This is a genomic window from Streptomyces griseoruber (genome assembly GCF_001514205.1).
GTDB classification, from domain to species: domain Bacteria; phylum Actinomycetota; class Actinomycetes; order Streptomycetales; family Streptomycetaceae; genus Streptomyces; species Streptomyces griseoruber.
On record NZ_KQ948771.1, the window covers coordinates 170124 to 225197 of the forward strand.

Annotated in this window: 54 protein-coding genes and 3 pseudogenes (2 of these 57 running past the window's edge); 31 read left to right on the forward strand and 26 right to left on the reverse strand. The window is 67.1% G+C overall.

The features are described 5' to 3' along the window. On the forward strand, positions 1 to 117 hold the 3' end of the coding sequence (locus AQJ64_RS23100) for a hypothetical protein (protein WP_055632754.1). 462 nt of this gene lie to the left of the window's left edge; 117 of the gene's 579 nt are visible here — the last part of the coding sequence; the start codon falls outside the window, past its left edge; its stop codon occupies positions 115 to 117. A 530-nt stretch (positions 118 to 647) separates the two neighbouring features. On the opposite strand, the gene AQJ64_RS23105 is transcribed toward AQJ64_RS23100, so the two are convergent. The 5 genes from AQJ64_RS23105 to AQJ64_RS23125 all read right to left on the reverse strand — a co-directional run bounded on the left by AQJ64_RS23105 (position 648) and on the right by AQJ64_RS23125 (position 4333). After that, a complete protein-coding gene (locus tag AQJ64_RS23105; protein ID WP_063788678.1) occupies positions 648 to 1091 on the reverse strand; it encodes an FmdB family zinc ribbon protein in 444 nt (147 codons plus the stop codon). Between the two features lie 53 nt (positions 1092 to 1144). Next, complete coding sequence (locus tag AQJ64_RS23110; RefSeq protein WP_055632755.1) at positions 1145 to 1957, reverse strand: N-acyl homoserine lactonase family protein; 813 nt, start codon at positions 1955 to 1957, stop codon at positions 1145 to 1147. An 80-nt stretch (positions 1958 to 2037) separates the two neighbouring features. Next, entirely contained in the window at positions 2038 to 2364 is a 327-nt protein-coding gene (locus tag AQJ64_RS23115; protein WP_055632756.1) for a putative quinol monooxygenase, read from the reverse strand. Positions 2365 to 2453: 89 nt separating this feature from the next. Beyond that, positions 2454 to 3209: an SDR family oxidoreductase gene (locus AQJ64_RS23120; protein WP_055632757.1), complete on the reverse strand. Its 756-nt coding sequence runs from the start codon at positions 3207 to 3209 to the stop codon at positions 2454 to 2456. After that, positions 3206 to 4333 (reverse strand): alcohol dehydrogenase catalytic domain-containing protein, encoded by a 1128-nt coding sequence (locus tag AQJ64_RS23125; RefSeq protein ID WP_055632758.1) that lies wholly within the window; start codon positions 4331 to 4333, stop codon positions 3206 to 3208. Before AQJ64_RS23125 ends, AQJ64_RS23120 begins: the two co-directional genes overlap by 4 nt. Positions 4334 to 5486: 1153 nt before the next feature. Here AQJ64_RS23125 and AQJ64_RS23130 point away from each other — a divergent pair. From AQJ64_RS23130 to AQJ64_RS23145, 4 genes are read left to right on the forward strand one after another with little or no spacing between them, the layout of a single operon-like run. Continuing rightward, positions 5487 to 6623 carry an LLM class flavin-dependent oxidoreductase gene (locus tag AQJ64_RS23130; protein ID WP_055632785.1) on the forward strand — a complete coding sequence of 379 codons (1137 nt, stop codon included), beginning with the start codon at positions 5487 to 5489 and terminating at the stop codon, positions 6621 to 6623. Between the two features lie 38 nt (positions 6624 to 6661). After that, positions 6662 to 6952 carry a putative quinol monooxygenase gene (locus tag AQJ64_RS23135; RefSeq protein WP_055632759.1) on the forward strand — a complete coding sequence of 97 codons (291 nt, stop codon included), beginning with the start codon at positions 6662 to 6664 and terminating at the stop codon, positions 6950 to 6952. 21 nt (positions 6953 to 6973) lie between these two features. Further along, positions 6974 to 7663 carry a flavin reductase family protein gene (locus AQJ64_RS23140; RefSeq protein ID WP_240512539.1) on the forward strand — a complete coding sequence of 230 codons (690 nt, stop codon included), beginning with the start codon at positions 6974 to 6976 and terminating at the stop codon, positions 7661 to 7663. Between the two features lie 7 nt (positions 7664 to 7670). Further along, positions 7671 to 8486, forward strand: coding sequence for a maleylpyruvate isomerase N-terminal domain-containing protein (locus AQJ64_RS23145; protein ID WP_055632761.1), 816 nt, complete (start codon positions 7671 to 7673; stop codon positions 8484 to 8486). A gap of 37 nt (positions 8487 to 8523) precedes the next feature. Here AQJ64_RS23145 and AQJ64_RS23150 read toward each other — a convergent pair. After that, positions 8524 to 9253 (reverse strand): annotated as a pseudogene (locus AQJ64_RS23150) (transposase). A 524-nt stretch (positions 9254 to 9777) separates the two neighbouring features. Here AQJ64_RS23150 and AQJ64_RS23155 point away from each other — a divergent pair. After that, positions 9778 to 10695, forward strand: coding sequence for an AraC family transcriptional regulator (locus AQJ64_RS23155; protein ID WP_055632762.1), 918 nt, complete (start codon positions 9778 to 9780; stop codon positions 10693 to 10695). 221 nt (positions 10696 to 10916) lie between these two features. Here AQJ64_RS23155 and AQJ64_RS51065 read toward each other — a convergent pair. Continuing rightward, a pseudogene (locus AQJ64_RS51065) lies at positions 10917 to 11390 on the reverse strand (transposase family protein); the annotation flags it as partial. A 111-nt stretch (positions 11391 to 11501) separates the two neighbouring features. Here AQJ64_RS51065 and AQJ64_RS23165 point away from each other — a divergent pair. The 4 genes from AQJ64_RS23165 (at position 11502) to AQJ64_RS49195 (ending at position 13478) form a co-directional block, all read left to right on the forward strand. After that, a complete protein-coding gene (locus AQJ64_RS23165; protein WP_276206630.1) occupies positions 11502 to 11867 on the forward strand; it encodes a CocE/NonD family hydrolase in 366 nt (121 codons plus the stop codon). A 95-nt stretch (positions 11868 to 11962) separates the two neighbouring features. Continuing rightward, the gene (locus tag AQJ64_RS23170) at positions 11963 to 12832 is read left to right on the forward strand and encodes an IS5 family transposase (RefSeq protein ID WP_079061896.1); all 870 of its coding nucleotides are present in this window, start codon (positions 11963 to 11965) and stop codon (positions 12830 to 12832) included. A 28-nt stretch (positions 12833 to 12860) separates the two neighbouring features. Next, on the forward strand, positions 12861 to 13232 hold the full coding sequence (locus tag AQJ64_RS23175) for a hypothetical protein (protein WP_193380178.1): 372 nt from the start codon (positions 12861 to 12863) through the stop codon (positions 13230 to 13232). An 84-nt stretch (positions 13233 to 13316) separates the two neighbouring features. Next, entirely contained in the window at positions 13317 to 13478 is a 162-nt protein-coding gene (locus tag AQJ64_RS49195; protein ID WP_157880873.1) for a hypothetical protein, read from the forward strand. A 182-nt stretch (positions 13479 to 13660) separates the two neighbouring features. Here AQJ64_RS49195 and AQJ64_RS23180 read toward each other — a convergent pair whose 3' ends face one another. The 6 genes from AQJ64_RS23180 to AQJ64_RS23200 all read right to left on the reverse strand — a co-directional run bounded on the left by AQJ64_RS23180 (position 13661) and on the right by AQJ64_RS23200 (position 18876). Then, the gene (locus AQJ64_RS23180; RefSeq protein WP_055632766.1) at positions 13661 to 14416 is read right to left on the reverse strand and encodes an SDR family oxidoreductase; all 756 of its coding nucleotides are present in this window, start codon (positions 14414 to 14416) and stop codon (positions 13661 to 13663) included. A 177-nt stretch (positions 14417 to 14593) separates the two neighbouring features. Next, positions 14594 to 15502, reverse strand: coding sequence for an alpha/beta fold hydrolase (locus tag AQJ64_RS23185; RefSeq protein WP_055632767.1), 909 nt, complete (start codon positions 15500 to 15502; stop codon positions 14594 to 14596). Then, a complete protein-coding gene (locus tag AQJ64_RS46310; protein WP_079061898.1) occupies positions 15486 to 15893 on the reverse strand; it encodes a hypothetical protein in 408 nt (135 codons plus the stop codon). The genes AQJ64_RS23185 and AQJ64_RS46310 overlap by 17 nt, the downstream gene beginning before the upstream one ends. Beyond that, positions 15887 to 16714 (reverse strand): N-acyl homoserine lactonase family protein, encoded by an 828-nt coding sequence (locus tag AQJ64_RS23190; protein WP_055632768.1) that lies wholly within the window; start codon positions 16712 to 16714, stop codon positions 15887 to 15889. Before AQJ64_RS23190 ends, AQJ64_RS46310 begins: the two co-directional genes overlap by 7 nt. A gap of 760 nt (positions 16715 to 17474) precedes the next feature. Continuing rightward, positions 17475 to 18179 carry a GntR family transcriptional regulator gene (locus AQJ64_RS23195; protein WP_055632769.1) on the reverse strand — a complete coding sequence of 235 codons (705 nt, stop codon included), beginning with the start codon at positions 18177 to 18179 and terminating at the stop codon, positions 17475 to 17477. A 277-nt stretch (positions 18180 to 18456) separates the two neighbouring features. Continuing rightward, positions 18457 to 18876: a carboxymuconolactone decarboxylase family protein gene (locus AQJ64_RS23200; protein ID WP_055632770.1), complete on the reverse strand. Its 420-nt coding sequence runs from the start codon at positions 18874 to 18876 to the stop codon at positions 18457 to 18459. A gap of 1221 nt (positions 18877 to 20097) precedes the next feature. Here AQJ64_RS23200 and AQJ64_RS23205 point away from each other — a divergent pair. Genes AQJ64_RS23205 through AQJ64_RS23220 form a run of 4 tightly spaced genes read left to right on the forward strand, consistent with a single transcriptional unit; the run spans position 20098 to position 25239 of the window. After that, positions 20098 to 21534 (forward strand): substrate-binding domain-containing protein, encoded by a 1437-nt coding sequence (locus AQJ64_RS23205; protein WP_240512536.1) that lies wholly within the window; start codon positions 20098 to 20100, stop codon positions 21532 to 21534. Positions 21535 to 21569: 35 nt separating this feature from the next. Further along, the gene (locus AQJ64_RS23210; protein ID WP_055632771.1) at positions 21570 to 23180 is read left to right on the forward strand and encodes a sugar ABC transporter ATP-binding protein; all 1611 of its coding nucleotides are present in this window, start codon (positions 21570 to 21572) and stop codon (positions 23178 to 23180) included. Further along, positions 23177 to 24193: an ABC transporter permease gene (locus tag AQJ64_RS23215; RefSeq protein WP_055632772.1), complete on the forward strand. Its 1017-nt coding sequence runs from the start codon at positions 23177 to 23179 to the stop codon at positions 24191 to 24193. The genes AQJ64_RS23210 and AQJ64_RS23215 overlap by 4 nt, the downstream gene beginning before the upstream one ends. Continuing rightward, on the forward strand, positions 24190 to 25239 hold the full coding sequence (locus AQJ64_RS23220) for an ABC transporter permease (protein ID WP_240512537.1): 1050 nt from the start codon (positions 24190 to 24192) through the stop codon (positions 25237 to 25239). The genes AQJ64_RS23215 and AQJ64_RS23220 overlap by 4 nt, the downstream gene beginning before the upstream one ends. Before the next feature lie 90 nt (positions 25240 to 25329). On the opposite strand, the gene AQJ64_RS23225 is transcribed toward AQJ64_RS23220, so the two are convergent. Then, positions 25330 to 26226: a LysR family transcriptional regulator gene (locus AQJ64_RS23225; protein WP_055632773.1), complete on the reverse strand. Its 897-nt coding sequence runs from the start codon at positions 26224 to 26226 to the stop codon at positions 25330 to 25332. Positions 26227 to 26552: 326 nt separating this feature from the next. Here AQJ64_RS23225 and AQJ64_RS23230 point away from each other — a divergent pair, with 326 nt between their 5' ends. From AQJ64_RS23230 to AQJ64_RS23255, 6 genes are all read left to right on the forward strand, one after another. Further along, positions 26553 to 27959 carry an NAD-dependent succinate-semialdehyde dehydrogenase gene (locus AQJ64_RS23230; RefSeq protein ID WP_425315615.1) on the forward strand — a complete coding sequence of 469 codons (1407 nt, stop codon included), beginning with the start codon at positions 26553 to 26555 and terminating at the stop codon, positions 27957 to 27959. Beyond that, positions 27956 to 28339 carry a carboxymuconolactone decarboxylase family protein gene (locus AQJ64_RS23235; protein ID WP_055632774.1) on the forward strand — a complete coding sequence of 128 codons (384 nt, stop codon included), beginning with the start codon at positions 27956 to 27958 and terminating at the stop codon, positions 28337 to 28339. Before AQJ64_RS23230 ends, AQJ64_RS23235 begins: the two co-directional genes overlap by 4 nt. After that, positions 28336 to 29244, forward strand: coding sequence for an NAD(P)-dependent oxidoreductase (locus tag AQJ64_RS23240; protein ID WP_055632775.1), 909 nt, complete (start codon positions 28336 to 28338; stop codon positions 29242 to 29244). Before AQJ64_RS23235 ends, AQJ64_RS23240 begins: the two co-directional genes overlap by 4 nt. Next, positions 29237 to 29611 (forward strand): hypothetical protein, encoded by a 375-nt coding sequence (locus tag AQJ64_RS23245; protein WP_055632776.1) that lies wholly within the window; start codon positions 29237 to 29239, stop codon positions 29609 to 29611. The genes AQJ64_RS23240 and AQJ64_RS23245 overlap by 8 nt, the downstream gene beginning before the upstream one ends. 3 nt (positions 29612 to 29614) lie before the next feature. Continuing rightward, a complete protein-coding gene (locus AQJ64_RS23250) occupies positions 29615 to 30529 on the forward strand; it encodes an alpha/beta fold hydrolase (protein ID WP_055632777.1) in 915 nt (304 codons plus the stop codon). Positions 30530 to 30691: 162 nt separating this feature from the next. Beyond that, a complete protein-coding gene (locus tag AQJ64_RS23255) occupies positions 30692 to 32062 on the forward strand; it encodes an MFS transporter (protein WP_055632778.1) in 1371 nt (456 codons plus the stop codon). Between the two features lie 122 nt (positions 32063 to 32184). Here the strand turns inward: AQJ64_RS23255 and AQJ64_RS23260 are convergent, their stop codons facing one another. The 4 genes from AQJ64_RS23260 to AQJ64_RS23275 all read right to left on the reverse strand — a co-directional run bounded on the left by AQJ64_RS23260 (position 32185) and on the right by AQJ64_RS23275 (position 37871). Beyond that, positions 32185 to 34599: a SpoIIE family protein phosphatase gene (locus AQJ64_RS23260; RefSeq protein ID WP_055632779.1), complete on the reverse strand. Its 2415-nt coding sequence runs from the start codon at positions 34597 to 34599 to the stop codon at positions 32185 to 32187. Between the two features lie 641 nt (positions 34600 to 35240). Next, positions 35241 to 36044 carry an SDR family NAD(P)-dependent oxidoreductase gene (locus AQJ64_RS23265; protein ID WP_055632780.1) on the reverse strand — a complete coding sequence of 268 codons (804 nt, stop codon included), beginning with the start codon at positions 36042 to 36044 and terminating at the stop codon, positions 35241 to 35243. Continuing rightward, positions 36041 to 36919 (reverse strand): SDR family oxidoreductase, encoded by an 879-nt coding sequence (locus AQJ64_RS23270; protein ID WP_244902685.1) that lies wholly within the window; start codon positions 36917 to 36919, stop codon positions 36041 to 36043. The genes AQJ64_RS23265 and AQJ64_RS23270 overlap by 4 nt, the downstream gene beginning before the upstream one ends. A 97-nt stretch (positions 36920 to 37016) precedes the next feature. Beyond that, positions 37017 to 37871 carry an oxidoreductase gene (locus tag AQJ64_RS23275; RefSeq protein WP_055633596.1) on the reverse strand — a complete coding sequence of 285 codons (855 nt, stop codon included), beginning with the start codon at positions 37869 to 37871 and terminating at the stop codon, positions 37017 to 37019. Between the two features lie 283 nt (positions 37872 to 38154). Here AQJ64_RS23275 and AQJ64_RS23280 point away from each other — a divergent pair, with 283 nt between their 5' ends. Then, on the forward strand, positions 38155 to 39066 hold the full coding sequence (locus AQJ64_RS23280) for a helix-turn-helix transcriptional regulator (RefSeq protein WP_055633597.1): 912 nt from the start codon (positions 38155 to 38157) through the stop codon (positions 39064 to 39066). 431 nt (positions 39067 to 39497) lie between these two features. Here AQJ64_RS23280 and AQJ64_RS23285 read toward each other — a convergent pair whose 3' ends face one another. The 3 genes from AQJ64_RS23285 to AQJ64_RS23295 are packed head-to-tail and all read right to left on the reverse strand — an operon-like array spanning position 39498 to position 41925. Next, positions 39498 to 40346, reverse strand: coding sequence for a lipocalin-like domain-containing protein (locus AQJ64_RS23285; protein WP_055633598.1), 849 nt, complete (start codon positions 40344 to 40346; stop codon positions 39498 to 39500). After that, a complete protein-coding gene (locus tag AQJ64_RS23290) occupies positions 40343 to 40705 on the reverse strand; it encodes a nuclear transport factor 2 family protein (protein WP_240512588.1) in 363 nt (120 codons plus the stop codon). The genes AQJ64_RS23285 and AQJ64_RS23290 overlap by 4 nt, the downstream gene beginning before the upstream one ends. A gap of 47 nt (positions 40706 to 40752) precedes the next feature. Next, complete coding sequence (locus tag AQJ64_RS23295) at positions 40753 to 41925, reverse strand: FAD-dependent monooxygenase (protein ID WP_055633608.1); 1173 nt, start codon at positions 41923 to 41925, stop codon at positions 40753 to 40755. Positions 41926 to 42008: 83 nt separating this feature from the next. On the opposite strand from AQJ64_RS23295, the gene AQJ64_RS23300 reads away from it, so the two are divergent. Continuing rightward, complete coding sequence (locus tag AQJ64_RS23300) at positions 42009 to 42713, forward strand: TetR/AcrR family transcriptional regulator (protein WP_055633600.1); 705 nt, start codon at positions 42009 to 42011, stop codon at positions 42711 to 42713. A gap of 264 nt (positions 42714 to 42977) precedes the next feature. Here the strand turns inward: AQJ64_RS23300 and AQJ64_RS48240 are convergent. Further along, positions 42978 to 43058 (reverse strand): annotated as a pseudogene (locus AQJ64_RS48240) (hypothetical protein); the annotation flags it as partial. A 153-nt stretch (positions 43059 to 43211) separates the two neighbouring features. On the opposite strand from AQJ64_RS48240, the gene AQJ64_RS23305 reads away from it, so the two are divergent. Together AQJ64_RS23305 and AQJ64_RS23310 are read left to right on the forward strand one after the other, a co-directional pair. Then, complete coding sequence (locus AQJ64_RS23305; protein WP_206189681.1) at positions 43212 to 43958, forward strand: SDR family NAD(P)-dependent oxidoreductase; 747 nt, start codon at positions 43212 to 43214, stop codon at positions 43956 to 43958. 101 nt (positions 43959 to 44059) lie between these two features. Then, positions 44060 to 44491 carry a cupin domain-containing protein gene (locus AQJ64_RS23310; protein ID WP_055633601.1) on the forward strand — a complete coding sequence of 144 codons (432 nt, stop codon included), beginning with the start codon at positions 44060 to 44062 and terminating at the stop codon, positions 44489 to 44491. A gap of 16 nt (positions 44492 to 44507) precedes the next feature. Here the strand turns inward: AQJ64_RS23310 and AQJ64_RS23315 are convergent, their stop codons facing one another. Both AQJ64_RS23315 and AQJ64_RS49200 read right to left on the reverse strand, forming a co-directional pair. Next, complete coding sequence (locus AQJ64_RS23315) at positions 44508 to 44828, reverse strand: hypothetical protein (RefSeq protein ID WP_157880903.1); 321 nt, start codon at positions 44826 to 44828, stop codon at positions 44508 to 44510. Next, entirely contained in the window at positions 44825 to 45082 is a 258-nt protein-coding gene (locus AQJ64_RS49200) for a helix-turn-helix domain-containing protein (RefSeq protein ID WP_157880904.1), read from the reverse strand. Before AQJ64_RS49200 ends, AQJ64_RS23315 begins: the two co-directional genes overlap by 4 nt. Positions 45083 to 45525: 443 nt before the next feature. On the opposite strand from AQJ64_RS49200, the gene AQJ64_RS23325 reads away from it, so the two are divergent. Together AQJ64_RS23325 and AQJ64_RS23330 are read left to right on the forward strand one after the other, a co-directional pair. Next, positions 45526 to 47235: an MFS transporter gene (locus AQJ64_RS23325; RefSeq protein WP_063788704.1), complete on the forward strand. Its 1710-nt coding sequence runs from the start codon at positions 45526 to 45528 to the stop codon at positions 47233 to 47235. A 157-nt stretch (positions 47236 to 47392) separates the two neighbouring features. Next, the gene (locus tag AQJ64_RS23330; protein ID WP_055633604.1) at positions 47393 to 47812 is read left to right on the forward strand and encodes a nuclear transport factor 2 family protein; all 420 of its coding nucleotides are present in this window, start codon (positions 47393 to 47395) and stop codon (positions 47810 to 47812) included. Positions 47813 to 47840: 28 nt separating this feature from the next. On the opposite strand, the gene AQJ64_RS23335 is transcribed toward AQJ64_RS23330, so the two are convergent. Continuing rightward, positions 47841 to 48620 (reverse strand): IclR family transcriptional regulator, encoded by a 780-nt coding sequence (locus AQJ64_RS23335; RefSeq protein WP_055633605.1) that lies wholly within the window; start codon positions 48618 to 48620, stop codon positions 47841 to 47843. A gap of 147 nt (positions 48621 to 48767) precedes the next feature. On the opposite strand from AQJ64_RS23335, the gene AQJ64_RS23340 reads away from it, so the two are divergent. The 5 genes from AQJ64_RS23340 to AQJ64_RS23360 all read left to right on the forward strand — a co-directional run bounded on the left by AQJ64_RS23340 (position 48768) and on the right by AQJ64_RS23360 (position 54362). Further along, entirely contained in the window at positions 48768 to 49955 is a 1188-nt protein-coding gene (locus tag AQJ64_RS23340) for an FAD-dependent monooxygenase (protein WP_059202947.1), read from the forward strand. Continuing rightward, complete coding sequence (locus tag AQJ64_RS23345) at positions 49952 to 51055, forward strand: NAD(P)-dependent alcohol dehydrogenase (protein WP_055633607.1); 1104 nt, start codon at positions 49952 to 49954, stop codon at positions 51053 to 51055. Before AQJ64_RS23340 ends, AQJ64_RS23345 begins: the two co-directional genes overlap by 4 nt. Before the next feature lie 195 nt (positions 51056 to 51250). Beyond that, positions 51251 to 52948 (forward strand): thiamine pyrophosphate-binding protein, encoded by a 1698-nt coding sequence (locus AQJ64_RS23350; RefSeq protein WP_059202948.1) that lies wholly within the window; start codon positions 51251 to 51253, stop codon positions 52946 to 52948. A 32-nt stretch (positions 52949 to 52980) separates the two neighbouring features. After that, on the forward strand, positions 52981 to 53799 hold the full coding sequence (locus AQJ64_RS23355) for an SDR family NAD(P)-dependent oxidoreductase (RefSeq protein ID WP_055632527.1): 819 nt from the start codon (positions 52981 to 52983) through the stop codon (positions 53797 to 53799). Positions 53800 to 53813: 14 nt separating this feature from the next. Beyond that, positions 53814 to 54362 carry a VOC family protein gene (locus AQJ64_RS23360; RefSeq protein WP_055632526.1) on the forward strand — a complete coding sequence of 183 codons (549 nt, stop codon included), beginning with the start codon at positions 53814 to 53816 and terminating at the stop codon, positions 54360 to 54362. Positions 54363 to 54425: 63 nt separating this feature from the next. Here the strand turns inward: AQJ64_RS23360 and AQJ64_RS23365 are convergent, their stop codons facing one another. Continuing rightward, positions 54426 to 55074, reverse strand: partial view of a dioxygenase family protein gene (locus AQJ64_RS23365; RefSeq protein WP_206189637.1) — the 3' portion only. The gene runs 290 nt beyond the window's last position; 649 of the gene's 939 nt are visible here — the last part of the coding sequence; its start codon lies off the right edge, out of view; the stop codon is at positions 54426 to 54428.

Consider the following 55074-nt stretch of genomic DNA (forward strand, 5'->3'; position numbering starts at 1 on the left):
GATGCAGCCATGACGCTGTCTCAACTCCCGCACGACGTTACGTCGCCAGGCGGGCGCGGTCCTCTGCATGCGTCATCCCTCTCGGCACCGGGAGACGATCCTGCAATTGGCGCGTGACGGAGACTTTCGTGTGCGCCGCGTCTTGGCGGAAGCGGCAGCTCTGGCGGCCCAGAAAGCAGCCAAACTATCCGCAGAAGTCCTATAAATCCTCGCCCGCGATGTCCGGCACAGCGCTCGCGCAGCCTCCATCGGTGCCCGGTACTGGAAGCGAGGAGTGCCTAGCTGATTCCTTCCTACACCCAACAACACGGAGCACGAGGCCGCCGAGCGCCTTCCGCGGGGAGTGTTCCGCACGCTGTACCAGTCCAGTCTCTTCTCCCTCCAGTGCCCGGTCTGATATGCGGGCGGCGGGCCAACCGTATAGGTGTATCTGCAGGTCATCGAAGAGGTCGCGCCGCGCTGGGCAAGCGCTGCCGTGGGCATGAGCGTCCGCGTGTCCTGTCTCCCGCTGGCCGCCTAGATCACAGCTCGACGACGTCGTGACCGCAACGATGACGGAGGCCTGCACAGCGCTGGCCGCCACACCACGGCCCGTGACGGCGCGGATGTCCGGGCGTTGCTGGACCAGGCGCTGAGGGGCGCGGAGATCACTCTCCCGGGTTCTGCCCCGCCGGAAGCTGGCGTGGGTGCGGATGGGGGTGCGGGTGCGCGTGGCGGCGCGGATTGATCGTGCCCGACGCCAGCTCGTCCGCCGTCAACGGGGCGGCGTGGTAAGGGCCTTCGTGAGCAACGACGGGTGAGCGTTTCTTGGCCAGTTCCGGGTGGCGCTCCTCCAGTGCCGCGCGTGCGTCGAGGGTGCGGCGCCAGTGCGCGATGTACTCGGTGTTGCCCTGGTGGGTCCCGTCCCAGGACTTGGGCGCGGCGTCGGCGGTTGCGGGCAGCCGCGCCTGGCCGAGCAGGGCAGCGCCTGCGGACGGCAGGCGCCGGGTCGGCCGACCGCAGTCGGCGCATGGGGGCGGGGGCGCGTCGGGGCCGCTGACCATCGCCTCGAAGCGGGTGCCGCACGCGCAGGCGTAGTCGTAGATTCGCATGGTGACCGTCCTTGGGCCGGGGGCAGGCGATGCCCGCCCCCGGCGGTGTGTCATCAGGAGTAGAAGGCGGGGGTGACCTTGAGCTGGGTGATCTGCTCCTCGTCGTGCCCGAACACCACGGTGGCGTTGGTCCGCTCGGCGATGCTGCGGATCTTCTCCACCGAGGCGAACCACTTTCGGCTGTCGTACACGACTCCGGCACCGACCGACGGGGGGCCGTAGCTCTCGGAGCGGTAGACGGCGTCCGACGTGAAGATCATGGTGCCGCTATCGGGGAGGTCGACCTGCAGGGACATGGTGCCCCAGGTGTGGCCGGGGGTCTGCAGCAGGGTGACCCCGGGCAGGATCTCGGTGTCGCCCTCGACTGTCTCGAAGTTCAATCGCGCATAGTCGTTCTTCACGTGGGCGCCGAGGTTGTACCCCTCGAAGCCGAAGGCGCCTTCGTACTCGTCCTTGCTGCAAATGACCCTCGTGCGTGGAGCGTCGTTCCACAGGTCGGCCTGGCCGGCGTGGTCGAAGTGCAGGTGGGACAGGACGAGATGATCGATGTCGTGGGGCTCGTAGCCGAGTTGCTCCAGCCGCGAGTCCAGCCACTGGTCCTCGGTGACCTCATCGACGGGGAAGTACTCCTGCAGGCCTGTCGGGGCCCAGCGGGTCTCCCAGTCGCGGGGCACACCGGCGTCCCAGAGCAGCTTGCCCTCGGGGTGGTCGATGAACACGCAGTGCGTGGGCACGCCGACCCAATGCGCGGGTCTGTTCTTCTCTGCGCGCGACGCCATCACCCTGGAAGGGTCCAGGAGCAGCCAGGTGAGGTCGGCGTGCATGGTGCCGGTCGGCAGGATCTGCAGCTTGATGTTGTCCGGCATGGTTCATGTCCTCAAAGTCCGTGGCGGGGACGGGGGTGGAGTGTTCCTGGAGGTTCGCGCTGTGCGGGTGGCCGCGCCGGTCACGGGCGTTCTCCCGTGCCCGCAAAGACCCGTACGGTGCGGGCTGCGAGCCGCGGAATGATCTCGGTCTTGCCAATGGTCTCGAAGTGATCGGTCTTCAGGTGGGCGTCGAAGCCGGCGGCGTCCACGTACCGCTCCAGGACGACGACGTGGGCCGGATCTTCCGCGTCGCGGAAGTACTCGTAGCTGATGTTGGCCGGTTCGGTCCGGCTTGCCGCGGCGAGGCGTGCGATGTGTCCGAGCACCACTTCCTCGGTGCCTTCCCGCAGCCCGTAGTCGGCGATGACCTGGAATCGTGCGACCTGCTGGGCGTCGATGCCCACCATGGCGTTCTCCCCTGGCAGTCTTCTGTGTTTGTTGTCCGTGCGATCAGGGCGCCTGCCGAGCCCGGACGACTCGACGGGCACGGTCGAGGTCAGCGGCCCCAGATGGAGGTACCTCCGTCGACGGTGAGCACGCTGCCCACCACGAAACCGGACTCTTCGGACGCCAACCAGACGATGGCGTCCGCGATCTCCTCGGGCTCCGCCATCCGGCCGACAGGAGCACGGCCGTCGAGCGAGGCCCGCAGGCTCTCCGGGTCCGGCGACTCGGCGAGCATCTTGGCGAAGTAAGGCGAGTTGACGGTGCCGGGCGCCACGGCGTTCACCCGAATGCCCTGGCCGATGTGGTCCACCGCCATGGCCCGGGTCAGGGACGCGATGGCCCCCTTCGACGCCACGTAGGCGGCGCGGTCGGCGATGCCCTGGGCCGCCGTGTACGAGGCGACGTTGACGATGCGGCCGCCGGTCTTGGCGAGCTCGGGGATGGCGTACTTCGAGCAGAGGAAGACACCCTTGGCGTTGACCGCCATCACACGGTCCCAGTCGGCTTCCTCGATGGTCTCGACGGTGCCCCGGAACCCGAAGCCGGCGTTGTTAACCAGGACGTCGATCCTGCCGAAGGACTGCACCACGGTGCTGATCAGCGCCGCGACCCGGGCACTGTCGCTGATGTCCACAGACACCGCCTTGCCTGGCGTCTTCAGCTCGGCGACGGTGTGGGCGGCCGCGCCCTCGTCGACGTCGGCTGCGACGACCGTCCAGCCGCGCTCGGCGAAGCGCAGCGCGGTCGCGCGGCCGATGCCGCTGCCCGCGCCGGTGATGATGACGACCTGTCCTTGTCCACTCATGCCGGCTCCTGCTCCTTCGCGAGGTCGATGATCTGACGCAGGACCGATCCCGCGTGGAGGTCGTCCATCGCCTTGTTGATGTCGGCGAGGGCGATGTGGCCCGTGATCAGCTTGTCCAGTGGCAGCCGGCCTTCGAGGTACAGGGCGGCATAGCGCCTGATGTCCTCCGCGGGGTCGCCGGAACCGAGGTACGAGCCGATCAGTGAGCGCGCCTCGGTGACGAGGGAGAGCGGCGAGATGGTCAGCTGCGTCGCGGGGTGCGGCAGGCCGACCGTGACGGTCCGGCCGCCCGGACGCGTCAGGGCGATCGCCGTCTCCAGCGCACGTAGGTTGCCGGTGCACTCGACGACGAGGTCGTAGCGTGCGTCGGCGGCGACCGCGTCCTGCGGGGTGAGCGAGCGCGTCGCACCGAAGCCCCCGGCCCGGGTGAGCTTTCCGGGCAGGACATCGACCGCGAGGACCGCTGACGGCTCGGCGCTGGCGGCGATCATCATGGCGGCGAATCCGACACCGCCCAGACCGACTACCGCGACCGACTCCCCGGGCTTCAGTCCGCCGGCGTTGAGCACGGCGCCGCCGCCGGTCAGCACCGCGCATCCGAGCACGGCGGCGACGTCGGCCGGCACCTCGGGCGGAACGACCACGAGCGAGGCGATGTCGACGATGGCGCGGGTCGCGAACGACGACACGCCGCCGTGATGGTCGATGTGCCCGCCGCGCCAGCGCAGCCGTCGCCCGCCGCCCAGCATTTCACCGCGCGCGTTGGCGGCGCTCCCGCGCGAGCACAGGGCCCATCCGGGGCTGGTGCACGCCTCGCAGGTGCCGCAGATCGGGAGGAAGGTCATGACGACGCGGTCACCGACCGCGACACCGTCGGTGTCGGGCCCGCAGCGCACGACGGTGCCGCTGCCCTCGTGGCCGAGCAGCATCGGCACGACGACCTCACGGTTGCCGTTGACGCGGGAAAGGTCCGAGTGGCAGACGCCTGCCGCCTCCATGCGGACCTCGACCTCGCCCGGTCCGGGCTCGTCGAGTTCGAGCACGTCCACCGTGATCGGGGTCGACTTCGACCACGGCTCGGCGTCACCCACCCGTTCGAGGACTGCGCCTCTGATCCGTGTCATTGCGGACCATCTCCCTTCACCTTCGTGCTGTGTACATGTCGGTTCGCGGACGGATGCGCCGAGGGCTTCGCCGGGTGCGTCCGCTGCCTCTCCGTGATGCGTCATTCCGCGGCGTCAAGGCCGGACGACGGCTCTTGGGTCACGGGGGTCAGGGGCAGGCGCCGCTTCAAACAGAGTGAGTGGGCAGCCGGAGGTTCTGGACGAGCTTCGACCCTCGGCAGCCATATGACCGTAATACCGTCACAGGCAATGTCAAGAGACCGGGATGGATCCCGTCAAGGATTGACATCGAGCGAGGCCAGCGTGGGACTGCGCGGCCGCCCCAGGGAGGCGCGACAGGGATGCTCTGAGCCCTCTGGAGCGTATCCGTATTAGGGCAGAGGTGTTGGCCGCCTCCCTCTAAACCGCCCGGGGCAGGGCTCAGCCCGGACGCGCTAAGGGGCGGCGCAGCCTTCGGCGGACAGGACGCCGAAGGCTGCACAACCGAAATGTGGAACTCCGCTAGGGTCCCCATATGCAGCAGGGGGCAGGGGGAGGGGCGGCTGGGTGCCGGTCAGCTGTGTGAGGAAGTAGCGGCTTCGGCTTCCTGGCTCGTCTGACGCCGGGCGAGTTCACGCAGGGCGGTGGCCGAGGCGTTGCGGACGTGTGAACCCGCTGTCCACCCACGAGCGCCTAGCTTCATCGAGGCAGAGTGTATGACTGTAATACGCTCAGTGGTGGGGTTGTGAGGTTGACCCCTGCCGCCTTCGCCAGGTAGCGGGCGCAGCGTCGGGTTCCTCCTCCGCTACGCAGTGCCCAACAGGACAGGTCGTGCAGCTCCCGTCTCCGGGGTCGACCTCGCCGGCCGAGCCTGTGCCGCCGCACCGCAGGACCACTCCGACGCTGTGCTCAGACCAGCACAGAAGAGATCATGTCGGTTCGGTCCCTGGGTACACCGGGCACCGCATTCTGTGTCCGCACTGCGTTCTCCAACGAAGGCTTTACGACTGAACCAGATGTGCCTGTACCGCTAGATCGGGTCTCTGGCGGACGGACATCGGCGTTATTTTTCGGATAGTGATAGCGGCCCGCAGATGGCTACCTTGTGACAGCCAGGTAGCCCAGCCGTTTCGGCTGGTACTCATCACTACGTGACCGGAGTAATTCCGTGACCATGCCCGTGCATCAGCAGGACACCTTCGGCGTCGGAGAAGTTGATGTCGCCACGACACCCATGATGAACGACCAGAAGTTCAAGCTCGGGGTCTTCGCCTTCAATTGCAGCGGCGGCATCGTCAACAGCCACGCCCCCACATCCTTCCGCGTCACCTGGGAGCAGCAGAAGAGAATCGCTCAGCTCGCCGACAGGAGTGGCTTCGAAGCAATCGTTCCCATCGCGCGGTGGCGAGGCTTCGGTGGTGAGACGAACTTCAACGGCGTGTGCTACGAAACCTTCACGTGGGCGGCGGGACTTGCGGAGGCCACGGAGAACATCCACGTCTTCACCACCTGTCACCTGCCAACCGTGCATCCTATCGCGGCCGCCAAGATGGCCACCACCATCGACCACATCTCCAACGGCCGTTACGGCATCAACTTGGTCATGGGCTGGTTCACCCCGGAAATGGAGATGTTCGGCAAGAAGCAGCTGGAACACGACGACAGGTACGCGTTCGGTAGCGAGTGGGTCGAGTTCGCCGAAGAGTTGTGGACCAAGGACGGCTCATTCGACTTCGACGGTAAGTACTTCCAGTCCAAGGGCGTCGAGGCATACCCGAAGCCACTGTCGAAGCCCCGCCCCGTACTGCTCAACGCCGGCACGTCACGCGCCGCACTGGAGTTCAACGCCAAGCATGTCGACGTCAACTTCACCGCTCTCGACACCCGCGAGAGCATGAGGGAGTACTCCGACATGATCAAAGCCCGCGCGAAGAACAGGTACCAGCGCGACATCCAGGTGATGACCATGGCGCTGGTGGTGTGCCGCGACACCGAAGCGGAAGCCAAGGCGGCGCACCAGGAGATCCTTGACCAGGGGGACTGGCCGGGCGCGCGCAACATCATGAGCGTTCTCGGGATCGAGAGCCAGTCGTCGAACGCGCAGATCGAGAGGATGCAGGAGCGGTTCATCGCGGGCTGGGGCGGAATCAACCTGGTCGGCACGCCCGAACAGGTTGTCGAGCAGTTCCAGCGGCTTTCCGATGCCGGAATGGACGGCGCCTTGATCGGATTCCTGGACTACGCCGAGGAACTCGAGTACTTCAACGAGAAGGTCATGCCCCTGATGCGTGCTGCCGGCCTCAGGCACTGATCGACCGGCCGTGCATCGTCTCCGGAAAGGGAGGAAACGTGACCTTCACGGTTGTTGCTCGATACACCGTCACCGATGGGCACACTGACCGGCTCCTGGAGCTGCTGCGGCAGGTACGGGAAGAGACTCTGAAGGAGCCTGGTTGCATCTCGTATGAACCGCATCGATCGGCCGACGATGAAAGTGTCTTCTTCATCGTCGAGAGGTACCAGGAAGCAGCTGACTTCGATCACCACTTCTCCACACCTCACGTGAAGGACATCGTGCTCGGGCAGATTGTTCCTCTGTTGTCGGATCGAGTGGTCACCAAAGGACTGCCCATCTTCTGACCTTCGGGCAGATACGTGGCCATGGTCCTCTTCGGTATACCGCTGAAAACTCGCGGTCTTTGCAATCGAATTGTGCCGCCGATGCCGTCGGCTCTGGCGGCGCAATTCATCCCCACGGATTTCCCCAGTTGCTTGGAAAGTGATGGGAGCATCATGTCCATATCATCGGACACCATGACAGAGACTCCTCGCGTCGAAGAACCTCTCAGTCCGCGGAATCTGCGCAGAACTCTGGGGCTGTTCTGTTCAGGTCTGACCGTCATATCCGCCGCCGACGAAACCGGTCCGATCGGCTTCACCTGCCAGTCGTTCGCCTCGCTCTCTCTCGATCCGGCGCTGGTGAGCTTCAATCCCGCACGTACCTCGACGACCTGGCCGCGCATCCGTGCCGTGGGTAACTTCTGCGTCAACGTCCTGGCGACGAACCAGGAAGAGATCTCGAACGCCTTCGCCAAGTCCGGCGCCGACAAGTTCGCGGGTGTGCACTGGTCGCCCGCGCCATCCGGCGCCCCCATCCTGGACGGCGCCATCGCGTGGGCCGACTGCACCGTGTGGGCCGAGTACGACGGTGGCGACCACACGATCGTCGCCGCGGAGATACGGGCGCTGGGCTCCGATGCGACGCAGCACCCGCTCGTATTCTTCGGCGGCAAGTACGGACTTCCTGGGCCTGCGGGCAACGTCTCCACTGTCACCGGCAAGGAAAGGTGAGTAGAACTTGACCAGGGAAGCAGCTCAGGAGTTCCCCGCCCTGCGGCGCGACGTAGAGCGCGTCATCGCGACGCTGACTCGCGAAGAGTGGATGATAGACTCGGCCTGTGCCGGGTGGCGGATCCGTGACGTGGTGGCCCACATGGCTGCGAACGCTCATGAGGCCATCGATCCCATCCCCGAACCCGAGGGCGCGCCGCCGCTCCCATCGAACCGTGAACGACAGCACGATGTGCGTGTCGACCGGCGACGGAACCGTTCGATCGAGGAGATTCTTGACGAGTTCCACACCTATGTCCCGCTGTTCGAGCAGAAGCTGCTCGCCCAGCAGGAAGAGCCTCAAGCGTCGGTTCCCGTGACGATCCCGACTTTGGGAACCTATCCAACGCACGCCCTGGCCAACGCCCAGGTGTTCGACTACTTCTGTCATCTGCGGCACGACATCCTGCAGCCCTACGGGCCTGTCGACCCCGCCCTGGCGGCTCGGGCCCTCGAGCCGGTGAGTCACGCCGCACTGTACGCGGCGGTGCAGTGGATGATGTGGGGGCTGCCGCAGATGCAGGGCTCGTTGCTCGACGAGACGGTGACGGCGCCTGTGACTTTCGAGTTCACTGGCGCCGGGGCGAGTGTGTGGACGGTAAGCCGGCGCACGGACGGGGGCCTGAGCACTGGCGAGGGTGACTTCGGAGCAGTGCGCGTGATTTCGGACGCGAGTGCGTTCGTGGCGTGGGGGACAACTCGGCGTCCTTGGGTGGACCACTGCAAGATCGACGGCCCGCAAGAGCTGGCTGTTCCACTGCTCGATGCACTGGACATAGTCTGACCCGTTGTTCCGACATGCGATGGAACAGCGAGGGCTTTCAGCCTCGGCGCTCCAGGGGTGAGGACGGCTGCGACGATTGCCGTACTCGATTCGGGCTGCATCGGTCCTTGCGGAAGCTCCGCCATGACTTCAGTCGTGCTACGGCGCGTTCGACCGGTGCCCGTGCAGCGGAGAGCGCGCAAGCGTGAGGTCGCGGCTGGGCAGACGTCTAAGCGGTGACGTCACACATGGCCGGCTCCCATGTAGGCGCGGTCGGCCAGGACGGGGATGCCCTGGTGTTCGCAGATCCGGATGACGCGGCAGGTGTGGGCCGCGGTCAGAACGTGCGCGCGGCCGGGCAGTGTGCGTGAGATCCACAGCAGCCGACCATCAGGATCGGTCACCAGCTGCACGTTCACTCTGCGCCGGCGGTGCTTGTGGGAGTAATCTGCCCGGCTGTCGTCGCTCCTGTCGCACTCCGCCAGCGTTGCCCTCGAGCAGGACGTAGTCGGGTCCGCTTCGCGCAGTGCGCGTAGCAGGCCGGGCACGCGGTCGGCGAGCAGGTCGATGACGGCTGCCACGTAGGCGTGGGCGGTATCGACGGGGATTCCGACGCCGGCCGCGAGCTGGGCCAGGGTGTCGTGCCGACGCAGGTATACCAAGCCGACGAGCGCACGTTGGTGAGGCGGGAGTCTGCAGCGGCGGTGACCCTCGCGGGTGACGACGAGCATCGTGACCCACTCGACCAGCGCATGAGGCAGAACGAGTGCGGCAGGATGGGGAACCAACGCGGCTCCTGTGCCTGTGGGTTGAGACTTCGAACACCTCCCCCAACGGCACAGGAGCCTCGTGCGTCGCACACACCACCGGCGTCCCCCGATCAGTGGCCACGCTGAAAGACCTCAGTGAGTCCGTGCCGAACGACAGGGTGCCGCGACGTGCGGCAGGTAAATGTGAGAGCCGCTATCGGTAGATGAATTCGCGGAACGGATAGTCGCGACGTTCTGTGGATAGTGACACCCGCCCATACTTGCTCTAGTGTCTTGCGCAAGCCTAGGCCATACGGTTTCCCATGATGGCGGGTGGAGGTGGCGAAGTGATCACAGGTTTGAGCGGCGATACTCGAGGCCGCTCCGGAGCAGAATCCAGGCGTGGGCAGCGAGGTGCGAAAGATCTTCTTCGCAGCTCTGAGCCCGCCAATCCGGCACCGGGGCACCTCCTTTCGCACACCCCTGATCGATCTTCTCGGCAGCCGGATGCGCAACTGCGGCCCGACACCCTGAGGACCAGGGACTTCGACGAGGCTCATGACGTGATTGCGTCCGTTTACGTGCCTCATGAACTGAAGTCTCACGACGGGAAACGGCTGGACTTCAAGTTTCATCTTCTGCGGTCTCAGCAACTACTCATCGGGCACCTCGGTTACGGGGCGGACGCCGAGTTGCTGGTCCCGCAGATGCTGCAGAACTACCACCTCAACCTGACCATGCAAGGCAGGAGCATGGTGACACAGGCTGGTCGGCGTGTGGTGACGACGGGGATGTGCCAGGGGGTGATGGTCCGGCCGTTCGATGACTTCACCGTCCGCTGGAGCCCTGATGCTCTGCAGTACGCCGTCCTGCTGTCGAGCAAGGCGGTCGAGGAACATCTGGGAGTGTTGCTGAACCATCCTGTGGAGGGGCCGATCGATTTTTCGCTCGGCTTTGACATGACTACAGGAGCCGGACAGGGCCTGGTCTCAGCGGTCCGCTTTCTGCGTTCCGAACTCGCCCGGCCTGGAGGCGTCGCTGAGTTTCCGCTTGCTCTGAGGCAGTTGGAGTCATTCGTGCTGACGCAACTGCTGTTGGCTGTGCCGCACAGCTATAGTGACGAGCTCTGCACGCCGACGAAGCCGGCGCAACGCAACAGGATCAAGGACGTCATCGACCTTGTCGATTCGCAACCTGAGTCAGACCTGTCCATCGCGCGTCTAGCCGAGGTCGCAGGTGTCAGCGCGAAGTCGCTGCAAGTGGGATTTCGTGAGGCCACGGGAATTACACCGATGGCATACGTTCGAAAAGTCCGTCTCGAGCGAGTCCGAAATGAATTGATCTCCCTGGCGGGTCGGCGTTCCATTACCGACATCGCCACATATTGGGGATTCCTGCACCTAGGCCGATTCTCCTCATATTACCGGCAGCAATATGGTGAGACTCCCACGGAGACCGTCCGAAAGGCATTGCGTGGCTGACCGAGCCGCTGACTTTCCAGGTGATCTGGCGGGAATTCCGGCCGAGCGCCGCCACAGGTGGGCTGGCCGGCGCGGTATCGGCGAGCGCGATGGTCGGACCGCCGCGGTGGACGTCGACGCGGTCTACCGCGGTGCGCGGTCCGAGCACCTGACCCATGGGAAGCGTGTTGCAGGAGGCCGTGATTTTGTAGGTCAAAGCCCGGCCACGGCTGTTCTGACAACGAGGCGCGGGTGAGATTGCGCGTGCGAGCGACGGCCTGGACCGCGTGGTGGAGGCCGTCGCCGGGCTGTCGGTAGTCTCGGAGGATCTTGCAGTTCTTCAGTCGGCCGATCGCATGCTTGACCCGCGCACGGACCCGCCGATGTTCCGCGTTGTCGGCTTCCTCACCAGCCAGCAGGGCCCGGCAGGGTCGTTAGCGGTGTGGGACGACCAGGCCGGTGTTGATGTAGGCGCCGTCGCCGAGGACGGTGATGTCCTGGCACTGGTCCGGCAGACCAGAGTGGGGCGTTAGATCGGCTCATGCGCGAGGAGGGGCCGAGAGCCGCTGAATCACCCGGGACACAGAGGCCGACGAGACCCCGAACGGCGGCGCGAGCGGCTCCCGCACGACCTTCAGCAGCCGCTCGAACTGCTTCATCCGCAGCCCCGTGAACGTCTCCACCCACAACGGATCAGCCCTCAACACCCCACGCATGCAAGTGAAATGCTCTGATCACAGCCTTCTGCAACACGCTTTGGCGCGAGGGCACTGGACCGCCAGCATCTGGGCTCGCCTCTTCGGGGTGCGGGCGAACGCCGTCTCGGGTTGGCGCGAGCACGACTACGCGCTGGTCGTCCTGGACGCCCGGGTACCGCCCGCTCGAAGAGCGATATGGCCTCCCAGGACACAGCGGCTGGTCCGGACGTGTACGACACCGTCGAGTCGATCGCCGCCCCAAAGTGGTCGACGGGCAAGGTCGCGATGGTGGCCAACCCCCAGCTCGCCATGGTGCAGTGGCCGGCCACCGCCCAACGTCCGCCGTATCTGACGGCCATCGACCCGTGGGAGGGGGTGACCGACGTCTATCGTGACGTCGTCGTGCGCGGCGGCATCCCCGACACGGTGTTCCACACGGGCACATCATTGCTTTCCCCCACGGAACCGGCCGGTTCGACGACCTCGCCGAGATGATGCGTCACCACCCCAAGGAGAACGCCTGCTGGCCCGACTAGGTCGTGTTTTGAAAGTCGGCTCTGCTCCTTGTCCCGCATCGCGATGATCTCGGTGTGGGGCGAGGGGATCTTTCTGACGGGCAGTGGGCTGTGCTGGAGGCGCTGTTGCCGGTCGCGGTGCTGGGGCGGCCGTCGTTGGGCCGGCGGAAGCTAATAGATGGGATCCGGTGGCGGGTGCGGACCGGTGCTCCATGGCGGGATCTGCCGCCGGAGTACGGGCCGTGGCAGACCGTCTACGGACTCTTTCGCCGCTGGCAACGCGACGGCACCTGGCCCGAACTGCTGACCCGGCTGCAGGCCCGGGCGGACGCCGACGGGCTAATCACGTGGGAGGTCAACGTCGACTCCACGATCTGCCGGGCCCATCAGCACGCTGCAGGCGCCCGCCGCGACGGCCAGGCTCAGAAGGAACCGCCGGGCGGAATCCGCACCGAGCCCGGGGACCACGGCCTGGGCCGGTCCCGGGGAGGCTTCACCACTAAGATCCATCTTGCCTGCGAACAAGGCCAACGGCCGCTGTCTCTACTGGTCACCGCAGGACAGCGTGGTGACAGTCCTCAGTTCACCGCCGTCCTGGAAGGCATCCGGGTGCCGGGCACCGGACCGGGCCGTCCTCGTGTCAGGCCGCTGCGAGTGCGGGGCGACAAGGCGTACTCCTCCCGCGCCAACCGGGCCTACCTTCGAAAGCGCGGAATCCGCTGCACGATCCCGGAGCCTGCGGATCAGGCCGCCCACCGCAAGCGGCGAGGGAAGGCCGGCGGACGGCCTCCTGCCTTCGATCGTGAGGACTACAAGGCCCGGCACGCGGTCGAGTGCGGGATCAACCGGCTCAAGCGCAACCGCGCGGTCGCCACCCGGTTCGACAAGCTCGCCGTCCGCTTCGAAGCCACCGTCCTGATCGCCGCGATCGGCGAATGGCTGTGACCGGCCTGACCTGTCGGTTCCTCATGCCATGCTGACCGCGACCCGGGTCGACAGCGAGGGAGAGGCAACGATGGGGGCTCAGTACTACGGCGCTGACAGCGAGAACGGCGACCGCATCGACGACCCCTCCGAGGACGCGCTGTTCATGATGATCAGCGACCTCAACAACTCCGACAACACCTTCGTGGTCGTCCAGCCCGACGAGGACGACCCCGTCTGGTTCACCTCAGTGGCCGTCCTGGACGAAGGCGGTTACGAGATCGTCCGCCGTGACACCACTCGCAACGTGCACGAGGTCACCACAGCGACCAGCATCAACGACATCGCCCGCGACCTCACCATCTGGATGGCCGCCCGCGACTTCCCCAGACGGCCAACCACGCAGGTCAGCGAGTTCTAAAACACGGCCTAGGGGACCGACCTGTCCGCTGTGGCGATTTCGGCATATGTGGTGGCGAAGTGCCTGGGGTGCACACCACGCAGAGTGGGGCGACATCGCGACCCGGAGAGCATCGAGTACCGCAGGCGCTTCTACGACCGCTATCTCAAAGCCGATGACAACGGCCGGGAGTCCACCCCACGCGTCCGGTACTCCATTCTGGACCCGTGCGGAGAAGACGACACCAACCTGCCTGCCAACACCTGACCGTCACCTGTCCCACCACCACGCCTCCGGAGGGCGGTCGAGACGGGCGGCAGCTGCACAACCGACGGCCGGTCCGTAACCCCTCACCTTTGATCGGCGGCGAACTCGCTCTGCGTCGTGTCGACAACAGTGACGTGGGACCGGGATTCGAACGCGAGACGTGCTCCACGGGCAAGGAGGGGTCAGCGCCCCCAGATGGATGTGCCGCCGTCGACGGTGAGCACAGTGCCGACGGCGAAGCGCGACTCGGAGCCGGCGAGCCAGGCGATGGCCTCAGCGATCTCCTCCGGCTCGGCCATGCGGCCGATCGGCGCGCGACCGTCGAGTGAGGCTCGCAGCTGCTCCGGCTTGTCGGACTCGGCGAGCATCCTGGCGAAGTACGGCGAGTTCACGGTCCCCGGTGCGACCGCGTTGACGCGGACGCCCTGGCCGATGTGGTCGACGGCCATGGCCCTGGTCAGTGCCGCGATCGCGCCCTTGGAGGCGACGTAGGCGGCACGGTCGGGGATGCCGACCTGGGCGGTGTACGAGGTGACGTTCACGATGGCGCCGGATGTCTTGACCAGTTCAGGAAGTGCGAACTTCGAGCAGAGGAAGACGCTCTTGGTATTGACGGCCATCAATCGATCCCAATCGGCTTCGGAGATCGTCTCCACCGTGCCGCGGAACCCGAACCCGGCGTTGTTGACCAGGATGTCGAGCCGCCCGAACGCCTCGACTGTCGCGGCGACCATCTTCTGCACGTCAGCGGAACTACTGACGTCGGTGCAGGTTGCCACAGCCCGCTTTCCGGCCAGGCCCGCCGTTTCCTCGGCTGCCGCCAGGTTCTTGTCCGCAGCAGTCAGCGAGGCACCGAGTGCGGCCAGCCGCAGTGCCGTGGCCCGGCCGATGCCGCTGCCGGCGCCAGTGACGATCGCGGTCTTTCCGTGGAAATCCATGGATGCTCCTCAGGCAAAGGTGTTTGATGTGGCCGAGGGTGCGGCCCGCGTGGAGTCCGTCCACGGCCCCCGCTACTTGGTGCCGTACCGCCGAATGTCCTCGGCAGGGGAGCCCGCGGAGAGCTGATCGCGCATCGGTGACCAGAGCCGGTGGGGTTGCCACACCGCATGTGTCGATCATGTTCCTGCTGCGGTTGCCCGGTTCTCGGGGGGAGCCGTAGCGGTGTCGGCTTCGCTGATCTCATCGAGGGCCGGCAGGAGGTATTCGCGAAACAGCGGGTAGTTCTCCGCCATCGGGAAATGCCCGATACCTGCCATCCGCCCGCCACGGGCACCGCTGATCCTGCTGATGGCCTCTTGGGTTTCGTCGGCCGTGCAGGCATGGTCGTACTCACCGGTGAACAGGTAGACGGGGCACCGCTTCGTGTCGAACTCCTCTGTCTTCTCCGTCAGGTCCAGGTCCTCGGAGTAGAAGTAGGTGTCGCCCCGGTAGATGCCCGGGCCGCCTTGGCTGTAGATCCACCACACCTCCCGGCGCCACTCCTCCGGGCTCGACGGAGCCATCAGGCTGTAGGTCCAACTCGGCACGGACTGCTGGGCGTTGACGTCCGGGCGCAGCGACCAGTCCTGGAACCGACCGTGCACCTTGAGCGCACCGGACAGGCCGATCACGGCACGCCAGCGGTCGGGGGTGCGCCGGGCGAGTTCCAGCACGATCGAGCCGGCCATCGAGCACCCAAGGACGATGGGGGAGCGTAGTTCGAGCGCGTCGGCGAAAGCATGGATGATCTGGAGGTAGGAGTCCGTCGTCAGCAGGTACTCCTCGCGCCACCAGCCGTCGGGAGGCAGGGAGCGGCCGTGCCATGGAAGGTCGAAGGCGATCACGCGATATTGCGAGGTCAGCTCTCGGTCATTGATCATTTGCCGGAACTGCCGTGAGTCGGCGCCGGCCGTGTGCAGGCACAGCAGCACCGGGCCTGAGCCCGCTTCTTCGAAATAAATGCGGTAGCGCACACCGCCTGCAGTGAGATGGACGTAACGTCCGACCGCCTCTTCCAGGACGACCGGTTCACTGGATTTCGACATTCTTCCCCAATTCCACCAGGCGTGTGATGACCCGCAGATTACGAATGAGTGTGAGCCGGCCCTTGCGTAGTTCGATCCCCTGAGATTGCTTGAGCAGAGCCAGAAGATCGTGCCGGAGTGGACGGGGCGGGCCGTGGAACAGCTCGGTCCATGTGTGGAGATCCGCACGCAGGGTCAGGGTTTCTCCGTCGGATTCTTCGCTGTCGCCGAGAGCCAGAGTTCCCGCTCGGTAGGTCAGCTTGATTTCTCGACCGTCACTCACGACAAGCTCGATCACGAAGTTGCTGAACCTGCCAGTGTGGCACAACTCGGGGTCTTTCCAAGCGTGTTCGATCCATCGCCCGATCCATGATTCATCGGGAAAATTCGCGGTGCCCGATGTGGTCACCATTCCTCCTTGGATCCGATAACGGCGGCGTGTTCCCCCAGATTGCCCCGCTGGGGGCGGAATCGCTGGAGTGTCGAGGCGTCGTGGCCCGTCACCAAGTGGCGCACTCCAGAGGCCTGGAGGTCACGGACGGTCTGGAGTCCGCTGTACGTGTCGAGAAGGCTGGTCAGCGAGACGAAGGGCATGTCCCGCTCCACCTCCTCGTAGAAGTGCACCGCGTCGGACGCGAGCAGCGTCGGACCCTCTGAGGTTTCCACCAGTACGGCCAGCTGTCCTGGGGTATGCCCGCTGATTTCCAAGAGGGTGATCCCGGGCGCGGGCGAGTATCCGTTCTCCACGAAGATCATGCGGCCCGTTCTCGCGGCAGCAACGAGGTGATCGACCTCCGCTGTTTCGGTGAATTGCCGAAGAAGGGTCTTGTCGGAGACGTCGGAGGTCCAGAAGTCGTATTCGCGCCGGGACATGAAGACGGTACTGTTCGGCAGGGAGCCGAGATTGCCGATGTGATCGTAGTGCGCGTGGGTGACGATGACGTCGTTCTCGGCCTCCGGGTCTATGCCCAGGGACCGCATCGCTGTGACGGGGTCCACACACATCGTGCGTTCCCTCTTTCGGCCCGTCTCGCTGTTGAATCCGGTGTCGACGATGAATGTCCGGTTGGGGCCGCGGACCACCCAGAAGAAATAGTCGACGGTCATGGGTCCGTCGGAGAGGCCGTAGAATTGGTAATTGAGGAAGACGTCGCTGCGCAAGGTTTCTCTGGTGCCATAGCGAACAATAGTCACCTCGTAGAGGTCTTCAGGAACAGCCTGTTTGTATCTCATCTCGTCTCCGTGAGGTCACGTCAGGAAGTCTCCGTCAGTCATTCGCCAAGAACGATCGCCATAAGGTCTTCGACGGTATCGAGCCCAGCGGCGATCGCGCATGCGATGTGGTCCCGGAGTGCTGAGCCGCCTCAGTGGCCGACTGCCGGGGGCGCCTCAAGAGGCGTAGAACGATGGTGACGCCGCACGATGCCGGGCGCACACCCAGGAAGGAGTACGAGCCCGGTCAATGTCGTTGTCGTCCGGAGCCTTCGGACGCTCAGTGAACTGAGCAGAGCCACCGGAGGAGCGAGTGGGGGAGCACAGCCGGTCCGCGGTCGTCACGACGAACGTGACGACCGCGAGGTCGGACCACCCCAGAAGCTACCGACGCCGACCGCGACGGTGGCCCTGGCTCCATGCCCGGCAAGCGGTCGGCAAGGACCCGTCGGCACTGCTGTGTCCACTATGGCCACGGGAATGTCGATGCCCTTCGGATGGAGCCAGCCAGCTGCTGCGGTCGGCCTCATCGAGGGCGGGGTGTGGTGACTGCGTCCTTCTCTTCACCAGCCTGGGTGAGATTACGATATTACGGTCAGACGCTGTGGGCAAGCAAGCATGTGCTTCTGTTGTTCCGGGTGGTGTACATCCCGGTGGTCTTTGGAGGTGGTGCGCGCACGGCGCCGGGCTCCTGTCCGTCCGGCGTGATGGGCCGACGTGACGTGTGATGCGCAGAATGTGTCGTTGATGGTCAGGGACGTGGTGAAGCTAGCCTTTGTGATCAGGCCTCGGCGGCCTGCCTGGCTTCGCGTGCGGAGCGCATGGCGGCGGCGGCCGCTTCCACGTGCTCCAGGCAACGGATCCGGGCCAGTTCCGGGTCCCGGCGCACGACGGTGGCTTCCACGATGCCCTCAAGTTCCCGCAGTGTGTGGGAGAGACGGCCTGCGGCCTGCAGCGACAGCGTGCGCAGCATGCGGATCTGGGTGTGGAGGGTGCGCAGGCTCGTACCGATGACACCATTGCCCGACCCTTCGATCAGGGCGTCGTAGAAGCTGTCCTTCACCTCCAGCAACTCGGCGAGCGAGCCGTCGGCGAGCGCCGAACGCACCTGATCCAAAGCGCGTAGGAGCTGCTCCCGCTGGGCGGGGGTGGCTCGCTCGGCGAACAGCTGGCCGGCCAGGCCTTCAAGGGCCCCGCGCACCTCGTACAGCGAGTCGGCCTCCTTGTCGGAGAGCACCCGCACCACAGGTCCCCGGTTCGCCACGAGCTCGACCAGACCTTCGGCCTCGAGATGCCGAAGGGCCTCACGGATCACCGTCCGACTCACGCCGTAGCGCGCGCACAAAACTTTCTCCACCAGCCGCTCGCCCGGTTGGAACTGCTCCCCTGAGATCGCGTCGCGAAGTCGTTCGATCACCTGCTGACGCAAAGGGGCAGCCATCCTGGGAACGGCATCGACGGTCGCATCTGCAGCCTCAGTCGTCATGCTCCTGATAATACGGTAAGACCCGACGTACTCGGATTGAGGTCCGGCATCGCGGGCATCGCGAGTGCGCGGGGCTCGAGGACGGGGGCAGGCTGCGGGCCACGCGGATGCACGCTCTGCCGCCGTCAGGCGTAACCGTGGACGATGTTCTCCTATTCGTCGAGGATGGAGGCGAGGGCGTGGCGGCATCCTGGGGGTCGCGGGGTGGCGCCAATTGGTGACGGAGCCGTGTCTTGGCCCCGGGGCGACGAGGGGGACCAAGACACGCAACGCGAGGTCAGTTGGAGCCGGAACCGCCCTCGTGCACCTTGACGGTGGGCTCCAGGCCATCGGCCCCCACTACCTCGCGCCATGCGTCGAAGCCTGCCTGGAAGGCGACGATGCCGGCCTCCGGCAGGGAGATCTCGATGGCTTCGAGGATCTCTCCCGGACTCAGTCCGAGGTCCAGGGCGACGCGGATGTGGGTTTGGATGTGGCCCTTCGAGGCCCGCATCACGGTGAGGCTGACGATGAAGATGAGTTCCTTGGTCGCGCGGTCCAGCTTCCGCTGCTTGAGATACGCGCTGGACACCAGGTTGTTGGCCGCTGTCAGGACGTCGAAGTCCTGCTTGGCCATCACCTTGTGGTAGTCCAGCACATAACCGCGCGCGCGAGCCATTTCGTCGATGTACGCCTGAGCCTCGGCCTCGGTGGCCATGCGGCTCTCCCTTCGTTGTGTGGATGGATGTTGCCGATGTGGTGCGGGCGGCGCCTACGCGCAGTGCAGCTCGGCGCCGACACTGCGTTCAACGCACGGGTGGGTGACGTGACGCAGGGGGCAGCCTGGGCCGCTTCGCCCCTGCCTGCGGGTTTGGGCGCTCCTATGGATTCGGACACGGAGTGGCCCGCGCGTGAGATGTCGCCGGCCGTGAGCGCGCGGCCATGATGCTCGCGCCGAGGAACGGGACCCGGCCCGCAACGCGCGTCTGCCCACCCGTCATGTGCTGGATCTCCTCGCGACGCGGGCGGCAGGCACGCGGGCGACTCCTGGAACCCCTGAGTTCGTGCCCCTCGCTGTGTCCGCGGGGAGGCGACCCGTCATTCGGAGGGAAGGTTCCGCCCTGCCAGAGGACAGTAATACGGTATTACGGGTCAGGCAAGTGCGTGACTCACTGCTGTGCGGGCGGCGGATGTCGGGCGCCGGCCGGGCGAGGTGATCTGCCGTGCTTGGCTCCGGCTCTCCTTGTGAAGCCGGACGTGCGCTCATCTGCAGAGCTCTGCGAAGCGCCGCAGCTCGTGCCGGCCCCATGGGTGCGAGGGGGTGCCGGGTGCCGGGGGCCCGTTCGTGCACGCGCTGACGTGCCCCACGCGTGGGTCTGTGGGCTGTTCCCGGTGGTCAAGGGATTCTACGTGGCACTCCGCCGGTCCTGACGTGTGCCCTTGCGTGCGGACAGCTGTGAGTCATGGTCGTCGACCGTGCCCGGATCGGCTGCGCCTGCGGCCTCTGCGTATCCCGGAGAAGCCCAGCTGAAGACGAGCGAGGGCCAGGTCGCGACGGATGTTCTCGCCGTCGGGACCGAAATCGATCAGGGGTGGTGGGGTGAGGAGTGTTGAGGATCTTTGCCCGCCCTCTTGTCCACGTCTGTCGACGGTATTACTGTCTGCTCGCCGCAGTGCATCGGGCGGCGGTGCGACGATCAGGCGCGGCAGATCGCCCGCGAAGGTCATCGGCGTCGTGCTTCCGGCGAACCGCCGGTATGCCAAGCCCCGGCGGGCCCATCCGTCCGAGCCGTATTTCCCTCTATCCCCTTCCGGGGCAAGCAGATTGAACCGGAGGAAAAATCTCTCACCATCACTCTCACAGTGATCGGCGGTGGCTTCGTCGGTGCATCGCCGTTCTGGCTTTATGTGAGGGAACGGGGCGCTCAGTGACAGCCGAATGGATCCGACGGCGAGGATCACGATCATTTCGCCGCTCAAGACGGACACCGACGATCGGGTGCTGCCCGGCCGCTTACGTTTCCATCCCCCTCTGCCGCTGACGTTCGGCCAGAGCGCTAGTACGCATGCCGCGAGGGCTCAGAAGCTCATCGCCGCCTCTCGAACACTGTCCACAGGGCAGATGCAAGCCCCTCCGATGAAGGAACTCACCTTGTTGAAACGAACCCAACTTGCCCTGCTTGCGGTGCTCGCCGCACTGGTCCTGGCAGCCGCCGGGTGTGCCGGATCGAACCAGAACGGAGCGGGGTCCGGCACACCGAAGTCATCACAGCAGGGGCTGAAATCGCTGCCGAGCGATATAAGAGCGGCCTACACGGACTTTGACGGGCCGACCGGCTCATCGCCCTTCGCGAATTTCAAGCCGAAGCAGAGCCCACCATGGACCATCGGATACGCCAGCTCGTACGCCGGCAACACGTGGCGATCCGGATCGCTCAACCAGCTGCAGAACGTGCTCGTCCCCGCCTACAAGAAGGCAGGGCTGGTGGACAAGATGATCGTGACCCAGTCCAACCTCAATGATTCGACCCAGATCCAGCAGATACGTCAGCTGGTCAACCAGGGCGCCGACATCATTCTGCTGTGCTGCTCGTCCGCGGCCATCAACCCTGCCGTCACCTACGCCCAGGCGCGTGGCGTGCCCGTCGTGACGTTCTCGGGATACACATCGGCCGAGGGATCGGTGAACGTGTACGGCAACTATGTCCAGGGCGGTGCCGCCATGGCCGACTTCGTGGCCAAGCAGATGGGCGGCAAGGGCAACATGCTCCTCGTCACCGGCATACCCGGAGCCGCATCCAGTGACAGCGTCGACAGGGGCGTCAAGAAGGCCCTGAAGAAGTATCCGAACATCAAGCTGGTCGGAACCGTGGCCGGACAGTGGACCGATCAGATCGCGAAGACCGAGGTCCTGAAGTTCCTCTCCACCCACCCGCAGAAGATCGACGGCATCGTCACGCACTCCGCTCAGGAGATCGGTGTGATGCAGGCCGTCCTCGAATCAGGGCGCAAGCTGCCGCCGATGACCATCGGAGGTGAGAAGGGCGCTGCCTGCTACTGGACGAAGCATCCGGAGTGGAAGACCCGGCTGTTCAACGTGTGGCCGCCCGGAAGCGAGGCGACCGGTGCCATGAGCATCATGGTCCGCATCCTCCAGGGGCAGGGTCCCAAGGTCCAGTCGATCACCCGCAATCTCACCGAGTACGGCATCGACGAGGTCCGCGCGATCACGCCGAAGGGTTGTGACGTCAACGACGCGACGTGGATCGAGCCCAAGGACTGGTTCACCGAGAAGTATCTCGACAACTTCTTCCTGCGGCCCAAGGCCCCGCTCGGCAAGGACATCGCGGTTCCGGGCAGCGGGAGCACGGGATGACACGTGCTGTGCGCCTACACCGGAAGGAGGACACCATGACCGCCGAGGCCACCTCTGGCCCGCAGGACGCGAGCAAGACCGCACGGAACGACAACGTGGACGATGTGATCTGCGTGCGCGATGTGCGCAAGGCATTCGGCGACACCAAGGCGCTGCAAGGGTGTTCGTTCACGGCCCGGCGCGGCGAGGTCCACGCGATCGTGGGGGAGAACGGCAGCGGCAAGAGCACGCTCGCCAAGATCATCTCTGGTGTCTTCCCCGCCGACTCGGGGACCGTCGAACTGCAGGGCGGCACGCCGAGCAGCCCCGCGCACGCGCGAACGCTCGGTGTGGCCACCGTCTTCCAGGAGGTCCTCCTGGCGGAAGGCATGACCGTGTTCGACAACCTCTTCATCGGCGCGGAAGGGCCCCGGACCCGGAAGGGGCCCAGGGCCGAGCAACTGCGCCGGGTCGCAGCGGTGTTCACCGAGTTGCTCGGTGAAGCACTCGACCCGTACGGCCTGGTCGACGACCTTCCGCTGAGCATGCGCCAGTGGGTCACCATCGCACGGGCTCTGCTCAGCGAGCCGCGTGTCCTCATCCTCGACGAATCCACGGCGGCCCTGGACCACTCCGGGGCCGAGCGGCTCTACGAGGCAGTGGTCCGCCTCAAGGCCGCGGGGATGTGCGTGCTCATCGTGACGCACCGTATCGAGGAGCTGACGAGGTTCGCCGATCGGGCCACCGTCCTGCGCAACGGCGTGGATGTCGGCACGCTCGAGGGTCCGCAGATCACCCAGAACCGTCTCCTGGAGATGATGACCGGGGACACCGCCCACTTCGGCGAGGGGGCGGCGACCGCGGCACTTCCGCCGCCCGTGCCACAGGGGGAGCGTGCCCCCGTGGTACGTGCGTCCGGTGTACGCCTTCGTCATGGTGCGGCGCCGTTCGACCTGGACGTGACCGACGGCGAGATTGTCGGCGTCATAGGCCTGGACGGTCAGGGACAGGCCGGGTTGATCCAGGCAGTGGCCGGCATCCGGCCTGCGGCCGAAGGCACGATCACCGTCGCCGACAGGAAAGGGAACGAGCTGCGGATCACCAGGCAGAAGGACGCGGCGGACGCCGGCGTCGCCTACATCCCCGGGGACAGGAAGCTCGAAGGCACCTTCCCCAACCTGTCGATCCTCGAGAACTTCGGTATGCCCCTGTTCCGCACCCAGCGGTCCGGAGGCGTGATTCGATTCGGAGCGGTGCAGAAGGCTTTCGAGGAGCAGCGGGCAGCGTTGTCGATCCGTCTGAATCGGCCATCGGCGCCCATCGGCACCCTGAGCGGAGGCAACCAACAAAAGGTACTCATCGGCCGGGCACTCGCAGCCGATCCCGGGGTCGTTGTGCTCAACGATCCCACCCGCGGGGTCGACATCTCCGCGAAGCACAGCCTCTACGACCTACTGCGTCGGCTCTCCTCACAGGGAAGTACCGTCCTGTTCCTCTCCTCGGAGATCGTGGAGTTCATCGGGCTCTGCCACCGCGTCGCCGTGTTCCGCGACGACTCGCTGTTCACCACGTTGCAGGGCGAACAGATCACGGTGGATGGCGTACTCGCCGCCATGTTCGGCCAGGCAGACGGCATTCCCGGCAAGGAAAAGGAGTTGGGATCATGACCGTGAAAGACAGTTCCCTCCTTCGTCGGTTCGCCGATCGCCATGGATATGCGGCTGTTCCCCTGGGCCTCCTGGTGTGTCTGCTCGCGCTCGCCGCTGTTCGCGGCCCTCACCTGTTCACCAGCGACGGAGCGGCTTACGCGATCGTCAGCGCCGCACCGCTCATCATGGCCACGATGGCCCTGACTCCGATCGCCATGGCCGGCCGGGGAGGGGTGGACCTGGCGATCGGGCCGCTCGTGGGATTCGTCAATGTGGGCCTGGTGTTCTGGCTGATCAAGTCCGGAGTGACCAGCCCCCTGTTCATCATCGCCTTCGCGATCGGGGTGTCGGTTCTCTTCGAGGTCGTCCAGGGCCTCCTCATCGCCGGTCTCAGACTGCAGCCGGTCATCGTGACGCTGAGCGGATTTCTGGTACTGGCCGGTGTCAACCTGATGATTACCGACAGGCCCGACGGTATGACGCCCGCCTGGCTGACCGCCTGGGGTACGCCGACGTCGGTACTCTCACCGGCGACGGGCGTCCTCGTGGCAGGTTTCGTCATGTGGACACTGATCGCGCGGACCTCTTTCTTCCACAACCTGCGGGTCATGGGGTTCAACGAACGCACCGCGTACGCAAGCGGCGTACCACTCGTCCTGACGCGCGTCGGCGCGCACGCCATCGCGGGGGTTTACGCCGGTCTCGCCGGCGTGCTCTACACCGCGGTGATCGCCTCGGGCGATCCGGCGTTCGGTCAGCAGTACACGCTGATCGTCGTCACCGCGCTGCTGCTCGGCGGCATCAGCGTCGGCGGCGGCCGCGGGGGCGCGCTGGGTGCGGTCGTCGGGGCGATCGATGTCTTCCTGATCAGTGATGCCCTGGCGACATTCGACTTCGGGGCCGGTGCCAGCTTCGTGGTGCAACTTGTGTACGGCTTGATTCTGGTTCTCGCGTTGGCGGTCGGGACCGTCTTCGCGAGGAGCGGTCTGCGAAGGCGACCTCGCGATGGCCGAGTGGAGGTGCTCGCATGAGTGGGGTGTCCGTGCGCAACAGTGATGACGTCGCCGGTGACGGCCGCGTACAGCAGGGCGCTACGCGTGCTGTTCTGCGCAAGTCGGCGACGAACAGCAGCCTCATGGCCGGCATCCTCGTGATCGCCCTCGTCCTCACCGGCATCCTCGCGGTGGACGGCTTCGGGTCGGGCACGAACCTCAGAACCATGCTGGTGTTCGGCGCGTTCCTGGGCATCGTGTGCATAGGCCAGACGCTGTGTGCGCTCCTCGGCGAGCTCGATCTCTCGATCCCGTTCGTCGTCGGTGCCGCCAACATCGTGATGCTCTGGCTCCTCGGCCAGGGGCTGTCCTCATGGTTCAGCGTCCTGATCGTCGTCGCGCTGGCGCTCGTGATGGGGACGATCACGGGCTTGGTCAGTTACTTCCAGCCCGGTAGGTCTTTGATCCTGAGCCTGGGCATGGGCTTCGCCGTGCTGGGAGGCGCGCAGATCGTCGTTGGTATCGGTGCCGACCAGGCGGGGACCGTGTACGGTCGCGTTCCCGGATGGCTCACCGACGCCGGGTCTGCCAACGGCAGCTTCCTCGGGACCGGCATCGGACTCACGGTGTGGCTGTGGGCCGCGCTGTCCGTCGTGGTCATCCTCGTCCTGCGCCGCACCTGGCCGGGGCGCGGGCTGTATGCCATGGGAGGCAACCGGACGGCTGCCGACAGAGCCCTGGTGCCGCAACTCGGCATCTGGCTGGGCACCTTCGCCCTCAGCGCCGCGATGGCATCGGTCGTCGGCATCCTGCTGCTCGGGTTCAGCGGAGGTGCCTTCGCCGATGTCGGCCGCCCGTACCTGTTCACGACGGTCGCGGCGGTCGTCGTCGGTGGCACGTCGCTGCTTGGTGGCCGCGGCGGATACGGGGCCACGGTGCTGGGCGTCGCGGTCATGACCCTGCTGGGGACGGTTCTCGTGGGACTGGGGCTTTCCGCAGCGGCGCAGCAGGCGGTGCTCGGTCTGCTCATCGTGCCCATGGTCGCCCTGTACGGGCGTCAACCGCACCCCCGCACCCAGATATAGGGCCCAAGGCACCGAAGTGGTTCCCGCCATGCGCACAGCATGGAGGGAACCACTTCGGTGCTGTCCGGGCTACAACGCGGGCGTCCAGGCTCAGGCGGCGAAAGGGGCCTGCTGCTCGGACAGGTCGGCCAGGTGCGCCCTGACCTGCCGTACGAAGGCCCGCAGGTTCGCGGAGCGGGCGTCACGGCGCCAGGTGAGCCATGTCTCCGCACGCCCCAGGTCACCCTGGATGGGGTGGCAGGTCACCCGGTTGCTTCCTGGCAGGGACTCGTAGAGGCAACGCGGCATCATGCAGATGCCGGCTCCCGCGGCCACACACGCGAGCATGCTGTAGTAGGACGAGATCTCCACCATTCGTCCGGGTGTGATGCCGCTCCCCTCCAGCCAGTCCTCGAATCGCTGGCGGTAGGAGCAGACGGTGCCGAAGAGGAAGACGGTCGGGTTCGACTGTCGGAATTCGTCATCGATCGTCTTCACCGGCTCGGGGGTGAGGATGACCAGATTCTCGGTGAACGCGTGCATTCCCGTGAGAACCGGGGAGGCGGGCGGGCCGTCGGTGAAGACGGCGCTTACCTGACCCTTGAGTACGTGATCGAACAGCATGCCGGAGGCTCCGGCTTCAAGTTCGAGGTCAACCTCCGGGTAGCTCAGATGGAACTCGGCCAGCAGCGAAGGGATCCGTACGGCAGAGGTGCTTTCGAGAGCGCCGATGCGGAATCGGCCGTGCGGCCGCTCCCCGTTGGCCAGGGACTTCGCCTCGCCGGCGATGTCGATCAACCGGCGCGCGTATTCGAGGAATGCCTCCCCTTCGGCGGAGAGGGTGACCTGTCGCTTGTCACGCAGAAGCAGGTCCATACCCAGCTCTTTTTCCAGGTGCCGGATACGGGTGGAAACGTTGGAAGGGGCTCGTAGCAACTTCTCGGCAGCGGCGGTGATCCCACCATGCTCGGCCACAGCCACGAACATCTCCAGCTGGGCGAATTCCATCGTTCTCTCTCGCTGAAGTTTAGGTTCTGAAACTGCTCGTTCACAGCAGCGTGACACTCTCCTAACCTTTTATCAAGCGGTCGCCGGCCCTGAGAAGCGTGGAGGGGACCGACGACACGGAGAGACCAACGCAGGGGCTCACCAGCCGCCCCCACACGGAATCGGTCCCGCGTCGTGCACACGGCGCTCACCTTCGCCGGACCGGCAGGCATGAGGACACAACCGTCCGCTGTCGGCTCCACCGGATGCCCGTTCACTCGCTGCACCGCGCGGAGCTCTCCACCCACTTTGCGCTTTTTCCCACTCGGCTCCGAGAGGACCAGATTGTGACTCTGCAAGCACCCGCGGCCGCGAGGTCGGTCAACCCTGCCACGGGAGAGGTGATCAACACCTATCCGTTCGTCGGTGGTGACGAACTGGACACCGTCCTTCGCCGTGCCCGGCAAGGTTTCGCACAGTGGAGCCAGAGCAGTCCCGAGGTCCGGTGCGCTGCTCTGGCCCGTATGGCCCGGCTGCTGCTGCGGGATGTGGGGGAACTGGGCGCGCTGATCACCGCCGAGATGGGCAAGCCCATCACGCAGGCCCGTGCCGAAGTGGAGAAATCGGCCTGGGTGGCGTCCTGGTACGCCGACAACGGCGCGAAGATGATCGCCGACGCTCCCACCTCGATCGGGCCTGCGGCTCATGTGGCCTACCGTCCCCTGGGACCGGTGCTGGCTGTGGAGCCGTGGAACTTTCCTGTCTGGCAGGTGATGCGAGGGGCGATCCCGATCCTGCTGGGCGGCAACGCCTACGTTCTCAAGCCCGCCCCGAACGTGGTCGGCTGTGCTCTGGCCGTCGAACGGTTGTGGCGGGAGGCCGGAGTTCCGGAGGGGGCGTTCAGCGTCCTCAACGCCGACAACGACGTGGTTTCCCAGGCCATCGCTCATCCCGCCATTGTGGGTGTGACGGTCACGGGCAGTGTCCGTGCGGGCTCGGCCATCGCCGCCCAGGCCGGGCGGGCGATCAAGCGCAGTGTGCTGGAACTGGGGGGCTCGGACGCCTTCATCGTTCTCGGCGACGCGGACCTGGACGCGGCCGTGGAGGCGGCGATCCACGGCCGGTTCCAGAACAGTGGGCAGATCTGCATCGCGGCCAAGCGCATCATCCTCGACCAGGCCATCGCGGACGCGTTCACCGAGCGGTTCGTGGCCGAGGTGCGCAAGCTGACGGTAGGCGACCCCACCCAGGAATCGACCTACATCGGGCCCATCGCCCGCGACGACATTCGCCAGGAGATTCACCGCCAGGTCGAGCGCACCGTCGCCGAGGGTGCCCGGCTTCTGACGGGAGGGGGTCCGATCGAGGGACCGGGCAGCTTCTTCCAGCCCACCGTGCTCGCCGATGTCACGCCGGCCATGACGTCCTTCCGTGAGGAGATCTTCGGCCCTGTCGCCTCTCTGGTGGTGGCCGAGGACCTCGAGGACGCCCTCGCGATGGCCAACGACTCCCAGTTCGGCCTGAGCGCCAGCCTGTGGACCGGCGATGCGGACCTCGCTTCCCGCGTGGCCCAGCGTCTGGAGGTGGGCGGGGTGTTCATCAACGGCATAGCGGTCTCCGACCCCCGGATCCCCATCGGTGGAGTGAAGAACAGCGGCTACGGCCGCGAACTGTCCCACTTGGGGGTCCACGAGTTCACCAACATCCAAGCCGTGTGGAACTGCACACCCGGTTTCGAAGGAGCAACACGTTGAACAAGGAACTGTTCGAGAAGGGCCTGGCCACTCGCCTAGAGGTGCTCGGTGACGCCTACGTCCAACACAGCCTCGACGGTGCCGATGACTTCTCGATGCCGATGCAGGAACTGGTCACCCAGTACTGCTGGGGCGATGTGTGGGACCGCCCAGGTCTCGAGCGATCTCAGCGCAGCCTCATCAACCTGGCCATGATCAGTGCCCTGAACCGCCCGCACGAGCTGAAAGTGCATGTGCGCGGTGCGGTCCGTAACGGGGTGACCAAGGAGCAGATCCGGGAGATCTTCCTCCAGGTCGCGGTCTACTGCGGAGCCCCTGCCGCCCTCGAAAGCTTCCGGCTGGCACGCGAGGTCTTCGCCGAGATGGAGGCCGAGGCATGACCACCATCGGGTTCATCGGCCTGGGCAACATGGGTTTCCCCATGGCTCAGCGCCTCGTCCAGGCCGGACATGCCCTGATCGTCCACGACCACAACACTCAGGCCGTCGAGAAGTTCCTGGCGGCCCACCCCACTGCCGCCGCGGCAGGGACCGCCACCTGGCAGCGCGCCGACATCATCATCACGATGCTGCCGACCTCCGCCATCGTCGAGGCCGCTCTGCTCACCGGTCAGGTCGTGGCCGCGGCCTCACTGAACACCCTGTTCATCGACATGTCCTCGGCCGAACCCAGCCAATCTCAGCAGCTGGCGGTCACCCTGGAGAAGAAGGGCATGCGCTATGTCGATGCCCCGGTCTCCGGGGGAGTGCGAGGAGCGCTCAACGGCCGGCTGGCCATCATGGCCGGCGGGACCGCCGCCGACGTGCGTGAAGCAAAGCCGCTGTTCGAGGTGATGGGCAAGTCGCTCATTCACGTCGGGGGACCCGGCTCCGGGCACGCGGCCAAGGCCCTGAACAATCTCGTCTCGGCCGCGTCGGTGGCCGTCACAGTCGAGGCGCTTCACATCGGGCAACGGTTCGGAATCGAACCACAGACCCTGACCGACGTGCTGAACGCCTCCTCCGGGCGCAGCAACACCTCGGAGAACAAGGTGACCCAGTTCATGCTCTCGGGCAGCTTCGGTTCCGGATTCCCCATCGGACTGATGACCAAGGACGTGGACATAGCCATCGCCCTGTCCGAGGAACTGGGCGTCGACGCGGAGCTCAGTCACCACTGCGCCGATGTGTGGCACCAGGCCGTCGACAACGGTTTCGCCGCCGAGGACCACACGAGGATGTACGAGATCCTCGACCGCCCCGACACCACCCCCCGTACCACACAGGAAGGACACGCCCATGCGTGACTTCGCGGCTGTGCTGCAGCAGGCCGACGAGGACTTCGAGTTCTCCCGGGAGATGCGCTACTACACCGGCAAGCTCCATGTGACCATCGGTGACCAGGCGTGGCTGGCCGTCTACGACGACGGCCGCCTCCTGTCAGCGGACCCGAGCGACATCGATCCCGAGGATGCGGCGATCGCCGTGTCGGGCACCCGCGAGCAGTGGGAGGAGATGACCGCCGAGCACCCGCGGCCGTTCTTCCAGTCGCTGCAGAGCTCTTCCATCAAGCACGGCGTGCGGCTGAGCAACACGGACCAGCTCTACGCATATCTGCCGGCCCTGAACCGGCTGATGCAGATCTTCCGCCAGCTCAACGCCCAGGGAGCGTGAACCATGGCCAGGCATGAACCGATCACCGGACGCTACGTCTACCTGACCGTGGAAGACGTCGAGTACCGCGTCTACTACGAGGAGGCCGGTCAGGGCATCCCCCTGATCGTGGGCCACACCGCCGGCTCGGACGGGCGGCAGTACCGGCACCTGCTCAATGATCCGGAGGTCACCGACCGCTACCGCGTCATCGCATTCGACCTGCCGTACCACGGCAAGTCCCTGCCGCCGCACGGAGTGCCGTGGTGGACGCAGGAGTACCAGATGACCAAGGCGCGCATGATCGCCTTCCCCAACGCGCTGGCCGAGGCCCTGGAACTGGATCGGCCGGTCTACATGGGCAGCTCCATGGGCGGGCACCTCGCCATCGACCTGGCTTCCCAGTGTCCCGACCGCTATCGGGCGACCATCGCCGTGGAGGGGGCTTTGCGTTCAGCCGCCGAGTATGTCGATGTGGGAATGGCGGGGATCCGCCGGGAGTTCGACAACCCGAACGTGGCCCGCACTTCCACCGGGGCCGCGATGCTGCTGAACATCTCCCCGTACAGCCCCGAGGAGAACGTCCGGGAGCTCCAGTGGGAGTACCAGTGCGGCGGACCGGGCGTGTTCGCGGGCGACCTCTATTACTACTACTACGACCACAACGTCTCCCCCGAGGAGGCGCGGGCCATCGACACCGACAGATGCATGCTGTACCTGCTCACCGGTGAGTACGACCCGAACACCTCGCCGGCCGACACCAAGGAGCTGGCCGACCTCGTGCCCGGGTGCAAGTACTGGGAGATGCCCAGACTCGGCCACTTCCCGGTGACCGAGAACTACGAGGAGTTCCGCAGGTACCTCCTGCCGATTCTGCTGGAGATCGAGGATGGCTCCGAGGCGTCCGCCCCCAGTGGGTCCGGCAACCTGAGCCTGTAGTCCGCAGGCGGAGGCCGACCTGACCAACCGGCCTCCGGCCCCCTTTCCCTTTCAGGCGCATGAGGCGCATCGCCCTCATGTCGCATGCGCACACACCCTCCGTTCGCGACTTTCGGTAATTGATTGACAGCGAACGGTAGCTAACCCCCTGGAGGTGGGTCGATGACGATCCAGAGCGAGAACAGCTGGCGGCCTCGGCCCGTCACCAATCGACAGATCACCTACGCCACCGTGCTGGCCTTCCTGGCCTGGGCGTTCGCGGTCTACGACTTCATTCTCTTCGGCATTCTGCTGCCGGAGATAGGCAAGGACCAGGGCTTGGACTCGGCCGAGCAGGCCACTCTCGTCACCTGGATGTCCATCGGCGCAGTCGTGCTCGGCCTGCTGGCCGGGCCGGTCGTCGACAAGTTCGGCCGGAAGGCCGGCGTGGCCGTCACCACGGCCGGAGCCGGTGTCGCCTCGGCCCTCACAGCTCTGGCAGGTGTCGTGCCGGCCTGGGGGCTGGTCGCCATCCGTTCCCTCAGCGGCCTGGGCCTGTCCGAGCAGGGTGTCAACGGCGCCTACCTCAGCGAACTCTATGGGGCCTCGGACGATCCGCGAATCAAGAAACGTCAGGGCTTCATCTACTCCCTGGTACAGGGCGGTTGGCCGGTCGGAGCGATCCTGGCCGCCGCACTGACGGCAGTGATGCTGCCGATCATCGGTTGGGCCGGGTGCTTCCTGTTCGCTGCGGTTCCGTCTCTGGTCATCGCGCTCCTCGCACGCAAGCTGCGGGAGTCCCCGCAGTTCGAGACCGTGCAGAAGCTGCGACAGCTGCAGTCCCTCGGCGCACGCCGCGAAGCCGAACAACTCGCGGTCACCCTGGGCGTCGAAGAGTCCGAGACCCGCAGCACCCTGGCCGACATCTTGCGCGGCAGCGGCCTGCGTACCACGCTCTCCCTGGGGCTCGGACACATCCTCAACTACTTCCCCGTACAGGTCTTCAGCGTCCTGGGCACCACCGTACTCATCAACGTGCACCATGTGTCGTTCACGAACTCGCTGGTCATCCTGCTGATGTCCAACGTCATCGCCTACTTGGGCTACCTCACCCACGGATTCCTGGGGGACCGGTTCGGCAGGCGCAACGTCATCGCCGCCGGCTGGGTCACCGGAGGCCTCGTCTTCACCGCAATGATCTACGGGCCCAGCAACTTCTGGACCGTCGTCGCGCTCTACAGCATCGGGACCTTCTTCCTGATCGGTCCCTACTCGTGCGTCCTCTTCTTCGTGGGCGAGAGTTACGAGACGCGTATCCGAGGCCGCGGCGCCGCCTTCGTCGCGGCGGTCGGTCCGATCGGGGCGATCCTCTCCTCCGCCCTGGCAGCCACGCTGCTGAGCAACCACGGCACCTGGGCCACCGCCGCGTTTCTCTTCGGCGCGGTCCCGTGCACCCTGTCAGGCCTGGCGGTCCTGTTCTCGCGGAAGCGCCAGAGCGTCGCCGCGCCGGTACGTGCCGGCCGCCACGCTCGGAAGACCGAGCCGGCCATCTGATGTCGCGCCCCTGCCCGCCCCTGCCTCGCCCTCGCGTTCGAGCGCCCCTCTGCGGGGCGGGTTCCCGCTCCTCCAGCAGGCCCATGCGACGCGAGCTGGTCCGGCCGGGCCTCACTAGAGGATTACTGGCTGAGCGGTAGTTCGGCCCAGATGGTCTTGCCGCTGTTTGTGTGGCGTGTGCCCCAGCGTTGTGCCATCTGGGCGACCAGGAGCAGGCCTCGTCCGCCCTCGTCGAAGGCGCGGGCGTGTCTGAGATGAGGAGCGGTGCTGCTCCCGTCGGTGACTTCGATGACGAGCGCGCTGTCACGGATGAGCCGAAGCCGGATGGGAGGGGTGCCGTAGCGGATGGCATTGGTGACCAGTTCGCTCACTACGAGCTCGGTGGTGAACGCGAGATCGCTCAGTCGCCAGGCGGTGAGTTGCCGGCGCGCGTCAGCACGCGTGGGAGCTACGGCCACCGGGTCGCTCGCCAGGTCCCAGGTGGCGACGTGGTCGCCGTCGAAGGCCCGGGTGCGGGCAAGGAGCAGAGCGACATCGTCGTCGGGTGCTTTGGGGACGAGTGCGTCCATGATGGCGTCGCACTTGGATTCCAGCGAGCGGTGCGAAGCTCCCAGAGCCTCGCGCAGCGTATCCAGGCCGACAGAGATGTCATGGGCCCGGGATTCGATGAGGCCGTCGGTGTACAGGGCGAGGAGACTGCCGGCCGGCAGGTCGAATTCGGCGCACTCGAAGGGCAGGCTGCCCAATCCGAGGGGCGGCCCGGCCGGTATCTCGGGGAATTCGACCGTAGCGTCCGGGAGCACGATGGCAGGCAACGGGTGTCCGGCACGGGCGATGCTGCAGTGCAGCGAGACGGGGTCGTACACGGCGTACATACAGGTCGCACCGACGTCACCGTCGATTCCTTGGCCGCTTACGCCTTCGGAATCGACGGACAGGCGGATCACCAGATCGTCGAGGCGGGTGAGCAGCTCATCCGGGCCGAGGTCCACATCGGCGAGTGTGCGTACAGCGGCCCGCAGGCGTCCCATCGTGGCGGAGGCCTGAAGCCCGTGCCCGACGACGTCACCTACGACCAGGGCGACCCGCGCGCCGGAGAGAGGAATGACGTCGAACCAGTCGCCGCCCACGCCCAGGGGGGAGTCTGCGGGCAGGTAGCGGGAGGCGAATTCCACAGCAGGTTGTTCTCGAAGCCGCTGGGGCAGCAGGTTGTGCTGGAGTGTCAAGGCTGTGGCGTGCTCACGGGTATAGCGCAGGGCGTTGTCGATGGACACCGCCGCCCTTGCGGCAAGCTCTTCCACAAGGACCGCGTCGTCCCTGTCGAAGGGATGCTCAGGGTGCAGGCGACGTAGCAGGGAGAGGACACCCAGCGTCGTACCACGAGAACGCAGCGGTACCGCCAGCGTCGAATGGAACCCGAACTCCTGCACGCGGGCCCTACGAACGCTGTCGTCCGCGAGCCACCGTTCCCATGCGAGGTCTCCAGCTCTCGCCAGAATCGCTCCTCCCGTGGCCAGACAGCGTGTGTAGGGCGAGTCCGCCGTCTGAGCGGTGGACTCGCCGACGGCGACCGCGGCCTCCGGAGAGCCCTCAGTGGTCGAGGATTGTGCGACACGGCGCAGCGCGAGCGGCGAGTGATCATGCCGCAGAGCGGGATCCGTCCCCTGGAGCACCGAATCGAGGAGATCGACGGTGACGAAGTCGGCCAGTTGTGGGGTGATCGTCTCGGCGAGCTCCTGAGCGGTCTGTGACACGTCCAGGCTGGTGCCGATACGGGTGGCCGCCTCGTTCAACAGAGACCACCGCCGTCGGCCCCAGTACTGTTCGCTGCTCTCGTAGGTTGTGACGATCGCACCGCACAGGCGCCCAGAAGCGTCCCTGACAGGCCCTATCTCATGCGCCCAGGGGCGCTCGTGAATGACGCCCGGGACGCTGTAATAGCCCTCGTAGTGCACCGGCTCCCCGGTCTCGATCACTTGACGCAGATGTCGCTGGAATGCCGCGTAGACCGGCGCCGAGAAGACATCGGAGACCAGACGACCCCGCAGTTCTTCCTCCGTGGCGGCGAACCGGCGGCCGGCGGCAGCATTGACCCGTGCGAAACGGAGTTCCGTGTCGTAGATCACCTGGACGACCGGGCACTGAGTGAAAGCCCGGTCTGCGAGGGTCTGATCGCCTTCCGACCCCATCGGCTCGCCGGGCCGGGTCATCGTCAGAATCCAGCGCAGCTCCCCCCTCCCCGACGGCATCGGCTGCGCCCGAAGTACCAGCTCCAGGACTTGTCCGTCATTACGCAGGAACGCGAGCCGACCTCTCCAACTCGCCTGACGCGCAAGCACGCGCTGCAAGGTCGCGGCGTCGTCCCGGCGCAGCAAGTCCTGCACCGGGCGCCCTTCGATTTCGGTGCGAGAAAGGCCGAGCGGCACCCGGGACTCCGGACCCCAGCCGATCACCACTCCTTCGGCGTCCGTCAGCGCCACAGCCGCGTATGACGTATCAGCGGCTGCACCCCAAGGAACCGTGCCGAAATCCTCCATCGCAAAGTCAGTCTCCCACCGATGCGCGCATTGAGCAGCGGTGAGAAACCCGATTTCAGTCCGCGCCGATCTTGCCGGAGCAGCGTTTTCTTCCCAGCGCCGTGCACATCGTCGCTGCTCATACCGGGTGTGAACGGCCTGCGGCCAATACGATCTCGCTTGATACCAAGTTGCCGGACAGCGGAGCCTCCGGCCCACGTGAACGACAAGGCTTGTGCGCTTGTCGGCTCTGCCGGGGTCCGCTCTCCGCTTCCTATGCAACACACTGGCAGGTTGCATTCCGCTGGCGGGCCGCGTGTAGGCGCGGCCCGCCAACGGTGGTGGTCAGCGTGCTGGTCGCCTGCAACTTGTTGGTCCCCACGATGATGTCCAGGTGGAATCCGTCGGGGCTGGTCTGCTTCGTCGCGTGGACTCGGCCGGTCTCGAGCGTTTAACGATGTCGCGTTCGCGCCGCTGGACCGTTCCTGCGACTCGGTTCGCGCTCAGCGCGCCGATGGAACCGCGAGCCGGTGGGGCAACGGGGGGAACGGGACAAGGACCAGGAAGCGTCTCGCGAAGCCGACCGTGAGCCGACCCAGACCCTGAACCGTAGGGGACGGCACTCAGCTCGTGATCCTCCGAGCCAGGAGTTCGAGGGGTGCCTAGTGTTCCGGGCGCGGCTTGGCCTTGGTGGCGTGGCGGGCGGCTTTGTAGGTCTCGGGCAGGAAGCGGTGTTCGATGGCGGTGCGCTTGGTGGCGGTGTCGCCGCCGACGACCTCGGCACGCCCCTTCATCAGGGCGAGGAAGCCCTGGCGGGCGACTTCCTTTCGGCTGTTCTTCTTCATGCCGGGGCCGAAGGCGGTGTTGTTCATGCCGGCGCTGGCGTGGAAGTTGCTGTCGGTGGCTCCGGGCATGAGGCAGGTGACGGTGACGCCGTGTTCCTTGAGCTCCTCGCGCAGGCCGAGGGCGAACATGCGGGTGAAGGCGCGGGAGGGCCCGTACACGGTCTCGTAGGGGGTGGGCAGGGTCGCCGACAGCGATGAGGTGATCAGGATGCGTCCGCGGCCGTTGTCGGCCATGTGCCGGGCGACGTGCTTGGCCAGGTGGACGACGGAGGCCACGTTCAGCTGGATCAGGGAGAGTTCGTCGTCGAGGTCGGTGTCGAGGAAGGCGCCGCCGATGCTGCGGCCGGCGTTGAGGACCGCGGCGTCGAGCGGTCGGCCGGTCTTCTGCACCGCCCGCCACACCGTCTCGACGCCCTCGCTCTGGGAGAGGTCGGCGCGCACGGGTGTGACGTGGACGCCGTGCCGTGCCAGGTCGGCTGCTGCCTGGTCGGTGTGCTCGCTGCGGCCGGTGGCGATCAGGTCGAAGCCGTTGATGGCGAACAGCTTCGCGAGTTCGTAGCCGATGCCCGCGGAGGCCCCGGTCACCAGGGCGAGTGGGCGGCGGGAGGAGGTGCTGCTCATGAGAGGTGCTCCGTTTCCGTGTGCTGGTGGGCGTCCGGTGGCCGACCACCGTGGGGGAGTGTGGGGTCGCTACGGGCCTGGGGGTGGGTTACCAGTCCTGGCGGGGGGTGGATGACGATGTCGTTGACGGTGACTTCGATGGGCTGGTCGAGGGCGTAGACGACGGCGTCGGCCACGCGGTCCTGGTGGATGGCACCCTCGCTGAGGTCGTGGGCGATCTGCTTGCCCTCGGCGTTGGAGACCTTGTCGGCCCAGCCGGTGTCGATGACACCGGGGCTGATCATGGAGACCTGGATGCCGTGGGTGATGCCGCGGATGAAGAACTTGGTGGCGCTGTAGACGCCGCTGGCGTCCCCGACACGGATACCGGCCACGGAGCTGAGGTTGAGGATGTGGCCGGACTGGCGGGCGATCATGCCGGGCAGCACGGCACTGATGGCGTGCACGTAGCCGCGGAGGTTGGTGTCGAGCATATTGTCCCAGTCGTCGACGGCGCGGTCGGACCACTTGGAGAAGAGCATCAGGCCCGCGTTGTTGACCAGGTGCTCGACGGGGCCGTACTCAGTGGCGGCGAAATCCATCAGACCCTCGACGTCGTCGCGGCGGGTGACGTCGGTGACGCGAGTGGTCGCGGTGCCGCCCGCGTCGCGGATCTCGGTGACCAGTGTGTTGAGCTTGTCGGCGTTGCGGGCGGCGAGGACGACGCGGGCGCCCCGAGCGGCCAGAGCGCGGGCCGTGGCCGCGCCGATGCCGGAGGACGCGCCGGAGATGACCCTGACGCGGCCCTGAAGGTGGTTGGCGTGGCTGTCAGCCTGGCGGCTCTCTTCTTCTGTGTTTCGGTATTCAGGCGGTGCGTGCGCGGGTGTCGAAATCAAGGACCATCTGCAGGAAGCCCTCCGGGTTCTCCTCTTGAGGTGGCCGGCCGGTGAGGGGCCAGGCGACGCCGTCACCGGCCGGCCCTCCAGGCGGGAGTCAGGCGGCGGGGGCGTCGAAGTCGGCCGACTTCGTCAGTGCCTCGTTCGCTCGGATCTCGGCGAGCATCGACTCCAACTGCTCGATCGCCATGCTGTACGCCGGGGCACCCAGCGGCAGGCGCTGGGGGTGGGCGTCGGCGGCGAGGGCGGTGATGATCGCCCGGGCGGCGGCGCGGGGGTCGCCTGGCTCCTTGCCGGTGTCCGCGCGGAACCCGGCACGCGCCGCGCCGACCGTGTCGGCGTAGTCGGCGATCTCCCGCCCCGGCAGCGTCTCGTTGGCGGACCGGCCTGCCCAGTCGGTGCGAAAGGGGCCGGGCTCCACGAGCAGCGTGGTGATGCCCAGCGGGGCGACCTCCTGGCGCAGGGCGTCGGTCAGGCCCTCGACGGCGAACTTGGTGGCGGCGTAGTAGCCGACGGCCGGGAAGGCGCGCAGTCCTCCGATGGAGGAGAAGTTCACGATCGTTCCCGAGCGGCGCGCACGCATGCCAGGGAGGACGGCGCGGATGAGGTCGGACAGGCCGAAGACGTTGATGTCGAAGATCCGGCGGATCTCGTCGTCGGTTGCCTCCTCCACGGCGGCGAAGTAGCCGATGCCGGCGTTGTTGACCAGCACGTCGATGCCGCCGAAGTACTCTACGGCGGCCTCGACGGCCTCCCTCACCTGGGCGGCGTCGGTGACGTCGAGGGGCAGGGCGAGCGCCTGGTCGTTGCCCTCGACAAGATCCTTGACCTGAGCGACGTTGCGGGCGGTGACGACCGCCTTGTGGCCGGCGGCGAGAACCTCTTGGGCCAGAGCGCGGCCGAAGCCGGTCGAGCAGCCGGTGATGAACCAGACCTTCTGCTGAGCAGTCATCAAGCGGATCTCCTCGGAACGGGCGCACCCCTCCTACGGCGATCACAACGGGGTGACGGCGACAGGGGTGCTGCGTACAGGGTGAAGCGGCGCCCGCTCCGCCTGTGCCTCGCACACGGCAGGCGGGCCGCGGACCTCTTGAAGGTCACTGCGATGGCCGCGCCACCATTCATGCACGCCGGGGAGCCGGGGCCAAGCCACCTGTGGGGGCCATTGCTGCCGGGGAAGAACCTTCCCCCCCACCCGGTGGATCGCCGCCGCGGGCCGGGGAAGACTGGTTCTCATGGCGAACAATGCCGAGGAGATCAAGAAATTTCTGCGCGCCCGGCGTGACGCGGTCCGTCCCTCCCAGGTCGGTCTGGCGAACTACCCGGGCCGGCGAGTACCTGGCCTGCGCCGCGAAGAGGTCGCGCAGCTCGCCGGCGTCAGCGTGGACTACTACACCCGGCTGGAACAAGGGCGGCTGACCAGTGCCTCGGAGGGCGTCATCCTCTCCATCGCCGAGGCCCTGAAGCTCACGCAAGCCGAGACCCAGTACCTGCGCGACCTGCTGCGCCCCCAGCCCCGCCGCAGCGTCGAGCCGGCGCTGCCCCAGCAGGTGCGGCCCGCTCTGCTGCGCATGCTGACCGGGCTGCACGACCAGCCCGCCTTCGTCCTCGGCCGCCGCAACGAGGTCCTGGCCTCCAACGACCTTCTCGACGCCTTGTTCACCCCGTTCAACCATCGCCCGCCCGGCGAGCGCAACCTGCTGCGCTGGATGCTCCTCGACCCTGCCGCCCGCTCCCTCTACCTCGACTGGGCTCAGGTCACCTCCGAAGTCGTCGGCGTGCTGCGCGCCGAGGCCGGCCGCAACCCGAACGACCCGCGGATCGCCGAATTCGTCGCCGAACTTCGCTCGGTGTCCCCCGAGTTCCGCACCTGGTGGGCCGAGCGGACCGTGGTCGAACGCACCTGGGGCAGCAAACGGTTCAACCATCCCGTCGTCGGGCGCCTCGACATCACCTACGAAGCCCTCTCCCTGCCCGGCGACCCTGACCAGATCCTCTTCGTCTACGCCGGCAAGACCGACGACGACCTCGAGAAACTGCGCATCCTTGCCAGCTGGTACGCCCAGTCCACCCCCCGCCCCGCCTCCGCAGGCAAGGACACTTCCCAGCCGGACGGGGTGGGCGAACAAGATTCTCGCCACGCGTAGACCCGGCCGGGCGCCCCGCCGCCGGCTCCCCCCCAGGAGCCGGCTCGGCGCCTCCACCCCCGCATGTCGACCGGGTCGTGAAAGAACGGGTCCTTGGCCACGACGTCGCTCCAGGGGTCGGCGTGAGCCTGCTCTGACGCCCGGTCGGTGCGGGCTGTCCCCCCTGCGCCGGGGCGCAGCAATCCCCTACGGGTGAAGTACTCGTGTGCCAGGTGCGGGGGATTCGTCGCCGCGATGAAGGGATGGGCGTACGGCCCTCGGTGCCGAAGGCGGCATCGTCGCCCGTCGTGCTCCCGGCCGCGAGCACACCCCCGCAACGTCTCGAAGTAGCTGGTGGCCGCCCGGCACGGTATCAAAAGTCGGCCCATGGGGAGGGCATCGGCCGCGCCGAGCGGTCTCGGTACTCCGTCAGGCTGGGCTAGGCCGAAACCTCAGCGTCCGACGACGTCGGCGTAGCCGTGCCCGGTGATCTCGTGCCCCTCGAACGTGCCGGTCACGTAACACACGTGGGACTTGGCGCCTTGTGTGCCGTCGAGCCTGCGGGGGGTGATCTCCAGTCGGGTGTCGAGGCCGGGAATCGACAGGATCCAGTTCTCGTCGCGGTCGGTTCGCCGAGCGGACGTGATCAGGTGTGAGCCGTCCTCACGCAGCGCCGTGAGCCAGGATGTGCCGTCTCCCTCGGTGTCCCAGACGCTGAGGTAGCGGCCCCGTCCGAGGTCGAGTCCGAGCCACAGGAAGCGCAGTGGTCTGCTGACCTCGCCAAGCCACTGACGGTCGCACCACGTATGCCCGGTGACCCGATGCGTGACCCCTTCGATGGTGATGGTTCCTGAGGCGATCAGGCCGGGCAGGGCGAACTGCCCGGTCGTCCCGCCGAAGAAGGGGAACACGCCACTGCCGCCGCTGAAGAGCACCGGATCTTCCCGTCGGAGCGCCAGCCGGATCGACGCGGAGTCCGTCGCGCCTGAGATCTCGAGTTCGTCCAGGTCTCCGCTCAGGCTCAGGATCGATGTCTGTACGTCGAGCTGGTCCGTGGACAATTTCACGTCGTGGAGGGGCTCGACGGTGTGCTTGTCGCCGGCGTGCCCGTCCGCTTCCCGCAGCAGCGCGACCGTGCCGTGACAGGCTCCGTCCGTGTCCATCGCGTGGATCTTCGCCCAGAAGATGTTCCCGTCGTCGTCGCGCAGCCTGGAGGCGAACCACCAGGAGTCGTTCTTGCCGGGAGCGGTCGCGGCGAGGTCGTCGGCGGCGCTGATCAGGGTGGGGTGGAGCGAGGTCATCCTGCCTCCTGTGTCTCGGGACCGAGGACCCGCAGGTTCGTGATCAACCCGCTGTCGTCGACGGTCACGTGCTCGGTGCCGCCCTGGGAAGCGAGTTGGCCGTCAAGCATGCGCCACGCCGCTATGAAGCGGACCTCGAGCGTTCGTTCGTCGAGCGCCGTGGTGGTCCACACGTGCTTGCAGTCGGCCATGTCGGAGTAGAAGCGTCGGTAGAACTCGGTGATGTCGGCCAGACCGGTCACCGGTGGGACGTCGCCGAACTGCACGATGGCGCCAGGCGCGAAAACCGATCCGAGCTCCTGCAGTGCCTGCGGTTCGTGCACGGCACGGTCCACGAGCGTGATGTAGCGGTCGACCACCGTAGCGGTTGTCTGAGTCATCGCATGTCCTCGTTCTTGTGTGGGTGTCAGCCCATCAGGGCTTTGCCGAGCCTGGCGCCGACCGGGGTGGAGACGGCGCGGATCAGGGTGCTGCGCGCGAGGCGGCCGAAGCGGTTGGCAGGCATGAAGAAGTGCCGCATCAGCAGCGCTTCCTTCTGATAGCGGGTGACGAACGGCCGCAGTTGCTGTTCCCAGCTGCCCAGAGCGGTGGGCAGGTCGCCGTGTTCGGTCAGCAGGCGGGCCAGCAGTTCGGCGCCCGCGATGCCCATGCCGGAACCCTGGCCGGAGTGGAGGGTCATGCACCAGGCGGAGTCGCCGAGCAGGACCACCCGGCCCTGGCTCCAGCGGTTCAGGTGGATCTGGCTCACCTGGTCGAACAGGACGGACTCGGAGCGGTCCATCGCCTCCAGCATGACGGGCACGAGGTCGCCGCCGAAGCCAGCGAAGGCCTGGCGCAGGGCGACCGAGGGCTTCTTGCGGATCTCGGCGGAGGGCCAGTCCGTGCGGTAGAGCAGGAAGGCGACCGGGGGGTGGTCGCGGTAGCTGTTGATCCAGGCGGAGCGCCCTGGGGCGGTGGCGACCGCGCAGTCGCCATCGCGCATGCCGGGCAGCGGGCCGTCCATGACGCAGGCGGCCACGACGTGGTCGAAGTCCTTGCGGTAGAGGTCCTCGGGGCCGAAGGCCAGGGAGCGGACCGTGGAGTGGATACCGTCGGCGCCGATGAGCAGGTCCGCGCTCTCCACGGACCCGTCGGTGAGGGTCACGGTCACCTGGTCGCGGTCCTGGGTGATGGCCGCAGGCCCCGTGCCGTAACGGATCTCCACCAGGTCCTGCACAGCCTCGTACAACACGCGCTCCAGATCGCTGCGCAGCAGCATCCGCAGCGGGGTGCCGTTGGCCTGTTCGGGAAAGGTCAGGCCAGGGGTGAGACGGCCGCGGGAATCGACTTCGAACATGCGCCCTTCGGGGTCGCGGCGGTCCGGGAGCGAGTCCAGAATGCCCAGGCGTTCAGCGGCGGTGTAGCCCGGGCCGTTGAAGCGGACGAAGTAGCCGCCGGTGCGGCGTTCGGGGGCCCGCTCGATGATGAGGGGCTTCCAGCCGGCCCGGTGCAGGCTCAGAGCCGAGGCCAGGCCGGAGATGCCGGATCCGATGACAAGGGCACGGCGGGCGCCCTGTGGGGGGAGTGACGAAGAGGTCATGCCTCCGACCATACTCTTGATCGATACTGGATGACCAGATTCGAAATTTGGTCATCCAGTGAAGAGGGTGGGATGCTGCGCTCATGACCTTGGATCGCTCGGCCGCCGTCCCGCAGGCCGACCACGAACGCGCCGAGCGCATCCTGGCCGCCGCGCGCGAACTGCTGCTGGCCTGGGGCTACAAGCGGGTCACCGTGGATGAGATCGCCCGCCGAGCCCGTATCGGGAAAGGCACCGTCTACCTTCACTGGAAGACGAAACAGCTCCTGTTCGCCGAACTGCTGCGGCGTGAACTCCACAAGGCGCTCGGCGTCTTCGCCGCCGGAATCAGAGAAGACCCCGCTGCGGCCCTGCCCAGCCAGGTGGTCCGGCAGGTGTTCCTGCAGCAGACCCGCGACCCCGTCACCCGGGCCATTCATGCCGGCGACAGCGAGATCCTCGGCGTGCTCGCCATCACCCCGGCGGGCCGTCCCGTCATCCAGGAACTTGGCTTCCACATCCTGCTCGCCCGACTCGTCGAGGTGTGGCGCGCACACGGGCTCGTGGCCGTCACGGCACCGGCGGCCGACCAGGTCTATACGATCGACGCGGTGCTGACCGGATTCATCACGGGAGGCATCGCGGTCCCGGCCGAAGACTTCCGCCCGGACCGCCGGGCGGACCTGCTCGCCCACACGATCAAGGCAGCCCTGGAAACCTCCGCCACGCCGGACGAGGCCGCCCTCCGCGCGGCCGCCCACGACGTGCTCGACGCCCTGGACGCCGCCCAGGGTGCGCTTGTTACCTGACGACGGCTCTCCGCGCAGGCCACGGCTCCTCTCGCCCTGGCGAACTGGAGCGTCGCCATGCCGCAGCTGTGGCGCATGGTGCTCGGCCCCGATATTGGCATGGACCGGCTCCGTCAAGAATTCGCTCGTGCGGCGGCCGCGCTTGCCTCGGAGGGCTTGCGCGGCGGTGCCTGATGTGCGGGTGACCGGACACCGGGCTGTGTGCCCTTGGCCGGAGTCATCACCATCCGCGTGAGCGGCTCCATCAGTCGCAGCGGATCATGCGTGCCGGTGCACCGGGTTGCCCGCTGTCTTCGAACCCCAGGTGCGGAAGGCCTTCAGATCGTCCAGCTCCAGGCTGAAGCCCTTGGTGCTGGGCGTTCATTGAACGAACAAGCCGCAGTCGTCGGCAGCCTCGAAGCACAAGAATCCGAGGGCGAGGGCCTTGCGGCACCGAGCGCTCCATGGGGCCGTGGCCGCTCTGGCTGTGTTCGAACGCCGACCGAGGAGACATGAGTCATGGCTGGAGGACTGGCGGGCAGGACCGCCGTGGTGACCGGGGGCAGTGCCGGCATCGGGCAGGAGATCGCCCGGAGGCTCGCGGCGGAGGGGGCGGACATCGCGGTCGCGGACGTCGACGCGGCGGACGAGACGCGGGCACTGGTCACGGAGACAGGCCGTCGGTTCTTCAGTGACAAGGTCGACGTCTCGGACGAGGAGGCCATCAACGGGTTCGCCGCGAGGGTCCGCGGCGAGTTCGGTTCCGCCGACATCCTGGTGAACAACGCGGCCGTGGTGCTGCTGGCCGACCTCGACCACGTGACCTACGACGACTGGCGTCGCACCTTCGCGGTCAACGTGGACGGCCCCTTCCTGGCTTCCAGGGCGTTCCTTCCGGACCTGAAGAGATCCCGGTCGGGACGGATCATCAACATCACCTCGTCGAGCTACTGGACCGCGCCGCCGCCCTTCGTCTCCTACGTCTCCGCCAAGGGCGCGTTGAACGGCCTCACCTCCGTCCTGGCCGCCAACCTCGCCGCTCACGGCATCACCGTCAACGGCGTGGCGGCGGGTCTGGTCCGGACCGCCGCGGCCATGGAGAACACCAGCGAGGCCTTCTTCGAGCAGGCCGTGCAGGCACAGAACATCCAGCGGGTGCAGATGCCGGACGACGTCTCGGGCGTCGTGGCGTTCCTGGCCTCCGAGGACGCCGCGTTCATCACGGGGCAGATCGTCGTCGCGGACGGCGGCAGCACACGCCGCTGAGACGAAGTACGGCATCCAACCGCACACGCCCACACACCTCAGTCCGGCGGGTCCGCTGACCCGCACCCGACTCCGCACACCGCGAAAGGACCGCAGCACACATGCGCTCAACCCCTCGCGCAGCCCTCATAGGCATGTCGGCCCTGCCCCTCGTCCTGGTACCAGGGGTGTCCCATGCCACTCCGAGTTCGGGAGTCTCGTCAACCACCCTCTACGAGCGGACGGTTGACGGCACGACGTACACACTGAAGCGCATCACGATCAGCCCCGGCGGCACGACCGGATGGCACTACCACCCCGGGACGGTGTACGGGATCGTGCGGGAGGGCACGCTGACCCACTCGGACGCGGACTGCGCGACCGACGGTGTGTATTCCTCGGGTGACACCATCACCGAACCGGCCGGACCGGAACATGTCCACATCGGCCGGAACCTGGGCAGTACCCTCGTCGTCCTCGACGCGCTGTACGTCGATCTGGCCGGCACCCCGCTCACGGTGGACGCTCCCGATCCAGGGTGCGACTTCCAGTGACCGGCCGATGCCTGTTTCACTGCCGGCTCTGCTGTGCGGGCTGCTCCTCCAGCGCTGGGGCCGGGTCGAACAGGCACAGGAGCAGATCGATGAAGCAGTCCGCGACCCGCTGGGCGGTACGGCGGTTCTCGACCTGCACGATCTGCAGGGCCGACGTGTGGAGTAGCCCGGTCACCGCGAACGCGGTCGAGTCCGGCAGCGGCGGTGTGCCGATGGTGAGACCTTCCGCGCCGCGCTTGCACCGCTCCATCGCCTCCCGCCGCACGGGAGAGAATCCGGTCGGCCCGTCATCGCCCATCATGATGCGGGTGATACCGCGTTCTTTCCACGTGCTCAAGCGGTAGGCATACGCCCCGCGAGATACATGGTTGCGGGGCTGGCCGATTCGGCGCCGACAGCCCGCTTCGCCGTGCGGGCCGATGCGGTCGCATGGATGCTCGACAACCCGTTCGTCGGAGCGGAGAACACTTCGAGTTTGCCGCCGAAGTGGTGGTAGACACTGCCGACACTCACACCCGACGCCTGGACGATGTCATTGATGCCGGTGTTCTCGTAGCCGCGCTCGGAGAACAGCGTCCGCGCTGCGTCCATCACTGCGCGCTGCGCTGTCGCCGACCGGGGCCGGCGGGTCGAGTGGCCTCGTCGACCGACGGCCTGTCCTAAGTGCCCACCTGCGCCCTGATGCCCGGCACGCACTCTGAGCGCACGGCGCCACAGGACAGGTGCCTTCGCCGCATGACCTGCGACGCAGCGCCCGTCGAGACTGATGGATCGCTGATGGCTTGTCCGTCCAACGAACATGTCCATTGAGCATGACGGCGGCCACTTCCTACGTTGTCGCTGCTCGGCACGGGTCGGTCACCACGCCGAGCGTCCTGAATCACATTGGTCGCAGAGCCACGCGGAGGCGGTCCGCGAAGGCCCCGGGGCGGTTCGGCAGCGGTGTCGCCGTACGGCCGATCACGAGCACCCCAGCAAGGTCCGGCGGCGAACGTCGGTTCCGACAGCAGCGCGCTGCGCGCGAGGAGTCATCCATGGTCCAGATCGATTCACCCAGTGAGGCAAGCGACGAGGGTGGCAGATACACCCTGCGGCCCGGCACGTTGGCCGCTGTGGTTCTCGCGGTGTGTCTCGCGCAGATAGCTCTCTCCGTCCCCTCGCTCATCACCGGGCTGATCCAGCAGGATCTCGCGCCCTCCTCGGCCCAGCTGACCTGGATCGTCGAGGCGTTCATGCTGCCCGTGGCCGCGCTGGGACTGGGCTTCGGCGTGTTCGGTGACCTGTTCGGCCGCAAGCGCCTGCTCGTCGGGGGTGCCGCGCTCATCGCCGCAGGCTCGGTTCTCGCGATCCTGGTGCCGGGTGCGGAATCCTCGACCGACACCCGGGTGACGTTGCTGATCCTCGCCCAGCTCCTCAGCGGTATCGGTGCCGCGGCAGTCTTCCCGACCAGCCTCGCCATGGTGGCGGCCGGTACGCACACCACGGCCACCCGTGCGCGTGGCGTGGCGATCTGGGCCACCGCGCTTTCGGTCGGCGGCTTCCTCGGCCCGCTGCTGGCCGGTGTGGCCGCGAAGATCGAAAGCGGCTGGGCCGGGAACGCGAACTGGCGCTGGGCCTTCGTCGGTGTTCTTGTCATCGCCGCCGCGAGCGTGGTCCTGTCGCAGGCCGTTGCCCAGAACTCCGCCTCGCCCGAGGGGCGCTCCATCGACTGGCCGGGTCAGATCACTGCCGCGCTGGGTCTGTTCGCCCTGATGTACGCCGTGATCCAGGGCCCCGAGAGTGGCTGGGGCAGCCCGGAGATCGTCGTCGCGTTCGTCGTCGCGGCAGTCTTCCTCGTGCTGTTCGTCTTCGCCGAGAGCCGGGTGGCCGAGCCGCTGCTTCACCTGAGTGTGTTCAAGAACCGGGCGTTCGCGATGAACTCGGTGGTCACCCTGATCGGTATGTTCGCCTTCCTGGCGATCATGTACTCCACCAGTATCCGGCTCACCACCATCCAGGGTCTCAGCCCGCTGCGGAGTTCCGTCGCCTACCTCTTCTTCGGAGGCATCGGGCTGGTGCTGCTGCCCCTGACCTCGAAGCTGCTGGAGCGCTACAACCCCCGGTGGGTGCTCTTCTCCGCCCTGGTTCTGGTGGGTGCAGGCGGGCTGTGGTTCGCACAGGTTCCGGCGAGCGACCGGGGCCTGGGCGCCATCGTCGTGCCGCTGGTCTTCGTCGGAGTCGGTTCGGCTCTCGCCATCGCGTCCATCAGTGCGGTCGCGGTGAACACGTTGCCCAACCGTCTTGCCGGCATGGCGAGCGGTGTCACCAGTATGTTCCGGGACCTCGGGTTCGCCCTCGCCCCCGCGATCGTCGGTGCCGTCGCTCTGGGTCACGCGGCCAAGGAGATCGCCCGCGAACTGGCCGACAATGCCGGCCTGCGAAGTGCTTACGAGGCTTTTCAGGCCTCTGCGGCCCATGCCCCCGCGGATCAGAAGCCGCAGCTCGAAGCAGCGGTTCACGCCGTGGAGTCGGGCCCGCTCGGCGCCAACTCGGTGCCTGCCACCATCCCGCTGCCGGATGGCAAGGTCATGCCCTTCAACCCGCTCAAGGACGTCGCTTTCGACGCCCTGAGCAGCAGTTACTCCATCGCCTACACGCTCGGCGGTGTGGCTGCTCTCGTGGCGGCGGCGCTCCTCCTCGTGGGTGCGCGCGGTGGCGTCGAGGCGGCTCATCTCGAGGACGACCCGCACACCCTCGACGACTGACCCTCCGACGAACCTGCGGGCGCCGGACGGGGGCAGCAGGTTCGTCGAACAGTCGGATCCGCCCGCCGCGACCGCTCCTTCACCGGAGCGGCCACGCGGCGGGCCACGGCGTACCACGCACAACGACCACACGACCCACTCGAACAGGAGTTGGACCATGACCACCACACAGTCGGTGCCGGGCAGCAGGGACGGCCTTTGCGGGCCGGACACGGTCTCCGAGGCGGAGGCGGCGTGGCTCGTCGCGATCACGAAAGGGGACGAGGAGCAGCGTGCGCTCATGCTCCCCGAGTGCGTGATCGTGCACGGGCCGGTCGGCAACGTCCACGACCGCGAGCGCTTCCTCGCCTACAACGCGTCGATGGGGGCCACCCTTGAGGCCGAGAGCAGCGAGGTGGAGTGCCGGGAGCGAGAGGGGCGGGCGATCGTGACGTGCTTTCAGAAGATGAGCATCCGGCGGGTGCCCGACCTGCCGCCGTTCCTGGTGCAGGCGGTGGCCACCCGGGTGTGGTTCGCGACCGACGAGGGATGGCGGCTCGGCCACATGCAGCTCTCCCGGCGGCAACCTGCCGTATGACGCGTCGGGTGCCCCGTCGCGCGCGAGGTCACGCCGTACGAATGGGAATGCCCGGCCGCCAGCCGAGACTTCGGGACAGCCCCAGTCCGCTCGCGACCAGCGAGGGAACGGCCGCCTGCAGTTTGATCGAGCCCGCGGCCACCACGACGGACAGCGCCGCGACGACCTTGCCGCTGCCGTCGACGATGCGGGTCGCGACCGACTCGGCGCCTTCGCTGAGCTCCTCCTTGACGACGACCGTTCCGGTCGAGCGACAGGACGCCAGTTCGCGGCGGAGTTCGGCCGGGTCGACGATCGTCTTGGGAGTGAAGCGCCGCAGTCTGCCCGCCAGTACCTCGTCGATGAACTCCGGACTGCTGTGGCTCAGCAGCACCTTGCCGACACCCGAGCAGTGCAGCGGCAGATGGCCGCCGACCTGCGAGGTGAGCCCGACGGCGTTGACTGCCGAGAGGCGTTCGATGATCACGGCCTGGTCGCCCTGGAGGACGGCCAGCTGCACGTGCTGGCGCAGAGCCGTGTACAGGTCCTCGACGAACGGCTGGGCGGCGCTGCGGAGCGTCTCGGCGCGGGGTGCGAGCGTGCCGAGACGCCACAGCCGCAGGCCGATCGCGAAGCGGTTGTCGCTGGTGCGCTCCAGCGCGCCGGCCTCCACGAGTTCGAGCGTGAGGCGCCGCGCCGTGGCGTGCGGGATGCCGGTACGCCTGACCAGGTCGGCGAGGCTCAGCTCGGTGTGGTCGGGGTCGAAGGCGAACAGCAGGTCCCACAGTCGGGAGCTGACGGTCCGGCCGGGCTCGTTCGCGCGAGGCATGGGCCTCTCCTTCATCGTTCCTGACTCCGACCACTCTACTTTGATGTTCGTTGGATGGATACAGGAGTTCTATCAACGCGCGATCCGCCGGACTCTTGCACGTAGCCAGTCACCACCTCGCTTCGAGGTCCACGGGAGTGAAAGACATTGACTACTGACAACGGCCCCAAGATCGCGATCCTCGGTGGTGGCATCGGAGGCCTCGCCGCCGCCGCGTTCCTGCGCGACCAGGGCTTCGACAGTGACGTCTACGAGCAGGCGTCCGCCCTGACCGAGGTCGGCGCCGGCCTGGTGATCGCGCCCAACGCCGCCCGCCTGCTGCGACGCCTCGGCGTCCTTGACCGGTTCATCAAGCGGGCGGTCCGGATGGAGACCGGCTGGGAGTTCCGGCGCTGGCAGGACGGTACCGTTCTCTCCGCGGAGAACCTGGAGGAGGGGTGCATCCGGCTGTATGGCGAGCACACCTATGCCGCCCACCGCGCCGACCTGTTGGAAGCTCTGAGGTCGGCCGTTCCCGAACACTCCGTCCACCTCGGCAGGCGTTGCGTCTCCGTTGAGTTCGAAGGCGACCAGGCTGTTCTGGGGTTCGAGGACGGCGAGACGGTCCGCCCGGACATCCTCATCGGCGCCGACGGGGTCCACTCCCGCGTGCGCGGCGCCATCGTCGGCCCGACTCAGGCGCGGGAGTCGGGTATCTGCGCCTTCCGTGCTCTCGTACCGGCGCACAAGGCGCCCGACTTCGCCAGGCGGCGGGCCCAGACCCTCTGGATAGGCCCCGACCACCACCTGGTGCACTACCCGGTGTCCGGAGAGGACTACATCAACCTCGTCGCGTTCGCACCGGCCGGCTCCGACAGCGTGGAGTCCTGGACGGCCACCGCGACGGTCCAGGAACTGCTCGACGAGTTCGCCGGTTGGGATCCCCGGCTGGTGGAGCTGGTCAAGTCGGCCGAGACGCCGGGGCGTTGGGCATTGCTCGACCGTGAGCCCCTCGACCGCTGGAACCAGGGCAACGCGACCCTGCTGGGCGACGCGGCCCACCCGATGTTCCCGTTCTTCGCCCAGGGCGCGGCCCAGGCGATCGAGGACGGCGCCGTCCTCGCCCTGTGCCTCGCGGCCGACCGGGACGACCCGATCGCGGCGCTGAGCCGCTACGAGGAACTGCGTCGGCGCCGCACGGCCCGCATCCAGCAGGTGTCGCATGGACGGTCGCACATCAACCACCTGCCGGACGGCCCCGAGCAACAGGCACGCGATCTGCAGTACTCGCAGGCCGACCCGCTCAGGGCGAACGGCTGGATCTACGAGTACGACCCGGAGCTCGCCGTCTCATGAAGATCACTGCGGCGGTGTCACGTGAGAGCCGGACCGTCCCCGGGCTTGAGCAGGTCGACCTCGGTCGACCGAGGCCGGACGAGGCCCTGGTGCGCATTGCGGCGACCGGCATCTGCCACACCGACATCAATGCGCACAGTGGCCGTGGGGTTCCTGTTCCTCGCCCGATCGTGCTCGGGCACGAGGGGGCGGGTGTGGTGGAGGCGGTCGGGGCCGGGGTGACGCGCCTGGTTCCCGGTGACCATGTGGTCCTCTCGGGCAACTCCTGTGGTGTGTGTCCCCGCTGTCTCGACGCGCGGCCCACCTACTGCCGGGAGGCGATGCGGGTCGCTTTCGGCGGCGCGCGGCTCGACGGCAGCTCACCGATCACCCAGAACGGTGACCGGATCGCCGCCACGTTCTTCGGGCAGTCCTCCTTCGCGACGTACGCACTGGCGCCCGCACGGAGTGCGGTACTCCTGCCGAAGGACGTCCCGCTGCACCTGATGGGGCCGCTCGGCTGCGGTGTCATCACGGGCGCGGGTTCGGTCCTGGAGGCGTTCCGGCTCCGCCCCGGACAGTCGATCGCGGTGTTCGGCACCGGAGGCGTGGGGCTCGCGGCCATCATGGCGGCCCGTCTGGCAGGTGCCCGGCACATCGTCGCCGTCGACATCAACCAGCCCCGGCTCGACCTCGCCCGGGAACTGGGCGCGACGGACACCGTGCTGGGTGGCGGCGCCGGCGCCGAACGTGCGCTGCGGGACATCGACCCCGACGGCTTCGACTTCGCCTACGTCACCGCGGACGTACCGTCCGTGTACGCGACCGCGACGACATGTCTGGCTGTCGAAGGCACTCTCGGCTTCGTGGTGGCACCCGCGGGCGAATGGGTCCCGGACGCAGGGTTTCTCCTTGCCGGGGGGCGCAGGCTCCAAGGGATCATCGGAGGCTCGGCCAACCCCCATGTGCTGATCCCGCAACTCGTCGAGTACTGGCGGGCGGGCCGTTTCCCCTTCGACCGGATGATCGAGGAGTTCCCGTTCAGCGACTTCGCCAGGGCGTGGGCCGAGACCCGTTCCGGGCGGGTGATCAAGGCTGTGCTCAGAATGCCGGAAACCTGACATCGCTTCCGCGAACAACCCGGCCGTCGGGGTCACGACCGGGCGATGTCGATCAGGACATTGGCCGTCCAACGAACACAGCCATTGTCGTCACCCACGACCCCACCCAGACTGCGGCACGGGCGGCCGAGACGCGGCCCGGCCTCAGCGATCCTTGTCGAAACCCCGAGTACGTCCAGAGAGGCGGACCATCGCATGGCAACCGCAACCGGTAGTGGGCTCGTCGTCAGAACGCTGCGGAGAGCCGGGGTCGACGTGGCCTTCGGTCTGCCCGGAGCGCACATCGACGGCATCCTCCAGGACGCCCTGGACGCCAAGCTGCGGGTCGTCGACGTACGGCACGAGATGAACGCCGGCCACGCGGCCGAGGGATACGCGCGGGTCACCGGACAGCTGGGAGTCGCCGTCGTCACGGCGGGGGGCGGCTTCACCAACGTCCTGACGTCCGTCGCTAACGCCTACCTGGACCGGACCCCCGTCCTCTACCTCGCGGGCTCGGCCCCGCTGGAGATGGACGAGGTCAACGACCAGCAGGCCGGGTTCGACCAGGTCGCCATGGCGGCCCCGGTGACGAAGTTCGCGCACCGCGTCACCCGTACCGAGCTGATCCCGCGTCTGGTCGCCCAGGCGATCCGTATCGCGCAGTCGGAGCCCAAGGGCCCGGTGCTGCTGGACATTCCCTGGGACGTCCTGCGCCAGTCGGTGGACGTCGACGATGTCGTCGACCACCGCGTCGAGGTCGACGGCAGCGGCGTCTCCCCCGCCGGTGCCGTCGACCGCATCATCGAGGCGCTCGGCACCGCCCGGCGCCCGGTCGCGCTGGTCGGCAAGTCCTTCGTCACCGCCGAGGCGCGGGCGCAGTTGCACGAGTTCGCCGCCCGCACCGGAGTGCCTCTCTTCTCCGACTGGGAGGGCCTTGGGGCGATCGCGGGCTCCGCACAGCACGTCGGCCTCCTCCAGACCCTGGCCACCGTCCCCGAGGACGAGCGGCCCGACCTGGTCCTGATGCTCGGGCTGCGCTTCGGCATGGCCACCCAGTTCGGCACCGGCCGACTGCTCCCGAAGAACGCGCGGATCTTCCAGATCGACCCCGACGGCCGAGAGCTGGGCCGACTGCAGGAAGTCGAACTCGGCGTCCAGGCCGACCCGGTCGGCACGATCGGCCTGCTGAACGAGCGGCTGGGCGCCGACGGCGTGCCTTCGGGACGCGAGGACTGGCTCACGGCCCTGCGGGACATCTCCACCACCCGGCGGACCGCGCTCGCCGCCGAGACCGAGCAGCACGAGGACCCCGCGATCCACCCGTACCTCGCGGTCCGCACGATCGCCGAGAGTGTCCCCGACCAGGCCACCGTCGTCGTCGACGGCGCCTTGACCGAGCTGTGGCTGTCGGAGACCATCGCGCTCGCGCCGCTGGCCCACTACCTCGGACACGGCTATCTCAGTGCGATGGGGAGCAACTTCGGTGTGGCGCTGGGGGCGCAGTACGCGCATCCCGACAAGGCAACGATCCTTGTCACCGGCGACGGCGCCGTCGGCTACAGCCTCGCCGAGTTCGACTCCCTCGTCCGGGCGGGACTCCCGGTCGTCGTGATCGTGCTGAACAACCGGGCCTGGGGTGCCACCCTGCACACACAGCAGTTCATTTTCGGACAGGACCGCGTCACCAACAACCGCCTGGAGAACGGCTCCTACAGCGCAGCGGCGCGATCCCTCGGCGCGGACGGCGTCGACGTCACCGGTCTGAACCAGCTGCGACCCGCGATCGAGGCGGCTCTCGCGGCCCGCCGTCCCACCTGCATCGACGTCCGCGTGAGTCTCGCTCCCATTCCTCCGGAGGAGCGCGTCCTGAACGGCGGAGCTCCGTTCGGCGGCGTGGAGATCGACACGTGAACCGCCACTCCTGACCCCCATGAAGGAGAACCATGAACGACCGGACTGACACCGAGCCTCGCGACCCCGCCGTCGGGGACCAGCGACAGCGCTTCCTTGGGAAGACCTGCCTCGTCACCGGCGGCAGCAGAGGACTGGGCCTGGCAGCGGCACAGGCTTTCGCGCGTGAGGGCGCGCGCGTGGTCATCATCGCGCGGGACCCGCACCAGTTGAAGGTCGCGAGCGGTCTCATTGGTGACGGCACGGTCACCGTCGCGGCCGACATCTCCTCGGTGGCCGGTATCAAGGCCGCTCTCGCCGAGGTCGCCGGGGAGGTCGACCACGTGGACGCCGCCTACATCAACGCGGGGCACGCCGGCATGAAGCGCCTCGACGCCATGGACGAAGCGACCTGGGACAGGGTGTTCGACACCAACGTCAAGGGCTCGTTCTTCCTCATGCAGGGCCTGAAGCCCTTGCTCGCACCCGGCGGGGCCGTCGTCTTCTGCGGCTCGGCGGCCGGCCGAAGGGCCAGCGCGGGAACCGCCGCCTACGGAGCCAGCAAGGCGGCGCTGGAGCACCTGACGCGCATTCTCGCCGCCGAGGTCGTCGCCGACGGTATCCGCGTCAACATCGTCGTTCCGGCCGGCATGAACACCGACATCGCCTTCCGTACGACGGGCCTGGCGCCCGGGGGAGCGGACGCTTTCCGCGAGCGGATCAGGCTCAGTACCCCCATGCTTCGGGAAGGGGAGCCGGAGGAACTTGCCGACGCAGTGCTCTTCCTGGCCTCCTCCGAAGCCGGCTACATCACCGGTGCGTCCCTCGTGCTGGACGGCGGCCTCACCAGCTTCCTTCGCCCGACGGCCTAGAGAGGACGACCGCCGTGGAGTTTCCCTTCGGTCAGCCGACAGACGCCGTCGTCCAGTTCGCGTACGCCGTCCCCGACCTCACCGCCGCCATGCGCTGGTGGACCGACCGACTCGGCGTCGGCCCCTGGTTCGTGAACCAGAGGATCGGCGGCGAGGGTTCCACCTACCGGGGTGAGCCCGGGAATGCCGAGTTCACCCTCGCGCTCGCCTTCTCGGGGCACATGATGATCGAGCTCGTCCAAACCCTCGACGACGAACCTTCGATCTACCAGGACGCCTACGAACGCCACGGTTATGGCTTCCACCACGTCGCCAAGGTCGTGCCGGACGTCAAAGCAGAGGTCGAGCAGCTTGAGGCGAGCGGGGCGGTGGTGCGTTTCCACGATGTGGCCCCGGGGGGCGACGTCTTCTTCCTGGACGGTGGCGAAGACGCCCTGGGGATGATCGAGCTGGTCCAGGACAACGAGATCACGCGGCAGATGTTCACATCCGTCTGGCGGGCATCGGTCGACTGGAACGGGGCTCGACCTGTCAGGGACTTCGCGGAGTTGCTGCCGGACTGACCATGCGGCCATGACGACGGAGGGGCGGTCCGGCCGGACCGCCCCTCCACCACGTGCCCCTGTTCATACACCCGCAGGGGCGAGGACGATGTCGAAGCGCACCCGGCTCCAAGTACCGTCGACGACACGGCCGTCGGGCGTCGTCGTGCCGACGGGCTGCCGCTCGAACCGCTTGATCAGGGAGTCCTTCACGCCGAAGACGGTGTCCTTGAAACCGATCGGGTCGCCCTCAGGGAAGATGTGCGTCACCAGGGTGCGCGAGCCCTCGTGGGAGACCATGAAGTGCAGGTGGGCGGCGCGCAGCGGGGAACGGCCGACGGCGTCGAGCAGCTTGCCGACAGGCCCGTCGTTCGGGATGGGGTACGGCGTCGGTGTGAGGCCCCAGAAGCGGTAGGTGCCGTCGGCCGCGGAGAACAAGTGAGCCCGGCCGGCGCGCTTTCCGGCGTCGTACTGCACGTCGTACAGCCCGTCCTCGTCGGCCTCCCAGACCTCGATCCGTGCGTCGGCGAGCGGTTTGCCGTCGGTGTCGGTGACGGTGCCCTCGACCCAGCAGGGCTCGCCGGGCGCGCCGAAGGCCATGTCCTCGCCGAGTTCGATCCGGGCGGCGTCCTCGACGAAGAACGGTCCGAACACGGTCGCCTCCGTGGCGCCCTGGTAGGCCTGGTTGTTGACGTTGATCGTCTGCATGCTCGCGCCGAGGGTGTCGGACAAC

Bases quoted from the DNA above. Each gene is read 5' to 3' on its own strand.
- AQJ64_RS23120 (WP_055632757.1), bottom strand. From the start codon at position 3,209: ATGAGTGGACAAGGACAGGTCGTCATCATCACCGGCGCGGGCAGCGGC.
- AQJ64_RS46310 (WP_079061898.1), bottom strand. From the start codon at position 15,893: ATGGTGACCACATCGGGCACCGCGAATTTTCCCGATGAATCATGGATC.
- AQJ64_RS23220 (WP_240512537.1), top strand. From the start codon at position 24,190: ATGAGTGGGGTGTCCGTGCGCAACAGTGATGACGTCGCCGGTGACGGC.
- AQJ64_RS23210 (WP_055632771.1), top strand. From the start codon at position 21,570: ATGACCGCCGAGGCCACCTCTGGCCCGCAGGACGCGAGCAAGACCGCA.
- AQJ64_RS23285 (WP_055633598.1), bottom strand. From the start codon at position 40,346: ATGACCTCGCTCCACCCCACCCTGATCAGCGCCGCCGACGACCTCGCC.
- AQJ64_RS23260 (WP_055632779.1), bottom strand. From the start codon at position 34,599: ATGGAGGATTTCGGCACGGTTCCTTGGGGTGCAGCCGCTGATACGTCA.
- AQJ64_RS23325 (WP_063788704.1), top strand. From the start codon at position 45,526: ATGGTCCAGATCGATTCACCCAGTGAGGCAAGCGACGAGGGTGGCAGA.
- AQJ64_RS23115 (WP_055632756.1), bottom strand. From the start codon at position 2,364: ATGGTGGGCATCGACGCCCAGCAGGTCGCACGATTCCAGGTCATCGCC.
- AQJ64_RS23335 (WP_055633605.1), bottom strand. From the start codon at position 48,620: ATGCCTCGCGCGAACGAGCCCGGCCGGACCGTCAGCTCCCGACTGTGG.
- AQJ64_RS23280 (WP_055633597.1), top strand. From the start codon at position 38,155: ATGGCGAACAATGCCGAGGAGATCAAGAAATTTCTGCGCGCCCGGCGT.
- AQJ64_RS23330 (WP_055633604.1), top strand. From the start codon at position 47,393: ATGACCACCACACAGTCGGTGCCGGGCAGCAGGGACGGCCTTTGCGGG.
- AQJ64_RS23265 (WP_055632780.1), bottom strand. From the start codon at position 36,044: ATGAGCAGCACCTCCTCCCGCCGCCCACTCGCCCTGGTGACCGGGGCC.
- AQJ64_RS23275 (WP_055633596.1), bottom strand. From the start codon at position 37,871: ATGACTGCTCAGCAGAAGGTCTGGTTCATCACCGGCTGCTCGACCGGC.
- AQJ64_RS23355 (WP_055632527.1), top strand. From the start codon at position 52,981: ATGAACGACCGGACTGACACCGAGCCTCGCGACCCCGCCGTCGGGGAC.
- AQJ64_RS23350 (WP_059202948.1), top strand. From the start codon at position 51,251: ATGGCAACCGCAACCGGTAGTGGGCTCGTCGTCAGAACGCTGCGGAGA.
- AQJ64_RS23295 (WP_055633608.1), bottom strand. From the start codon at position 41,925: ATGACCTCTTCGTCACTCCCCCCACAGGGCGCCCGCCGTGCCCTTGTC.
- AQJ64_RS23190 (WP_055632768.1), bottom strand. From the start codon at position 16,714: ATGAGATACAAACAGGCTGTTCCTGAAGACCTCTACGAGGTGACTATT.
- AQJ64_RS23310 (WP_055633601.1), top strand. From the start codon at position 44,060: ATGCGCTCAACCCCTCGCGCAGCCCTCATAGGCATGTCGGCCCTGCCC.
- AQJ64_RS23305 (WP_206189681.1), top strand. From the start codon at position 43,212: ATGGCTGGAGGACTGGCGGGCAGGACCGCCGTGGTGACCGGGGGCAGT.
- AQJ64_RS23225 (WP_055632773.1), bottom strand. From the start codon at position 26,226: ATGGAATTCGCCCAGCTGGAGATGTTCGTGGCTGTGGCCGAGCATGGT.
- AQJ64_RS23125 (WP_055632758.1), bottom strand. From the start codon at position 4,333: ATGACACGGATCAGAGGCGCAGTCCTCGAACGGGTGGGTGACGCCGAG.
- AQJ64_RS23215 (WP_055632772.1), top strand. From the start codon at position 23,177: ATGACCGTGAAAGACAGTTCCCTCCTTCGTCGGTTCGCCGATCGCCAT.
- AQJ64_RS23255 (WP_055632778.1), top strand. From the start codon at position 30,692: ATGACGATCCAGAGCGAGAACAGCTGGCGGCCTCGGCCCGTCACCAAT.
- AQJ64_RS23250 (WP_055632777.1), top strand. From the start codon at position 29,615: ATGGCCAGGCATGAACCGATCACCGGACGCTACGTCTACCTGACCGTG.
- AQJ64_RS23130 (WP_055632785.1), top strand. From the start codon at position 5,487: ATGCCCGTGCATCAGCAGGACACCTTCGGCGTCGGAGAAGTTGATGTC.
- AQJ64_RS23180 (WP_055632766.1), bottom strand. From the start codon at position 14,416: ATGGATTTCCACGGAAAGACCGCGATCGTCACTGGCGCCGGCAGCGGC.
- AQJ64_RS23205 (WP_240512536.1), top strand. From the start codon at position 20,098: ATGGATCCGACGGCGAGGATCACGATCATTTCGCCGCTCAAGACGGAC.
- AQJ64_RS23245 (WP_055632776.1), top strand. From the start codon at position 29,237: ATGCGTGACTTCGCGGCTGTGCTGCAGCAGGCCGACGAGGACTTCGAG.
- AQJ64_RS23195 (WP_055632769.1), bottom strand. From the start codon at position 18,179: ATGACGACTGAGGCTGCAGATGCGACCGTCGATGCCGTTCCCAGGATG.
- AQJ64_RS23200 (WP_055632770.1), bottom strand. From the start codon at position 18,876: ATGGCCACCGAGGCCGAGGCTCAGGCGTACATCGACGAAATGGCTCGC.
- AQJ64_RS23140 (WP_240512539.1), top strand. From the start codon at position 6,974: ATGGTCCTCTTCGGTATACCGCTGAAAACTCGCGGTCTTTGCAATCGA.
- AQJ64_RS23105 (WP_063788678.1), bottom strand. From the start codon at position 1,091: ATGCGAATCTACGACTACGCCTGCGCGTGCGGCACCCGCTTCGAGGCG.
- AQJ64_RS49200 (WP_157880904.1), bottom strand. From the start codon at position 45,082: ATGGACGCAGCGCGGACGCTGTTCTCCGAGCGCGGCTACGAGAACACC.
- AQJ64_RS23175 (WP_193380178.1), top strand. From the start codon at position 12,861: ATGCTGACCGCGACCCGGGTCGACAGCGAGGGAGAGGCAACGATGGGG.
- AQJ64_RS23185 (WP_055632767.1), bottom strand. From the start codon at position 15,502: ATGTCGAAATCCAGTGAACCGGTCGTCCTGGAAGAGGCGGTCGGACGT.
- AQJ64_RS23345 (WP_055633607.1), top strand. From the start codon at position 49,952: ATGAAGATCACTGCGGCGGTGTCACGTGAGAGCCGGACCGTCCCCGGG.
- AQJ64_RS23240 (WP_055632775.1), top strand. From the start codon at position 28,336: ATGACCACCATCGGGTTCATCGGCCTGGGCAACATGGGTTTCCCCATG.
- AQJ64_RS23300 (WP_055633600.1), top strand. From the start codon at position 42,009: ATGACCTTGGATCGCTCGGCCGCCGTCCCGCAGGCCGACCACGAACGC.
- AQJ64_RS23110 (WP_055632755.1), bottom strand. From the start codon at position 1,957: ATGCCGGACAACATCAAGCTGCAGATCCTGCCGACCGGCACCATGCAC.